This window comes from Streptomyces sp. Root431 (genome assembly GCF_001426585.1).
GTDB lineage: Bacteria > Actinomycetota > Actinomycetes > Streptomycetales > Streptomycetaceae > Streptomyces > Streptomyces stackebrandtii.
Genome location: NZ_LMEI01000001.1, coordinates 514,512 through 572,002 on the forward strand (window position 1 = coordinate 514,512; position 57,491 = coordinate 572,002).

General features: G+C 72.9%; 48 protein-coding genes and 1 tRNA gene (2 of these 49 cut by a window edge). 27 read left to right on the plus strand and 22 right to left on the minus strand.

What is annotated here, in order from left to right:
- Positions 1 to 269, plus strand: the 3' end of a protein-coding gene (locus ASC82_RS02285) for a beta-N-acetylglucosaminidase domain-containing protein (RefSeq protein WP_079038980.1). The gene continues 2,854 nt to the left of window position 1, outside the view; the window shows 269 of its 3,123 coding nt (coding positions 2,855–3,123); its start codon lies off the left edge, out of view; its stop codon occupies positions 267 to 269.
- 60 nt (positions 270 to 329) lie between these two features.
- On the opposite strand, the gene ASC82_RS02290 is transcribed toward ASC82_RS02285, so the two are convergent.
- Entirely contained in the window at positions 330 to 893 is a 564-nt protein-coding gene (locus ASC82_RS02290) for an HNH endonuclease (RefSeq protein ID WP_056640644.1), read from the minus strand.
- Between the two features lie 255 nt (positions 894 to 1,148).
- Here ASC82_RS02290 and ASC82_RS02295 point away from each other — a divergent pair, with 255 nt between their 5' ends.
- The 14 genes from ASC82_RS02295 to ASC82_RS02360 all read left to right on the plus strand — a co-directional run bounded on the left by ASC82_RS02295 (position 1,149) and on the right by ASC82_RS02360 (position 20,012).
- Complete coding sequence (locus tag ASC82_RS02295) at positions 1,149 to 2,210, plus strand: mechanosensitive ion channel family protein (RefSeq protein WP_056640648.1); 1,062 nt, start codon at positions 1,149 to 1,151, stop codon at positions 2,208 to 2,210.
- 223 nt (positions 2,211 to 2,433) lie between these two features.
- Positions 2,434 to 3,648 carry an ROK family transcriptional regulator gene (locus tag ASC82_RS02300; RefSeq protein ID WP_056640650.1) on the plus strand — a complete coding sequence of 405 codons (1,215 nt, stop codon included), beginning with the start codon at positions 2,434 to 2,436 and terminating at the stop codon, positions 3,646 to 3,648.
- 66 nt (positions 3,649 to 3,714) lie between these two features.
- A complete protein-coding gene (locus tag ASC82_RS02305) occupies positions 3,715 to 5,055 on the plus strand; it encodes an ABC transporter substrate-binding protein (protein WP_056640652.1) in 1,341 nt (446 codons plus the stop codon).
- Positions 5,056 to 5,191: 136 nt separating this feature from the next.
- The gene (locus ASC82_RS02310; protein ID WP_242427539.1) at positions 5,192 to 6,073 is read left to right on the plus strand and encodes a sugar ABC transporter permease; all 882 of its coding nucleotides are present in this window, start codon (positions 5,192 to 5,194) and stop codon (positions 6,071 to 6,073) included.
- A 3-nt stretch (positions 6,074 to 6,076) separates the two neighbouring features.
- Positions 6,077 to 6,991 (plus strand): carbohydrate ABC transporter permease, encoded by a 915-nt coding sequence (locus ASC82_RS02315; protein ID WP_056640660.1) that lies wholly within the window; start codon positions 6,077 to 6,079, stop codon positions 6,989 to 6,991.
- A gap of 8 nt (positions 6,992 to 6,999) precedes the next feature.
- Complete coding sequence (locus ASC82_RS02320) at positions 7,000 to 8,265, plus strand: 6-phospho-beta-glucosidase (RefSeq protein WP_056640663.1); 1,266 nt, start codon at positions 7,000 to 7,002, stop codon at positions 8,263 to 8,265.
- Entirely contained in the window at positions 8,256 to 9,239 is a 984-nt protein-coding gene (locus ASC82_RS02325; RefSeq protein WP_056640666.1) for a BadF/BadG/BcrA/BcrD ATPase family protein, read from the plus strand. Before ASC82_RS02320 ends, ASC82_RS02325 begins: the two co-directional genes overlap by 10 nt.
- Before the next feature lie 396 nt (positions 9,240 to 9,635).
- Complete coding sequence (locus ASC82_RS02330) at positions 9,636 to 10,925, plus strand: hypothetical protein (RefSeq protein WP_242427540.1); 1,290 nt, start codon at positions 9,636 to 9,638, stop codon at positions 10,923 to 10,925.
- 11 nt (positions 10,926 to 10,936) lie between these two features.
- The gene (locus ASC82_RS02335; protein ID WP_056640668.1) at positions 10,937 to 11,977 is read left to right on the plus strand and encodes a glutamate ABC transporter substrate-binding protein; all 1,041 of its coding nucleotides are present in this window, start codon (positions 10,937 to 10,939) and stop codon (positions 11,975 to 11,977) included.
- A 55-nt stretch (positions 11,978 to 12,032) separates the two neighbouring features.
- Entirely contained in the window at positions 12,033 to 13,310 is a 1,278-nt protein-coding gene (locus tag ASC82_RS02340) for a hypothetical protein (protein ID WP_056640676.1), read from the plus strand.
- 59 nt (positions 13,311 to 13,369) lie between these two features.
- A complete protein-coding gene (locus ASC82_RS02345) occupies positions 13,370 to 15,835 on the plus strand; it encodes a tetratricopeptide repeat protein (RefSeq protein ID WP_199862456.1) in 2,466 nt (821 codons plus the stop codon).
- A gap of 2 nt (positions 15,836 to 15,837) precedes the next feature.
- Positions 15,838 to 17,256, plus strand: a complete 1,419-nt coding sequence (locus tag ASC82_RS02350) for a PP2C family serine/threonine-protein phosphatase (protein ID WP_056640678.1) — start codon at positions 15,838 to 15,840, stop codon at positions 17,254 to 17,256.
- 68 nt (positions 17,257 to 17,324) lie between these two features.
- A complete protein-coding gene (locus ASC82_RS02355) occupies positions 17,325 to 18,659 on the plus strand; it encodes a VWA domain-containing protein (RefSeq protein ID WP_056640681.1) in 1,335 nt (444 codons plus the stop codon).
- 42 nt (positions 18,660 to 18,701) lie between these two features.
- Positions 18,702 to 20,012, plus strand: a complete 1,311-nt coding sequence (locus ASC82_RS02360; RefSeq protein WP_056640682.1) for an FHA domain-containing protein — start codon at positions 18,702 to 18,704, stop codon at positions 20,010 to 20,012.
- A 21-nt stretch (positions 20,013 to 20,033) separates the two neighbouring features.
- Here the strand turns inward: ASC82_RS02360 and ASC82_RS02365 are convergent, their stop codons facing one another.
- Entirely contained in the window at positions 20,034 to 20,990 is a 957-nt protein-coding gene (locus ASC82_RS02365) for a methyltransferase domain-containing protein (RefSeq protein WP_056640684.1), read from the minus strand.
- Between the two features lie 183 nt (positions 20,991 to 21,173).
- Here ASC82_RS02365 and ASC82_RS02370 point away from each other — a divergent pair, with 183 nt between their 5' ends.
- The 5 genes from ASC82_RS02370 (at position 21,174) to ASC82_RS02390 (ending at position 29,783) form a co-directional block, all read left to right on the plus strand.
- Complete coding sequence (locus ASC82_RS02370) at positions 21,174 to 21,578, plus strand: globin (protein WP_056640686.1); 405 nt, start codon at positions 21,174 to 21,176, stop codon at positions 21,576 to 21,578.
- Between the two features lie 239 nt (positions 21,579 to 21,817).
- Positions 21,818 to 25,183 (plus strand): ABC transporter permease, encoded by a 3,366-nt coding sequence (locus ASC82_RS02375; RefSeq protein ID WP_056640691.1) that lies wholly within the window; start codon positions 21,818 to 21,820, stop codon positions 25,181 to 25,183.
- A 29-nt stretch (positions 25,184 to 25,212) separates the two neighbouring features.
- The gene (locus ASC82_RS02380; protein ID WP_056641475.1) at positions 25,213 to 28,062 is read left to right on the plus strand and encodes an FtsX-like permease family protein; all 2,850 of its coding nucleotides are present in this window, start codon (positions 25,213 to 25,215) and stop codon (positions 28,060 to 28,062) included.
- Positions 28,059 to 29,033: an ABC transporter ATP-binding protein gene (locus tag ASC82_RS02385; RefSeq protein ID WP_056640694.1), complete on the plus strand. Its 975-nt coding sequence runs from the start codon at positions 28,059 to 28,061 to the stop codon at positions 29,031 to 29,033. The genes ASC82_RS02380 and ASC82_RS02385 overlap by 4 nt, the downstream gene beginning before the upstream one ends.
- 54 nt (positions 29,034 to 29,087) lie before the next feature.
- The gene (locus tag ASC82_RS02390; protein WP_157863425.1) at positions 29,088 to 29,783 is read left to right on the plus strand and encodes a hypothetical protein; all 696 of its coding nucleotides are present in this window, start codon (positions 29,088 to 29,090) and stop codon (positions 29,781 to 29,783) included.
- A gap of 47 nt (positions 29,784 to 29,830) precedes the next feature.
- Here ASC82_RS02390 and ASC82_RS02395 read toward each other — a convergent pair whose 3' ends face one another.
- The 8 genes from ASC82_RS02395 to ASC82_RS02430 form a co-directional block, all read right to left on the minus strand.
- On the minus strand, positions 29,831 to 30,232 hold the full coding sequence (locus ASC82_RS02395; RefSeq protein WP_079038982.1) for a GNAT family N-acetyltransferase: 402 nt from the start codon (positions 30,230 to 30,232) through the stop codon (positions 29,831 to 29,833).
- A complete protein-coding gene (locus ASC82_RS02400) occupies positions 30,229 to 30,891 on the minus strand; it encodes a hypothetical protein (protein WP_056640700.1) in 663 nt (220 codons plus the stop codon). Before ASC82_RS02400 ends, ASC82_RS02395 begins: the two co-directional genes overlap by 4 nt.
- Positions 30,888 to 31,313 (minus strand): thioesterase family protein, encoded by a 426-nt coding sequence (locus tag ASC82_RS02405; RefSeq protein ID WP_056640701.1) that lies wholly within the window; start codon positions 31,311 to 31,313, stop codon positions 30,888 to 30,890. The genes ASC82_RS02400 and ASC82_RS02405 overlap by 4 nt, the downstream gene beginning before the upstream one ends.
- Positions 31,314 to 31,318: 5 nt before the next feature.
- Positions 31,319 to 32,983, minus strand: coding sequence for an energy-dependent translational throttle protein EttA (ettA, locus tag ASC82_RS02410; RefSeq protein ID WP_079037599.1), 1,665 nt, complete (start codon positions 32,981 to 32,983; stop codon positions 31,319 to 31,321).
- 362 nt (positions 32,984 to 33,345) lie between these two features.
- Positions 33,346 to 34,812, minus strand: a complete 1,467-nt coding sequence (locus ASC82_RS02415) for an LAETG motif-containing sortase-dependent surface protein (protein WP_056640702.1) — start codon at positions 34,810 to 34,812, stop codon at positions 33,346 to 33,348.
- 224 nt (positions 34,813 to 35,036) lie between these two features.
- A complete protein-coding gene (locus tag ASC82_RS02420) occupies positions 35,037 to 35,507 on the minus strand; it encodes a single-stranded DNA-binding protein (protein ID WP_056640705.1) in 471 nt (156 codons plus the stop codon).
- Positions 35,508 to 35,694: 187 nt separating this feature from the next.
- Positions 35,695 to 37,497, minus strand: a complete 1,803-nt coding sequence (locus ASC82_RS02425) for a GTPase (protein WP_056640708.1) — start codon at positions 37,495 to 37,497, stop codon at positions 35,695 to 35,697.
- A gap of 1 nt (position 37,498) precedes the next feature.
- Positions 37,499 to 39,115: a dynamin family protein gene (locus tag ASC82_RS02430; RefSeq protein ID WP_056640711.1), complete on the minus strand. Its 1,617-nt coding sequence runs from the start codon at positions 39,113 to 39,115 to the stop codon at positions 37,499 to 37,501.
- A gap of 303 nt (positions 39,116 to 39,418) precedes the next feature.
- Here ASC82_RS02430 and ASC82_RS02435 point away from each other — a divergent pair.
- A tRNA-Arg gene (locus tag ASC82_RS02435) sits at positions 39,419 to 39,491 on the plus strand.
- Positions 39,492 to 39,835: 344 nt separating this feature from the next.
- Here the strand turns inward: ASC82_RS02435 and ASC82_RS02440 are convergent.
- On the minus strand, positions 39,836 to 40,318 hold the full coding sequence (locus ASC82_RS02440) for a hypothetical protein (protein WP_157863426.1): 483 nt from the start codon (positions 40,316 to 40,318) through the stop codon (positions 39,836 to 39,838).
- A 152-nt stretch (positions 40,319 to 40,470) separates the two neighbouring features.
- Here ASC82_RS02440 and ASC82_RS02445 point away from each other — a divergent pair, with 152 nt between their 5' ends.
- Entirely contained in the window at positions 40,471 to 40,956 is a 486-nt protein-coding gene (locus tag ASC82_RS02445) for a DUF4265 domain-containing protein (protein WP_056640718.1), read from the plus strand.
- A gap of 73 nt (positions 40,957 to 41,029) precedes the next feature.
- Here ASC82_RS02445 and ASC82_RS02450 read toward each other — a convergent pair whose 3' ends face one another.
- From ASC82_RS02450 to ASC82_RS02460, 3 genes are all read right to left on the minus strand, one after another.
- Positions 41,030 to 41,482 carry a hypothetical protein gene (locus tag ASC82_RS02450; protein WP_056640722.1) on the minus strand — a complete coding sequence of 151 codons (453 nt, stop codon included), beginning with the start codon at positions 41,480 to 41,482 and terminating at the stop codon, positions 41,030 to 41,032.
- Between the two features lie 378 nt (positions 41,483 to 41,860).
- Positions 41,861 to 42,331, minus strand: coding sequence for a PaaI family thioesterase (locus ASC82_RS02455; protein WP_056640725.1), 471 nt, complete (start codon positions 42,329 to 42,331; stop codon positions 41,861 to 41,863).
- 38 nt (positions 42,332 to 42,369) lie between these two features.
- Entirely contained in the window at positions 42,370 to 42,987 is a 618-nt protein-coding gene (locus ASC82_RS02460) for a LysE family translocator (RefSeq protein ID WP_056640728.1), read from the minus strand.
- 111 nt (positions 42,988 to 43,098) lie between these two features.
- Here ASC82_RS02460 and ASC82_RS02465 point away from each other — a divergent pair, with 111 nt between their 5' ends.
- Together ASC82_RS02465 and ASC82_RS02470 are read left to right on the plus strand one after the other, a co-directional pair.
- Positions 43,099 to 43,551 carry an Lrp/AsnC family transcriptional regulator gene (locus ASC82_RS02465; protein WP_024757337.1) on the plus strand — a complete coding sequence of 151 codons (453 nt, stop codon included), beginning with the start codon at positions 43,099 to 43,101 and terminating at the stop codon, positions 43,549 to 43,551.
- 202 nt (positions 43,552 to 43,753) lie between these two features.
- Positions 43,754 to 44,560, plus strand: coding sequence for a YhjD/YihY/BrkB family envelope integrity protein (locus ASC82_RS02470; protein ID WP_242427541.1), 807 nt, complete (start codon positions 43,754 to 43,756; stop codon positions 44,558 to 44,560).
- A 10-nt stretch (positions 44,561 to 44,570) separates the two neighbouring features.
- Here ASC82_RS02470 and ASC82_RS30880 read toward each other — a convergent pair whose 3' ends face one another.
- From ASC82_RS30880 to ASC82_RS02490, 4 genes are all read right to left on the minus strand, one after another.
- A complete protein-coding gene (locus tag ASC82_RS30880) occupies positions 44,571 to 45,884 on the minus strand; it encodes a DUF4157 domain-containing protein (protein WP_079038984.1) in 1,314 nt (437 codons plus the stop codon).
- Positions 45,885 to 46,036: 152 nt separating this feature from the next.
- Positions 46,037 to 47,374 carry an esterase-like activity of phytase family protein gene (locus ASC82_RS02480; protein WP_056641479.1) on the minus strand — a complete coding sequence of 446 codons (1,338 nt, stop codon included), beginning with the start codon at positions 47,372 to 47,374 and terminating at the stop codon, positions 46,037 to 46,039.
- A 136-nt stretch (positions 47,375 to 47,510) separates the two neighbouring features.
- The gene (locus ASC82_RS02485; RefSeq protein WP_056640732.1) at positions 47,511 to 48,377 is read right to left on the minus strand and encodes a hypothetical protein; all 867 of its coding nucleotides are present in this window, start codon (positions 48,375 to 48,377) and stop codon (positions 47,511 to 47,513) included.
- A 125-nt stretch (positions 48,378 to 48,502) separates the two neighbouring features.
- Positions 48,503 to 49,963: a DUF2079 domain-containing protein gene (locus ASC82_RS02490; RefSeq protein WP_242427520.1), complete on the minus strand. Its 1,461-nt coding sequence runs from the start codon at positions 49,961 to 49,963 to the stop codon at positions 48,503 to 48,505.
- A 273-nt stretch (positions 49,964 to 50,236) separates the two neighbouring features.
- On the opposite strand from ASC82_RS02490, the gene ASC82_RS02495 reads away from it, so the two are divergent.
- Positions 50,237 to 51,385, plus strand: coding sequence for a winged helix DNA-binding domain-containing protein (locus ASC82_RS02495; protein ID WP_056640735.1), 1,149 nt, complete (start codon positions 50,237 to 50,239; stop codon positions 51,383 to 51,385).
- A 225-nt stretch (positions 51,386 to 51,610) separates the two neighbouring features.
- Complete coding sequence (gene pucL, locus ASC82_RS02500; protein WP_056640738.1) at positions 51,611 to 52,528, plus strand: factor-independent urate hydroxylase; 918 nt, start codon at positions 51,611 to 51,613, stop codon at positions 52,526 to 52,528.
- 9 nt (positions 52,529 to 52,537) lie between these two features.
- On the opposite strand, the gene crcB (ASC82_RS02505) is transcribed toward pucL, so the two are convergent.
- Positions 52,538 to 52,891, minus strand: coding sequence for a fluoride efflux transporter CrcB (crcB, locus tag ASC82_RS02505; protein WP_056640741.1), 354 nt, complete (start codon positions 52,889 to 52,891; stop codon positions 52,538 to 52,540).
- Positions 52,888 to 53,310, minus strand: a complete 423-nt coding sequence (crcB, locus tag ASC82_RS02510) for a fluoride efflux transporter CrcB (protein ID WP_079038986.1) — start codon at positions 53,308 to 53,310, stop codon at positions 52,888 to 52,890. The genes crcB (ASC82_RS02505) and crcB (ASC82_RS02510) overlap by 4 nt, the downstream gene beginning before the upstream one ends.
- A gap of 375 nt (positions 53,311 to 53,685) precedes the next feature.
- Between crcB (ASC82_RS02510) and ASC82_RS02515 the strand changes: the two genes are divergently transcribed.
- A complete protein-coding gene (locus tag ASC82_RS02515) occupies positions 53,686 to 54,951 on the plus strand; it encodes a transposase (RefSeq protein ID WP_056640747.1) in 1,266 nt (421 codons plus the stop codon).
- 53 nt (positions 54,952 to 55,004) lie between these two features.
- On the opposite strand, the gene ASC82_RS02520 is transcribed toward ASC82_RS02515, so the two are convergent.
- A complete protein-coding gene (locus ASC82_RS02520) occupies positions 55,005 to 57,017 on the minus strand; it encodes a helix-turn-helix domain-containing protein (protein WP_056640750.1) in 2,013 nt (670 codons plus the stop codon).
- Between the two features lie 180 nt (positions 57,018 to 57,197).
- Positions 57,198 to 57,491, minus strand: partial view of an AfsR/SARP family transcriptional regulator gene (locus ASC82_RS02525; protein WP_242427521.1) — the 3' portion only. It continues 615 nt past the right edge of the window; the window shows 294 of its 909 coding nt (coding positions 616–909); its start codon lies off the right edge, out of view; it ends in the stop codon at positions 57,198 to 57,200.

A 57,491-nucleotide genomic window follows, 5' to 3' on the forward strand; every position in this document is an offset into this window, starting at 1 on the left:
GGCGCACGGCGGCGACCGTCGCGGACGGGCGGGGCGGCCGGGAGTCGGTCAGGATGGACGCGGCGGACACGCGCTTCCTGCGGGTGCAGGGGGAGACGCGGGCGACCCCGTACGGCTACTCGCTCTGGTCGGTGGAGACCTACGCGGTGGCCCCACAGGACCCGCCGAAGACGCCGGAGCAGCCGAAGACGCCGGAGCCGTCGAAGGAACCGGAGCGGCCGGAGCAGCCCCAGGCGCCGGAGCAGCCCGCGGAGCGGGACACCCCCTGAGGGGTGCCCCGTACGCGAAAGGCCCGTACGCCTGTGTCCCGGGTACGCGAAAGGCCCGGCTCAACCCGTCGTCAGCGCCCCCACTGGGGCGTCCGCGACGGAGTCGATCCGGGCCATCACGTCCTCGGCACCGTACGGCTGGAGGTAGGGCAGCCAGCGGGGGTCCCGGTGTCCGGTCCCGATGATCCGCCAGGCCAATCCGGTCGGCGGGGCCGGTTGGTGCCGCAGCCGCCAGCCGATCTCGCGCAGGTGCCGGTCGGCCTTGACGTGGTTGCAGCGGCGGCAGGCCGCCACCACGTTCTCCCAGGCGTGCGTGCCCCCTCTGCTGCGCGGGATGACGTGGTCGACGCTGGTCGCGACACCCCCGCAGTACACACACCGCCCGCCGTCGCGGGCGAAGAGGGCTCTGCGGGTCAGGGGAACGGGCCCCCGGTAGGGGACCCGCACGAAGCGCTTCAGTCGCACCACGCTGGGCGCGGGGACGACTTGGGTCTCGCTGTGCAGGAAGGCGCCGGTCTCCTCGAGGCAGAGAGCCTTGTTCTCCAGTACGAGGACGAGTGCGCGGCGGAGCGGTACGACGCCGAGGGGCTCGTACGACGCGTTGAGGACCAGGACATGCGGCACGGATGCCTCCAATGGCGCCGGCGGCGCGTGGCTCGCGCCGGGACGAACTGCTCTCAGTCTCTCCTCATGCCTGGTCGGAACGCCACCACGTACCGGAGTCGGGGTGACGGGCCCGGGGTGTTCTCGACCACATCGGCATCTCTCCGAGTACTTGCCCAGGTGAGGTCCGTCTCTCCCTCGAACACGGCAACAGGACCACGTCCGATGCCCCGTTAGTGTGGATGGTCTGCGTACGCGATGCCTGGAGGTTGCCCCGTGTCCTGGTCCGCCCTAGCGGCTGCCACCGAACCCGAGCCCATTCCGGTGACCCTGGACGAGGCGGCGGCGAAGGCCACGAACGCGGCGAGCTGGGTGGAGGAGAACTGGTCCACCTGGCTGAACACCGGGCTGCGCATCCTGCTGATCCTGGTCGTCGCGCTCCTGCTGCGGATGGCCGTCCGCCGCGCCCTGACGAAGCTGATCGAGCGGATGAACCGTTCGGCGCAGGCGGTGGAGGGGACAGCCCTCGGCGGTCTCCTCGTCAACACCGAGCGGCGACGGCAGCGCTCGGAGGCGATCGGCTCGGTCCTGCGCTCGGTCGCGTCGTTCCTGATCCTGGGCACGGCGGGGCTGATGATCCTCGGCGCCTTCAAGATCGATCTGGCGCCGCTGCTCGCCTCGGCCGGTGTGGCCGGTGTGGCGATCGGCTTCGGCGCGCGGAACCTGGTGACGGACTTCCTGTCCGGCGTCTTCATGATCCTGGAGGACCAGTACGGCGTCGGCGACTCGGTCGACGCGGGTGTGGCCTCCGGCGAGGTCGTCGAGGTCGGCCTGCGGGTGACGAAGCTCCGCGGCGTGGACGGCGAGATCTGGTACGTGCGGAACGGCGAGATCAAGCGGATAGGAAACCTCAGCCAGGGCTGGGCGACGGCGGGCGTGGACGTGACCGTCCGGCCGACGGAGGACCTGGAGCGGGTGCGGTCGGTGATCACCGAGGCGGCGGACTCCATGACCAAGGAGGAGCCCTGGAACGAGCGCCTGTGGGGCCCGGTCGAGGTGCTCGGCCTGAGCGAGGTGCTGCTCGACTCGATGACCGTGCGGGTCTCGGCGAAGACGATGCCGGGCAAGGCGCTGGGCGTGGAGCGCGAGCTGCGCTGGCGCATCAAGCAGGGTCTCGACGAGGCCGGCATCCGGATCGTGGGCGGGGTCCCGGCCCAGGGCGAGGAGGCCGCGGCCGATCCGACGGCGGGCATGGCGGCCCCCTCGGCCTTCGCCTCGGCGACCTCGCCGCAGTCGGCGGCGGCGACCCCGCTGCCGAGGACGGACCTCACCAAGTAGAGCGCCAGGAGAACGACGCGCAGGGCCGACGCCCCCGCAGGTAACGCTTTGGTTGCCTTCGGGGGCGTCGTGCGTTCCCGGGTATTGACGCCCCGGTGACGGTCACCTTATTTTCCTCCCACCGAATAGGAAACTTTCCTAACAGTGTGATGAAGGAAGCGGACCCCCGGCAGGCAGCAGAATGGCCGGAACCGATCAGCTCCGAAGGGCAGGTGCACCCCTCATGGCCGGTACGACCCCGGGAACCCCCGGCACACCGCGCGTGTTGCGGGCCATGAACGACCGCGCCGCACTCGACCTGCTCCTGGAGCACGGCCCGCTCTCGCGGACCCGGATCGGCAAGCTCACCGGCCTGTCCAAGCCGACCGCGTCCCAGCTGCTCGGCCGGCTCGAAGCCGCCGGGCTCGTCGTCGCCACCGGCACCACCGAAGGCCGACCGGGACCGAACGCCCAGCTCTACTCGGTGAACGCGCGGGCCGCGTACGCCGCCGGGCTCGACGTCAACCAGCAGCGCATCCGCGCCGCCGTCGCCGACATCACCGGCGAGATCGTCGGCGAGTACGAGCTCCGCACCCCCGGCCGCACCGCCACCGGCGTCGTCCGCCAGGTCACCGACGCCCTCGACGGGGCCGTCAAGGCCGCCGGGATCGCCCCCGACGAGGTCCGGCGCCTCGTCATCGGCACGCCCGGCGCCTTCGACCCGGCCACCGGACGGCTGCGGTACGCCTCCCACCTGCCCGGCTGGCACTCCCCCACCCTCCTGGAGGAGCTGGCCGCCGCCCTGCCCATGCCCTTCGAGTACGAGAACGACGTGAACCTCGTCGCCATCGCCGAGCAGCGCGTGGGCGCCGCCCGCGGCCACACCGACTTCGCGCTGCTGTGGAACGAGGCGGGCCTGGGCGCCGCCCTCGTCCTCGGCGGACGGCTGCACCGCGGCTTCACCGGCGGCGCCGGCGAGCTCGGCTTCCTGCCCGTCCCCGGCACCCCGCTGGTCCGGCAGGTCGCCAAGGCCAACTCCGGCGGCTTCCAGGAGCTCGCCGGCGTCCAGTCCGTCCCCCGGATCGCCCGCGCCGTGGGGATCGACACCCCCGAGCAGCCGTACGTACCGGTCGCGAGCGGCCTGCTGTCCCGGGCCGCCGAGATCCACGAGGACGACCCCCGGTACGCCGAGCTGCTCGACCGGTACGCCGAGCGCGTCGCCATCGGTCTGGCCTCGCTCGTCGCCGTCCTCGACCCGGAACTGATCGTGCTCTCCGGTGACGTCCTCGTCGCCGGAGGCGAAGTCCTCCGCGCCCGCGTCCAGTCCGAGCTGGCCGAGCTCGCGGCCTCCCGTCCGCGGCTCGTCCTCTCCGCCGTGTGCCGGAGCCCCGTGCTGCGCGGCGCCCTCGAAAGCGCCCTCGCCACCACCCGCGACGAGGTCTTCGACACCTCGCGCTGACCCACCGACCCCGCCCCACCGCACGTCCTTCCCCCCGTAAGCCCTCCGCCACTGGGAGACACCGTCATGCCCGCACGCCCGCGCAGAGCAGCCGCCGCGCTCGCCGCCACCGCCTCGATCGCCCTCTTCGCCTCCGCCTGTACCGGCTCCACCGAGAACAAGGGGACCGGCGACGACCCGAACGCCAAGACCTCGATCACCTTCTGGCACGGCTGGGCGGCGCCCTCCGAGGTCAAGGCGATCGAGGACAACATCGCCCGCTTCGAGAAGGCCCACCCGAACATCAAGGTGAAGGTCGTCGGCGGCATCAACGACGACAAGCTGGGCCAGGCGCTGCGCGCGGGCGGTTCGAACGGGCCGGACGTCGTCTCCTCCTTCACGACCTCCAACGTCGGCAAGTTCTGCTCCTCGGGCGCGCTCGCGGACCTCAAGCCCTTCATCGAGAAGGACAAGCTGGACCTCGACAAGCTCTTCCCGAAGGTCCTCCAGGAGTACACCCAGTTCGAGGGCAAGCGCTGCTCCCTGCCGCTGCTCTCCGACGCGTACGGCCTCTACTACAACAAGGACGCCTTCGAGCAGGCCGGCATCAAGGCGCCGCCGAAGACCTGGTCCGAGTTCACCGAGGTCGCCAAGAAGCTCACCAAGCCGAAGGGCGACTCGTACGAGCGGCTCGGCTTCATGCCGAACTACCTCGGCTACGAGACCGTCGTCGAGCACTACATGTCGCAGTGGGACCACACGTACTTCGACAAGGACGGCAAGTCGAACATCGCCAAGGACCCGGCGTTCGCGGAGATGATGACGTACCAGAAGTCGCTGGTGGACGCCCTGGGCGGCTTCCAGAAGCTCGACAAGTACCGCACCACCTTCGGTGACGAGTGGGGCGCCAAGCACCCCTTCCACACCGGCCAGGTCGCCATGCAGCTGGACGGCGAGTGGCGGCTGAACTTCGTCAAGGAGGCCAAGGTGACGTTCGACGTCGGCGTCGCGCCGATGCCCGTCGCCGACGACGAGCTGGCCGAGTACGGCAAGGGCTACCTCTCCGGCACGATCATGGGCATCGCGCCGCAGAGCAAGAAGCAGAACGCGGCCTGGGAGCTGGTCAAGTACATGACCACGGACACCGACGCCGTGGTGAGCTTCGCCAACGGCATCGGCAACGTCCCCTCCACCCTGGAGGCCCTGAAGTCCCCGAACCTGAAGCTCGACGACCGCTTCAAGGTCTTCCTGGACATCGCCAAGCACCCCGAGTCGTCCACCATGACCGGCGCGGTGAACGGGCCCGCCTACCAGGAGACCCTCTCCAGCCTCGCCCACAAGTACGAGAAGGGCCAGATCACCGACCTGAAGAAGGGCCTCGCCGACACCGCGGCCCAGATCGACCGCGACATCGCCGCGGCCAAGTGACGGCCGGGACGACACGCCCATGAGCACGGACACCCTGCCCGCGAAGGAGGCGGCGGCCCCGGCCGCCGCCGCCCCGGGGGGACAGAACACCCTGCGGGCGAAGCGCCGGCGCAACGCGCTGCGCACCGCCCTGTTCATGTCGCCCTGGCTGATCGGATTCGGCTTCTTCTTCGTCTATCCACTCCTCTCCACGCTGTACTTCTCGTTCATGCGGTACGACGGCCTCAACCCGCCGACCTGGCGGGGCGTGGAGAACTGGACGTACGTCTTCTCCGACATGCCGAAGTTCTGGCCGGCGATGCAGAACACCCTCTGGCTGGCCGTCGTGATGGTCTCCTGCCGGGTGCTCTTCGGCCTCGGCATCGGCCTGCTCATCACCAAGATCAAGACGGGTGCGGGCGTCTTCCGCACCCTCTTCTACCTGCCGTACCTGGCCCCGCCGGTGGCCGCGACGCTGGCCTTCGTCTTCCTGCTCAACCCCGGGACCGGGCCGGTCAACTCGCTCCTGGAGGCGATCGGCATCCCCGCCCCCTCCTGGTTCAACGACGCGGACTGGGCCAAGCCGGCCCTGACCGTCCTCGCCGTGTGGGGCGTCGGCGACCTCATGGTCATCTTCATGGCCGCGCTGCTCGACGTACCGAAGGAGCAGTACGAGGCGGCCGAGCTGGACGGCGCGTCGCCGTGGCAGCGGTTCCGGTACATCACCCTGCCGAACATCTCGCCGATCGTGCTCTTCGCGGTCGTCACCGGGATCATCGGCGCGATGCAGTACTACACCCAGCCGATCGTGGCCTCCAAGGTCGCCTCGGGGGTGATGGGCGGCTCCGGCGTGACCTTCCAGCCCGGCTACCCGGACGACTCCACGCTCACGCTCCCACAGCTCGTCTACAGCCTCGGCTTCAGCCAGTTCAACTACGGCGCGGCGTGCGTGGTGGCACTCGTACTCTTCGCCCTCTCCATGGCCTTCACCGCGCTCCTCATGCGCCGGCGCGGCGGCCTGATCGGCTCGGGTGACTGAACCATGACGACCGCGACCCTCTCCGACCGCCCCGACAGCGCCGAGCGCCCCGACCGCCCCGCGAAGGCGAGTCCCGCCGAGAAGACCGCACGCCGCAAGGCGCTGCTGCACTGGATCGCCGTGCACTCGCTCGGCATCGCCGCGGCCCTGTTCTTCGTGCTGCCGTTCGTCTTCGTCTTCCTGACCTCCCTGATGAGCGACCAGCAGGCGCTCACCCGGGACCTGACCCCCAACTCCTGGCACTGGGACAACTACGTCACGGTCTTCGAGACGGACGGCTTCCTCACCTGGTGGAAGAACTCCCTGCTCTACGCGGGCCTCGGCACCGTCCTCGTCGTGGTGTCCTCGGTCCCCGTGGCCTACGCGCTCGCCAAGTTCCGCTTCCGCGGCCGGCACCTGTCGCTGCTGCTCGTCATCTCGATGATGATGCTGCCGCCGCAGGTCGTGATCATCCCCATGTACCTGTTCTGGGCCAAGCAGATGGACCTCTCCGGCACCCTGTGGCCGCTGATCATCCCGATGGCCTTCGGTGACGCCTTCGCCATCTTCCTGCTGCGCCAGTTCCTGCTGACGATCCCGAACGAGTACATCGAGTCCGCGAAGATCGACGGGTGCGGCGAGTTCCGCACCCTGATACGGATCGTGCTGCCGATGGCCAAGCCCGGCATCGCCGCCGTCGCGCTCTTCCAGTTCTTCTACTGCTGGAACGACTACTTCGGACCGCAGATCTACGCCTCCGAGAACCCGGGGGCCTGGACGCTCAGTTACGGGCTGGAGTCCTTCAAGGGCGCGCACCAAACCGACTGGAATCTGACCATGGCCGCGACCGTCCTGGTCATGGCCCCTGTGATCCTCGTCTTCTTCTTCGCCCAGAAGGCGTTCGTCGAGGGAGTCACACTGACCGGAGTGAAGGGCTGATTCACATCATGAAGCTCGCTGTCGTGGGGGGCGGCTCCACCTACACCCCCGAACTGATCGACGGATTCGCGCGGCTGCGCGACACCCTGCCCATCACCGAACTCGTCCTCGTCGACCCGGCCGCCGAGCGGCTCGAACTCGTCGGCGGGCTCGCCCGGCGCATCTTCGCCAAGCAGGGCCACCCCGGGAAGATCGTCACCACCTCCGACCTGGACGCCGGGGTCGAGGGCGCCGACGCGGTCCTGCTCCAGCTCCGCGTCGGCGGCCAGGCCGCCCGGAACCAGGACGAGACCTGGCCCCTGGAGTGCGGCTGCGTCGGCCAGGAGACCACCGGCGCCGGCGGCCTCGCCAAGGCGCTGCGAACCGTCCCGGTCGTCCTGGACATCGCCGAGCGCGTCCGGCGCGCCAACCCGGACGCCTGGATCATCGACTTCACCAACCCCGTCGGCATCGTCACGCGCGCGCTGCTCCAGGCCGGGCACAAGGCCGTCGGCCTGTGCAACGTCGCCATCGGCTTCCAGCGGAAGTTCGCGAAGCTCCTCGACGTGGCCCCGTCCGAGGTCCACCTCGACCACGTCGGGCTCAACCACCTGACCTGGGAGACGGGCGTACGGATCGGCGGCCCGGACGGCGAGAACGCGCTGCCGCGGCTGCTCGCCGAGCACGGCGACGCGATCGCCGACGACCTGCACCTGCCGCGCCCGGTCCTGGACCGGCTCGGCGTCGTCCCCTCGTACTACCTGCGGTACTTCTACGCGCACGACGAGGTGGTGCGCGAGCTCGGCACCAAGCCCTCGCGGGCCGCCGAGGTCGCGGCGATGGAGAAGGAACTCCTGGAGATGTACGGGGACCCGGCGCTCGACGAGAAGCCGGCGCTGCTCGGCAAGCGCGGCGGCGCCTTCTACTCGGAGGCGGCCGTGGACCTGGCCGCGTCCCTGCTGGGCGGCGGAGGCTCGCCGTACCAGGTGGTGAACACGTACAACAACGGCACGCTGCCGTTCCTGCCGGACGACGCCGTAATCGAGGTGCAGGCCGCGGTGGGCCGGGACGGCGCGGTGCCGCTGCCGGTCGCGCCGGTCGACCCGCTGTACGCCGGGCTGATCGCGAACGTCACCGCCTACGAGGACCTGGCCCTCGAGGCGGCGCTGCGCGGCGGCCGCGACCGGGTCTTCAAGGCGCTGCTCGCGCACCCCCTGGTCGGGCAGTACGCGTACGCCGAGGACCTGACGGACCGGCTGATCGCGCACAACCGGGAGCACTTCGCGTGGGCCTGACCGGAACGCTGCTGGCCGTCGACGCCGGCAACAGCAAGACCGACGTCGCCGTCGTGACCGAGGACGGTACGGTCCTCGGCGCGGCGCGCGGCGGCGGCTTCCAGCCCCCGCTGGTGGGGGTGGAGACAGCGGTCGACGCGCTCGCGGAGATCGTCGGCCGGGCGTGGGAGGCGGCCGGGGGCGCCGGTGCTCCGGCCGGGTTCGCGCACGTCGCGGCCTGTCTGGCCAACGCCGACCTGCCCGTCGAGGAGGACGGGCTGCACGCCGCGCTGGTGGCGCGGGGCTGGAGCCCGTCCGTACGGGTGCGCAACGACACCTTCGCCATACTGCGCGCCGGTCTGGACGAGCCGCGGGGCGTGGCGGTGGTGTGCGGCGCGGGCATCAACTGCGTCGGGATGGCCCCGGACGGGCGGACCGCGCGGTTCCCCGCGATCGGGAAGATCTCCGGGGACTGGGGCGGCGGCGCCGGCATGGCCGACGAGGCGCTCTGGTTCGCGGCGCGCGCCGAGGACGGGCGCGGCGAGCCGACCGAGCTGGCGCGCGCGCTGCCCGCGCACTTCGGTCTGGAGACGATGTACGAGCTGATCGAGGCCGTGCACCTGGGCCGGATCCCGTTCGTGCGGCGGCACGAGCTGACGCCGGTGCTGTTCCGGGTGAGCGCGGCGGGCGACGCGGTCGCGCTGGCGCTGGTGCACCGGCTGGCCGAAGAGGTCGTCACCCTGTCGACGGTGGCGCTCGGGCGGCTCGGGCTGCTCGACGAGGAGGCTCCGGTGATGCTGGGCGGCAGCGTCCTCGCCGCGCGCCACCCGCAGTTGGAGGACCGGATCGCCGAGCTCCTCGCCGCCCGGGCGCCGAAGGCGACGATCGGCTTCGTCACCGCGCCGCCGGTCCTCGGGGCCGGGCTCCTCGCCCTGGACGAGGTGGCGGCGGCTCCGGCGGCCGCGGCCCGGCTGAGGGAGCACTACGGGGCCTGAGGGACCCGAGGATGCGGACCCGGGGCGCCTCTTCACGAGGCGCCCCGCACGCATGTTCACCTGTTCGAGCGACGGCGGATACGGAACCGATCGCCGCCGGGGGACGTATTCAACGTGAGGGGGTTCGCCTGCGGATGTGCCGGGGGCATGGGGCACGATAGGAACAAGATCGAGTCAATCCCGGTGTGCGATCGGGCCCCTGAGGCCATACTGCTGGCCGGACGGACCGACGTCAGCGACCCAGGGGGAGGTCAAGTGACATACCCGCCGAACGCGCCCGCCGCGCAGCCGACGGCGCAGGCCACGGCGCCGACGCCGACGCGCCCGGGCACGGTGCCCGCGCAGCCGTCGGCCGCGTCCGCCGGCGGCCCGCCCGCGGGACGCGGGGCCTGGGCCGTGGGACGGGAGCGGCTGCGCGAGGCCGCGACGACCGAGCCAGGCCGGCTCCAGATCCTCGGAGCGGTACTCGCGCTGCTGGTCGTCGCGTTCGGGGCGGTCACCGCCCTCGAAGTCTCCGACCGGGGCTCCTTCGCCGACGACGTGGTCAGCCGCAGCCAGCCGCTCAGCGCCGACGCCGCCGCCGTCTACCGCTCCCTCGCCGACGCGGACACGACCGCCGCCAGCGGCTTCCTCGCGGGCACCCTGGAGCCCGAGGAGTCCCGCGAGCGGTACGACAAGGACATCGCCACCGCGGCCCGGCTCCTGGTGAAGGCCGCGGCGAACACCGAGGGCGCGAGCGAGTCGGCCCACGAGATCGCCGAGCTCAACGAACAACTGCCGCGCTACACGGGCCTGATCGAGCGCGCCAGGGCCGCCAACCGGCAGGGGCTGCCGCTCGGCGGGGCCTATCTGCGGTACGCGAACCAGCAGATGACCACCGAACTGCTGCCGGCCGCCGAGCGGCTGTACGCGGCGGAGACCCGGCGGCTCCACGAGGACGACGACTCCGCCCGCGCCTGGCCCTTCCTGTCGCTCGCGCTCGGCCTGCTCGCCCTCGCCGTGCTGGCCTGGGCACAGCGCCGCAACTACGCCCGCACCCACCGGGTGTTCAACCAGGGTCTCCTCGCCGCCACCGCCGCCTCGCTGATCGTGCTGGTCTGGCTGCTGGCCGCGCACACCGTCGCGCGATCCGGCCTCGACACGGCCAGGGCCCACGGGCAGGAGTCCCTCCAGCTCCTCAACGAGGCCCGGATCAGCTCGCTCACGGCCCGCGCCAACGAGAACCTCGCGGTGGTCGCCCGCGGCGCCGTCCTCACGGAGGACGGGAAGAACGACAAGTACGAGGCGGACTACACGGCGAGCATGACCGCCCTGACGACCGCGCTCGCCTCGGCGCGGGAGCTCGCCGACGACGACGCCGGGCGCGGCCCGGTGGACGAGGCGGCGTCGCGTACGGGCGAGTGGCAGAAGCGCCACAAGGCGGCCCGCGCCGAGGACGAGGCCGGCAACTTCGAGGGCGCGCTGAGCCGGATCGTCGGCACCAAGGAGTCGACGGGCCAGTCCTTCGACCAGGTCGACGCGGCCCTGGAGCGGGCCCTCGCCCACGAGCAGGCCGAGTTCACCCGCTCCGCCGCGGACGCCAGGGACGCGCTGGCGGCGCTGCCGCTCGGCGCGGCGGCGCTCGGGATCCTGGGTGCGGCGGGCGCCGTGCTCGGCATCAACCGCAGACTGTCGGAGTACCGGTGAGAGGGGGCGGGATGCCGAACGGCACGGACCCGCTGGCGCGGCGGGCCGCGGGACGGCTGCGGGGCTGGGGCGGGGTCGCCGCCATGGCCGTGGCCTGCGGGCTCACCGCCTCCCTGACGCTGCTGCCGCTGGCGCACGACGGGAGCGGCGCCGAGACCCCGCCCGTGTCCGGGCCCGGGGTGGGCACCGGCGTGCAGGTCGGCATCCAGGCGAAGGCGGACACCTGCGAGAACCCGGACGCCTCGCTGCGGCCCGACTCGGCGGACGGCCCTTCGATCCGGACGATCAAGGAGCGGGGCAAGCTCGTCGTCGGCGTCGACCAGTCCAGCTACCGCTGGGGTTACCGGAACCCGGAGAGCCGCACCCTTGAGGGGTTCGACATCGATCTGGCCCGGGCCATCGCGCGGGACATCCTCGGCGACGAGAACGCCGTGATCTTCCGGGCGATCCCGACGAACCAGCGGATCGCCGCGCTCGACAGCGGCAAGGTCGACCTCGTCGTGCGCACGATGACGATCAACTGCAAGCGGATCCAGCAGGTCGCCTTCTCCACCGCCTACTTCCAGGCCGGGCAGCAGGTCCTCGCGCCCAAGCTCGCCACGGGCATCACCGGCTACGACTCCTCGCTGCGCGGCAAGCGCGTCTGCACCGCCGAGGGGTCGACGGCCTACGAGGCGCTGGAGGAGAAGTCCTTCGGCGCCGTCTTCAAGGACGAGGCCGACGGCACGAAGGACGACAAGGACCTGCTGACCGTCCCCAACCAGCTGGACTGTCTGGCCCGGCTCCAGCTCGGCGAGGTCGACGCGGTCGTCACCGACAACGCCCTCGCGGCCGGCCAGGCCGCCCAGGACCCGGCGGTCGAACTCAAGGGCATTCCGTTCACCACGGAGTACTACGGAGTGGCCGCCAAGCTCGGGAACGACGACCTGGTCCGCCGGGTCAACAAGGTCCTCGTGGACTACCGGAACGGCCCCTGGCAGAAGGCGTACGAGCGCTGGCTCAAGGCCGACCTGCCCGGGATAACGGGGCCTCCCGAACCCCGGTACAAGTGACCCGGCCGGCGGCCCCGGCAAGCAGCCCCTGTACACGCGGCGGAAGAGGTGATCGATGGGCGTCACGGGACCTCCCGGGCCGGTGATGGACCGGGACGAGGTGGACCGTGCGCTGGCGCGGCTCGGCGCCGAGCACAAGGCGATCGAGGACTCGCTCCTCGCGCTCCAGGACCACGCGGGCCGCAGACTGCTCGAAGGTGCCGAGCTGACCGGCACGACCCGGGACCGCTGGGCGGCCGCCGAGCGGACCATCGGCCTGCTCTGGACCTGCTTCGACGTGTACACGGGCGCCCTGCGCGACGCCCGTGAGGTACGGACGCGGCGCCGCTGGCCGGGCCGGGACGAGCTCGTCGAGCTGACGGAGCGGCTGCGCGGCGAGAGCGTGCTCGTCGCGGGCGGCGCGGGGGAACAGGGGCTGCTCTCCGAGCGGTTCACCCTCGAAGGGCTCGTCCGCCGGATGAACGAGCTGTACGCCTCCTCGCTCGACCTGGTCGTCACCGCCGACGCCGTCTGGTCGGCGCTGCCGGCCCGGATAGACCTGCTCGCCGCGGAGCTGGGCCGGACGCGCTCGCTCGCGCACTCGGTCGGCGTGCGGCCGGGAGAGCACCCGGCCGGCGACGAGCTGGAGGACATCACGGCCGAGCTGACCTCGCTGCGCGCGCAGGTCGTGACGGATCCGCTCGCCTTCTGGCGTCCCGCCGCGGGCAGTTCGGCGCCCGGCGGCGGGCGGCCGGACACCGCGCGGTACGACCGGGCGGCCCTGGCCCTTGAGGACATCCGGCGCGAGATCGAGGCGGTCCTCGCGGTCCGGCAGGACTCCGAGGACCGGCTGCTGCGGCTGCGGGACGTGCTGTCCCGGGCGGACCGGACGCTCACCGAGGCGCGGTCCGCGCGCGGCGAGGTCCTCGCGAAGATCGCCGCCTCCGAGGTGCCGGCCGTCAGCGGCCCGCCGACGGCGCTCCAGGAGCGGCTCGTCGCCGCCGCCGAGTACCGCAGGCACCAGCAGTGGCACCGGCTCTCCCCGCTCCTGGAGTCCCTGGAGCAGGAGGCGGAGGACGAGTTGATGCGGGCCAGGGAGTCGCTGACCGCCGTCACGGCGCCGCTCGCGGTCCGGGCGGAGTTGCGCGGCCGGCTCGACGCGTACAAGGCGAAGGTGGCACGGCTGGGAGCGGCGGAGGACCCGCTGCTCATCGAGAGGTACGACACGGCACGCCGGATGCTGTGGAGCGCGCCCTGCGACCTGCGGGTCGCGGAGCAGGCCGTGCTGCGCTACCAGCAGGCGGCGGCGGACGTACTGTCCGGCCCGAGAGATGCCGGAGGACGACAGTGGTGAGCGGGGAGACGGGTGTGGGGAGCTGTCAGCGTCCCTCGTGCGAGGGCTCGTACGAGGACATGGGAGGCGGCGAGCTGTACTGCGACACCTGCGGGCTCGCCCCGGTCGTCGCGCCCGGTGGGCTGATCGGTTCGACGCCGACCGGCATGGCCGTGCCCGCCAAGGGCACGGGCGGCATCGGGGGGTCCGACTCGAGCTCCTCGCGGAGCAGTTCGCGGGCGTCCTCGCGCGCCTCCTCGCGCTCGTCGACCTCCCGCCGTTCGGTCTCCGGCCGTCTCTCGCGCTCGCTCTCCGGGGCCTCCGGGGGCCGCTCGGTGTCGGTGCGCAGTTCGGGCACGTCGACCGGGCAGTCCGCCAGGAACCGGCTGGGCGCGGGTCTGGTGACGATCCCGGAGGTGCCGCGTCCTGACCCGCGGGGCGCGGTGATGGAGAACCCCGAGGTCCCCGAGCGGAAGCGTTTCTGCTCCCGCTCCGACTGCGGGGCCCCGGTGGGCCGTTCGCGCGGTGACCGGCCGGGCCGTACGGAGGGCTTCTGCACCAAGTGCGGGCACCCGTACTCCTTCGTGCCGAAGCTGCGCGGTGGTGACATCGTCCACGGCCAGTACGAGGTCGCGGGCTGCCTCGCCCACGGCGGCCTCGGCTGGGTCTACCTCGCCGTCGACCGGGCGGTCTCCGACCGGTGGGTGGTGCTCAAGGGCCTGCTCGACACCGGCGACCAGGACGCGATGGCCGCGGCCATCTCGGAGCGCCGCTTCCTCGCCGAGATCGAGCACTCCAACATCGTCCGGATCTACAACTTCGTCGAGCACCTCGACCAGCGGACCGGCTCCCTGGACGGCTACATCGTCATGGAGTACGTCGGCGGCAAGTCGCTCAAGGAGATCGCCAACGACCGGCGCACCCCGGACGGCCGCCGCGACCCGCTGCCGGTCGAGCAGGCCTGCGCGTACGGGATCGAGGCCCTGGAGGCCCTCGGCCACCTGCACAGCCGGAACCTGCTCTACTGCGACTTCAAGGTCGACAACGCCATCCAGACCGAGGACCAGCTGAAGCTCATCGACATGGGCGCGGTCCGGCGGATGGACGACGACGAGTCGGCGATCTACGGCACGGTCGGCTACCAGGCGCCGGAGGTGGCCGAGGTCGGCCCGTCGGTCGCCAGCGACCTGTACACGGTGGCACGGACGCTGGCCGTGATGACGTTCGACTTCCAGGGCTACACGAACGTGTTCGTGGACTCGCTGCCGGAGCCGGAACACATCGCGGTCTTCCGTTCGTACGAGTCGTTCTACCGCTTCCTGGTCCGCGCCACGGACCCGGACCCGGCGCGGCGGTTCTCCTCCGCGCAGGAGATGGCGGAGCAGCTGACGGGCGTCCTGCGGGAGGTGGTGGCGCTCCAGTCGGGGCGTCCGCGTCCCGCGCTGTCGACGCTGTTCGGCACGGAGGTCCGGGTCACGGACACCGCGCTGTTCGCCGAGCTGACGGAGGACGTGTCGCTGCTCGGGGCCCGCAAGGGCGCCGGGAAGCGGGGCGGCGGACCGGGAGCCGGTCTTCCGGGTGCGGCTCCGGTCGTGGCCGGGCCCGGGCTCGGGTGGCTGCTCGCCGCGGTCGACGCGCCCGCCACCGCGCTCGCGCTGCCCGTGCCGCGGGTCGACACGAGCGACCCGAACGCCGGATTCCTCGCCGGACTGGCGGCCGCCGCCCCCGCCGAGCTGCTCGGCGCGCTCCAGGCCGCGCCCGCGCCCTCCACCGAGCTGCGGCTGCGCACGCTCCGGGCCCATCTGGAGCTGGGCGACGCGCCCACCGCCGTACGGACCCTCGCCGCGCTGGAGGAGCGGGACCCGGACGACTGGCGGGTGGTCTGGTACCGGGGCGTGACCTCGCTGGTGACCGGGGACCACGAGCTCGCGGCACTCGCCTTCGACGCCGTCTACGACGCCTTCCCCGGGGAGCCGTCGCCGAAGCTGGCCCTCGGGATCTGCGCCGAGGTGCTCGGCCAGCTGGACAACGCCGCCGAGTACTACCGCCTGGTGTGGGCGACCGACCCGAGCTTCGTCAGCGCGGCCTTCGGCCTCGCCCGGGTGCAGCTCGCGGCGGGCGACCGCGCCGGAGCCGTACGGACCCTGGAGTCCGTGCCGGAGGCGTCGATCCACTACACGGCGGCACGGGTCGCGGCCGTGCGGGCGCGGCTGCGGCGGCGCCCGGCGCACGAGCCGCTCGGCGCCGAACTGACGGCCGCCGCGGCGCAGGTCTCCGCGCTCCAGGGCTTCGGGCTCGACGCGGTGCGCCGGGAGCAGTTGTCGACGGAGGTCCTCGGGACGGCCCTCGACTGGGTACTCTCCGGGAGTCCCGGTGCGGCACCGGGCGGCGGCGCGCTGCTGCTCGGAAGTGAACTGGACGAGCGCGGACTGCGCTTCGGCCTCGAACGCTCGTACCGGGTGCTGGCCCGGCTCGCCCAGCGGGGCGAGGAGAGGATCGAACTGGTGGAGCGGGCCAACCGCTTCCGCCCCCGGACGTGGGTGTGAGGATGTCCCAGAAGCCGAAGCCGAAGCCGTCGCACGGACTCGCCGCCTGCCCGGGCTGCGCGGAGCCGCTGGACTCGGGCGACCGGTTCTGCGGGGCGTGCGGCTACGACCTGTCGGCCGTCCCGGCCGCCGAGACGGAGCCGGACCGCCCGACCGTGGCCATCGTCACGCCTGTGGTCTGGCCCGCCGCCCCGCCCCGGGAGGCCGGTTCGCTCTCGACGGCGACCCAGCACCCCGGCGACCTGCCGGGCACCGACTCCGGCGGCCGTGACCTGCCCACGATGGCGGTCCGCACGGACGGCCCCGTACCGGCGCCGCCGGGCACGGACACGCCCCCGTCCGGTACGCCCCCGTCCGGTACGCCGACGTCGGGCGGGGACTTCGAGCTCGCCGCCCCCGACCCCCGTACGGCCGTGCAGGTCGACCCGCCCGGGTCCCCGCAGCCCGCCCCACCGGCCCATCCCCCTCAGCCCACCCAGCCGCCGGCCGCCGCTCCCGACGCCGCCGCGCTGTGCGTGGCCTGCCGGGCCGGGCGCGTGGACACCGACGGCTACTGCGAGAACTGCGGGCACGCGCAGCCGCGCGAGCGCGACCACATGGAGCAGGAGCTCGGCTCCGTCGCCGCCGTCAGCGACCGGGGGCTGCGCCACCACCGCAACGAGGACGCGTTCGCCGTCTCGGCGACCACCCTCCCCGACGGCTCCCCCGCCGCCCTCGCGATCGTCTGCGACGGCGTCTCCTCGGCGACCCGCCCCGACGAGGCCTCCGCCGCCGCCGCGCAGGCGGCCGGCGCCTCGCTGCTCGCCGCGCTGCCCCGCGGCATCCACCCGCAGCAGGCGATGCACGAGGCGATCGTCGCCGCCGCCGAGGCCGTCAACTCCCTCGCGGAGGAGCCCGGCCCGGACGGCGCCGAGCACGACCCGCACCGGAACTCCCCGGCCTGCACCATCGTCGGCTCCGTCGTCGCCGACGGCCTGCTGGTCGTCGGCTGGGTCGGCGACAGCCGCGTCTACTGGGTGCCGGACGACCGCACCACCCCGGCCGCGCGGCTCACCGAGGACGACTCCTGGGCCGCCCAGATGGTCGCGGCGGGCCTGATGAACGAGGCCGAGGCCTACGCGGACGAGCGCGCCCACGCGATCACCGGATGGCTGGGCGCCGACGCGTACGAACTGGACCCGCACACGGCCGCGTTCAAGCCAGACCGCTCCGGGGTCGTCGTGGTCTGCACGGACGGGCTCTGGAACTACGCGGAGGGCGCCGAGGACATGGCGCGGGCCGTCCCGCCGGACGCGGCGGGCCGCCCGCTGGGCGCCGCGCAGGTCCTCGTCGGCCACGCCCTCGACGGCGGAGGCCACGACAACATCACGGTCGCGCTGCTGCCGTTCACCGTCACTCCCCCAGGGGCAGGATCCGCCTGAGCGGCCGTCGATCCTCTGTCCCCTCCCCCTTGCTCTCTTTCCCGTCGTCGCCCGAGGAGCCGAAACAGATGGCGAACTTCTCCAAGCCGACCGTGCCGCAGTTCTCCGTGGACGTGTACCAGAACGAGTTCCTCCCGGAGGGCGGCCGCGAGGTCAGCGCCATCGTCACGGTCACCTCGACCGGCGGCGGCACCAGCGGCGCGGCCGGCGTCCCCGGATACGCGGGCGGCGGCTCGGCCGGCGTGGTGATCATGGTCGACTGCTCCGGCTCGATGGACTACCCCGCCACCAAGATGCGCGGCGCCCGGGAGGCGACCGCCGCCGCCGTCGACACCCTGCGCGACGGCACGTCCTTCGCCGTCGTCGCCGGCACGCACGTGGCGAAGGAGGTCTACCCGGGGAACGGCGGGCTCGCCGTCGCCGACTCCCGGACGCGCGCCGAGGCCAAGGAGGCACTGCGGAGCCTGTCCGCGGGCGGCGGCACGGCGATCGGCACCTGGCTGCGCCTCGCGGACCGGCTGCTCTCCTCCGCCGACCTCGCCATCCGGCACGGCATCCTCCTCACCGACGGCCGCAACGAGCACGAGTCGCCCGAGGAGCTGCGGGCCGCGCTGGACGCCTGCGCGGGCCGCTTCACCTGCGACGCGCGCGGGGTCGGTACCGACTGGGAGGTCAAGGAGGTCACCGGGATCGCCTCGGCGCTCCTCGGCACGGCCGACATCGTCGCCGACCCGGCCGGTCTCGCCGTCGACTTCACGACGATGATGGAACAGGCCATGGGCAAGGGCGTCGCGGACGTCGTGCTGCGCCTGTGGACGCCGGTCGGGGTCGAGATCGGGTACGTGAAGCAGGTGGCGCCGACGGTCGAGGACCTGACCGCCCGGCGCACCGAGGCCGGGCCGCGCGCCGGGGACTATCCGACGGGCTCGTGGGGCGACGAGTCCCGCGACTACCACGTGAGCGTGCGCGTCCCGCAGGCCGCGATCGGCCAGGAGATGCTCGCCGCCCGGGTCTCCCTGATCGCCCTGGACCCGGCGGGCGGCGACCCCCGGCCGCTGTCTCAAGGACTGGTACGGGCGGTGTGGACGGACGACCTGGCGATGTCCACGTCGATCAACCCGCAGGTCGCGCACTACACGGGGCAGGCGGAGCTCGCGGACGTCATCCAGCAGGGTCTCGATGCCCGCAAATCGGGCGATCGCGACGGCGCGACGGCGAAACTGGGCCGCGCGGTGCAGCTCGCGGCGGCCTCCGGCAACGCGGATACGGCGAAACTCCTTTCGAAGGTGGTCGACGTCGTCGACGCGGCGACGGGTACTGTGCGTTTGAAGGCGAAGGTCGCGGAAGCGGACGAGATGACACTCGAGACCCGCTCCACCAAGACCGTTCGCGTCAAGAGGTAGCCCGGCCCGCCGGGCCGGACGACGAGAGGGGGAAGCACCGACATGCCGACCTGCCCGAACGGACACCAGTCGGTCTCCGACGACTGGTGCGAGGTCTGCGGCCATCGCATGGCCGGGGCGGGCGCGCCTGCGGGTGCCGTTCCGCCGCCTCCCCCGCCGCCGCCCGCGTACGGCTATCCGGGCCCCGGCGGCCCCGGTCAGCCGCCGATGGGTCCGCCGCCCGGCGCTCCCGGCGGCCACGGTGCTCCTGGTGGCCACGGCGCTCCCGGTGGCCACGGCGCTCCCGGTGGCTTCGGCCCGGGGGGCGACTCGAACGCGACCGCGCAGGCGGAGCTCTGCCCGCAGTGCCGTACCCCGCGTGAGCACATGGCGCCGTTCTGCGAGGAGTGCCGCTGGAACTTCCTCACGAACACGGCGACCTCGTACACGCCGCTGGCCCCGCAGCAGTCCGGGCCGCCGCCCGGCCTGAACCTGCCGCCCGGCTTCCAGTCCCCGCCGCCGGCCCCGCCGCAGCAGCAGCCCCCGCAGCCGCAGCAGCCGGACCCCTTCGGGTACCAGGGCTCGCGGCCGTCCCAGGTGAACCGTCCGGCCGAGCCGCTGGGCGCCGAGCCCACGCACCACCAGGCCCCGCCGCAGCGCCCGCCGGTGCAGCAGCCGCCGGCGCCGCCCGCGTACCTCCAGGCTCCGCCGCCGCACCAGGCCCCGGTCCAGGCGCCGGTCCCGCCCGCGCCGCCGCAGCCGCGCGCGGACGACGACTGGGTCCTGTCGCCGCCGTCTCAGCCGCAGCCCCCGCAGCCGCCGCAGCACCAGGCCCCGCCGCACCAGGCCCCGCCGCAGCAGCAGCAGTTCCACCAGGGTCCGCCGCCGCCCCCTCAGCAGCAGCAGCCTCCGCAGCAGCACCAGCAGCACCAGCCGCCGCAGCAGCAGTTCCAGCCGCCCCGGCCGCCCATGGGGTGGACCGCGGTGATCGGCCCGGACCGCGAGTACTTCATGGCGATGATGCACCGCAGCGGGCCGGAGGCCTCCGGCCTCAACCTGCCCGCGTACTCGCCGGACAAGCACCTGCCGCTCCAGGGCAACCAGATCTCCATCGGCCGCCGCCGGCACTCCACCGGCGAGTCCCCGGACATCGACCTGTCGGTGCCGCCGGAGGACCCGGGCGTCTCGCACCAGCACGCCGTGCTCGTGCAGCAGCCGGACGGCTCGTGGGCGGTGGTGGACCAGAACTCCACCAACGGCACGACGATCAACGGCGGCGAGGAGCCGATCCAGCCCTACGTGCCCGTCCAGCTCCAGGAGGGCGACCGCGTCCACGTCGGCGCCTGGACGACGATCACGATCCGCCGCGGCTGAAGCAGGCCCCGGCCCTCGGCGTCAGGCCGCGGGCAGGGGCCAGGCGTACGGCCCTCCGGGCTCGTCCAGCCAGGCCCACTGCCGGTCGCCGCTGACCGTCACCCCGAAGCGCTCCCGCTCAGGCCGCCCCTCGCGCAGCCAGAGCGAGAGCGCTTCGCGTCTGTCCAGGACCTCGGCGACGAGACCGCTGAGGAACCGGAAGCGTTCGTCCCCGGCGGGGCCGTGGCGCGGTACGGGCCGCCCGGCGACGCCCCGCAGCGGCACGAAGTACGCCGAGGTCTCCAGGAACCGCCCCTCCGCGTGGCTGCCGTCGCGCACCCGCAGCAGGATCAGCCCGGTGGAGAGCGGGGCGAGGACCAGGGCGCCGGGCCGGCACTGGGCGAGCCAGGGGAGCGGGACGGCGGGCACCGCGCAGGTCGCGACGATCCGGTCGTAGGGGGCGTGTTCGGCGCAGCCGCGGGCGCCGTCGGCGGCGAGCACCGCGGGCCGGTACCCGGCGGCGGCGAGATGGTTCCTGGCGGACTCGGCGATCTCCTCCTCCAGGTCGACGGTGGTCACGTGCTGCTCGCCGAGCCGGTGGCAGAGCAGGGCCGCGTGGTAGCCGGTCCCGGCGCCGATCTCCAGGACGTCGTCGCCGTCGCGTACGTCCAGGGCCTGGAGCATGAGCGCCATCAAGGAGGGCTGGCTGGCGGAGGAGACCAGCTCCCCGTCGCGTACGCGGGTGGCGATCGCCGTGTCCGCGTAGGCCCCGCGCAGCCAGCGCTCGCGCCGTGCGGGGTCGGGGTCGCCGGCCCAGAGCCGCTCGTAGCCGCCGGCCCCGGCGACGTAATAGGAGGGGACGAAGAGGTGGCGCGGGACCTCGGCGAAGGCGGCCCGCCAGGCGGGGTCGGACAGCGTTCCGTCCGCCTCGATCTCCCGCACGAGCGCCCGCCGCTCCCGCGCACCGGCCCCGGCGAACTCGCCCCACGGCTCAGCCATGCCTCCACTCTCCCGCCACCGGGGGCCTCCGGCGAGCGCTCCCGGGCATCCGGCGGGCGGTCCCGGGGCCTCCGGCGAACGGTCCCGGCCATCCGGCGGGCGGTCCCGGGGCCTCCGGTCATGATCCGCCGGACCGGTCCTAAGCCTCCGGTCCTCGGTCCGGTCATCTGAGACGATGGAACGGTGAACGAGATTCCCGGGGATACGACGCAGGAGCAGACCTTCTACGAGCAGGTCGGCGGCGAGGAGACCTTCCGCCGCCTGGTCCACCGCTTCTACGAGGGCGTCGCGGCGGACCCGCTGCTGCGCCCGATGTACCCCGAGGAGGACCTCGGCCCCGCGGAGGAGCGCCTCGCCCTCTTCCTGATGCAGTACTGGGGCGGCCCCCGCACGTACAGCGACCACCGCGGTCACCCCCGCCTCCGGATGCGCCACGCGCCGTTCACCGTGGACCAGGCGGCCCACGACGCCTGGCTGCGCCACATGCGCGACGCCCTGGACGACCTCAAGCTCGCCCCCGAGCACGAGGCGGAGCTGTGGCGTTACCTCACCTACGCGGCGGCCTCGATGGTGAACACGGCCGGCTGACGGCCCCTCACCTCCCTACCCACACCCACAGCCTCGTCTCCACCCCTGGACGGACACATTCCGGAGACGGAACGCCGATTAACGGTCACGATCGCATCAAGGTCGGTCCGTAAGCGGTTTCCAGCCGCACGTTCCCTCTGAAAGAGTCCAAGGGAAGTCCGGGGGGACTCGATGGGCTTTCGGCGAACTTTCCGCGGCGTTACGCGCCCGCAGGTTGTTTCAGGGTTCCAGGGGGATGGGTGACGGGGTTCATATTCCTGCGCGTCAGGGCTCACCGGCTGTTGCTGGCCGCGGCGCTGCTCGCCGTGCTGCTGACCACCACCGTGCTCGCCACGCTCTCCGCCTTCTCCTCGTCCATCGGGGACGCGGCGCTGCAGGCGGGGCTCGAGGGAAGGTCCGCCCCCGCCGCGTCGCTGCGCGTGACCGGGCAGGTGACCCCCGAGAAGCGGGCGAGCGCCGAGAAGGCCGTGGCCGACGGCGCGCGGAAGACCTTCGAGGGGCTGCCGGTGACGGTACGGCGCCTCGAACGCTCCGGGTCGTACGCGCTGCCCCGCCATCTTCAGCCGCCCGCCGCCCGCAAGGGGGATCCGGACCTCACCCGCTTCGCCGCCCTCGACCGCTCGCGGCTCTCGCTCGTCCGGGGTGCCTGGCCCTCGGCCGCCCGCTCCGGCGGCGTCGTCGAGGCGGCGATCCCCGAGGAGGCCGCCCGACGGCTCCGGGTCACGCCCGGGACCGTGCTCACCCTCGACGACCGGCTCACCGAAGGCAAAGTGGTGAAGACCCGGATCACCGGCGTCTACCGGCCCGTCGACACCGCCGACCTGTACTGGCAGCTCGACCCGGCCGGCGGTCGCGGCGTGCGGTCGCTCGCGTTCACGACGTACGAACCGCTCTTCGTCGACCCGGCCGTCGCCGCCTCCGGAGCGCTCAGCGCCGGGGACATGTCCTGGCTCGCCACCGCCGACTTCAGCGGCCTCACGACCGACAGGATGGACGCCCTGCGCGCCTCGGCGACCGAGGGGCCGAAGGAGCTGGCCTCCGTCACCGAGCCGTTCGGGACGACGATCGCCGCGGCCACCGCGCTCCCGACCGTCCTGGAGCAGACCCAGCGGGCGCTCGCCGTCTCCCGCTCGACCCTCCTCATCGTGGCCGTGCAGCTGGTGCTGCTCGCCGCGTACGCACTGCTGCTCGTGGCCCGGCTGCTCAGCACCGAACGCTCCGGGGAGACGGCGCTGCTGCGGGCCCGCGGAGGTTCGCGGCGCCGGATCACCGGGCTCGCCGGTGCCGAGGCGCTGCTGCTCGCGCTGCCCGCGGCGATCGCCGCCCCGCTCCTGACCGGTCCGCTGACCCGGCTCTTCGCCGAGCGGTCCGCGCTCTCCTCGCTCGGGGTACGGCTCGACACGACGCCGTCCCTCCAGGTGTGGCTGGTCGCCGCCGCGGTGGCGCTGTGCTGCGCGCTGGCCGTCGTGGCCCCCGCGCTCGCCGCCGGCGACGGCGCCGCCGTCTCCCTGCGCAAGTCCCGCTCCGGGACGCTGCCCGCTCCCGTACGGGCCGGGGCGGACATCGGGCTGCTCGCCATCGCCGCCGTCGCCTACTGGCAGTTGCAGCGGCCCGCCTCCACCGGCGCGACCCTCGGGTCGGGCGAGGACGGCGGGGGCTCCGTGGACCCCGTGCTCGTCGCCGCGCCCGCCCTCGCCCTGCTCGCCGGCACCGTCCTGACGCTGCGTCTGCTGCCGCCCGCCGCCAAGCTGGCCGAGCGGCGCGCGGCGAGCGGGCGCGGCCTCTCCGCCGCCCTCGCCGGCTGGCAGTTCAGCCGGCGGCCGCTGCGCGGCGCGGGCCCCGTACTCCTCCTCGTCCTCGCCGTGGCGATGGGCATGCTGGCCATCGCGCAGAGCAACTCCTGGGAGCGTTCGCAGCGGGACCAGGCCGACTTCCGGGCCGGTGCGGACGTCCGTGTCCTCGCGGCCGGTCCCGGCGAGCCGACGCAGACCGAGCAGCTGGCCGCCGTGCCCGGTGTCACGGCCGTGGCGCCGGTGCACCGCGTCACGACCGACGTCGCCGAGAAGAACGCGACCGTCCTGGCCATGGACACCCGCAAGGCCGCGGGCGGGCTGCTGCTCCGCCCCGACCTCGCCGGCACGTCCTCCACGACCTCCCTCCTCGCCCCGCTCGCCCCCGAGCCCGGGAAGCGCCCAGGGCTCCCGCTGCCCGCCGGCACCCGGAGCCTCTCCGTCGACCTGCGCACGGTCGCCCCGGCCCGGACCCCGGTAGCCCGGGTCACGGCCGTCGTGGAGGACCCGAACGGCATCCCGTACCGCCAGGCCCTGGGTGCGCTGCCGTCCGACGGCCGCACGCACCGGCTGACCCTCGACCTCGGCGCCCTGACCGCAGGCCCCGGCAACCCGGGAACCAAGGGGTCCGGCGGGATGCTCACCCTCATCGGCCTGGAGGTCATCGGCAGCGTCGACGACGGCGAGCAGCACGCGCAGACCCTGAACGTCGAACGCTTCACCACCGTCGGCCCTGACGGCGCCGCGCGGACGCACGCCCCGGCCACGGTCCTCGCCGACTGGGCGCACGCCGCCGACCAGACCCTGGACGGCGACCCCGCGGTCGCCGTCCCCACGACCCGCCGTCCCGGCTCCGCGGGACCCGGCGGCCGCCCCGCGCCGTTCTCCGTCGCGTACACCGTCATCGGCAAGCTGGCGGGGGACAAGTTCTGGGGGGCCGAGGACTACACCATCCTGCTGACCGCCCCCGGGCCGAAGGCGCCCGCCCGGCTGCCGGCCGTGGTCACCGAGGCCTATCTGGCGGCGACCGGCGCCAGGCCCGGGGACAAGGTCGAGATCTCCATCGGCGGCAAGCCCGTCGGCATCACCGTCACGCGAGTGGTCAAGGAGCTGCCGACCACCGGTCCCGGCTCCCAGGGGGCCTCGGCCACCACGCCCGTCGCCACCCCCGAGGACGGCGGCGCGATCCTCGTCGACCTGGCCTCGGTCAACCGCTACCTGGCGACCGACGAGACCGCGAGCGTGCCCGCGAGCGAGTGGTGGCTCTCCGTCGCGCCCGGCCGGGCCGACGAGGTCGCCGCGGCCCTGCGGGCCCGTCCGAGCGCGGACCCCAAGCAGGTCCTCGTACGCGACGAGACCGCCGCCGACCTGCTCGGCGACCCGCTCGGCGCCGGACCCAACGCCGCTCTGATGGCAGTGGCGGCCGCCGCGGCGGCGCTCGCCGCGGTCGGCTTCGCCGTCGGCTCGGCCGGTTCGATGCGGGAGCGGTCCTCCGAGTTCGGAGTGCTGCGGGCGCTCGGCACCCCGCAGCGCCGCCTCGCCCGGCTCATCGCCGCCGAGCAGGGCGTCCTCATCGCCGTCGGCCTGCTCGTCGGCATCGGTCTCGGCACGGTCCTGGCCCGGGCCGTCGTCCCGCTCGTCGTCCTCACCGGCCAGGCCGCCCGGCCCGTGCCCCCGGTCCTGGTGGAGCTGCCCCTCGGCCAGGTGGCGCTGCTCATCACGGGCGTCGCCGCGCTGCCGCTGGCGATCGTCGCGGCGATCGCCCTGCGCCGCACCGACCCGGTCGTGACCCTGCGCCACCAGGGGGAGAACTGATGACCGCCGCACGCAGGGAGAACACCGACATGCCCCGGTCCGACAAGGCCACCCGGTCCGGCAGGCCCGCCCGCGCCGTCGCCCCCTGGGTGCGGACCCGGCTGCGGACCGCGCCCTGGGCCGCCTGCTCCCTCGGCCTTCTCGTCCTGGTCACCGTCTACCTCGCCGCCGCGCTCCCCCGAGCCGTCGACGCGTACGAGACGAAGGGCCTCCGGCACGAGATCGAGGCCGCCGCACCCCGCAACAGCGTCATCGAACTGACCCAGCCGGGCGGCCTGAGAGGCTCGCTCTCCGAGCGCGAGGCGACCGTGGCCCCCTCCGTCCTCCTGGGCAAACGGGACAAACTGCGCTCCCTGCTCCCCGAGCCGCTGCGGACCGACCCGAAGCAGACCGTCCACGGCGTCCGTACGATCAAGCGGATCGACGGGCTCGACAAGTGGCTTCCCCGGCCCGACGGCCTGAACCCCGAACTCGTGCTCTCCTCCCCGTCCGACCTGACCGCCCACGCGACGGTACGGAAGGGCAGAATGCCCGCCGGATCGGCGCGCGCCCCGGAGGCCGTGGTCACCGCGGCGACCGCGAAGTCGCTCGGCATCAAGCCCGGTTCGGTCGTGCACGTGCCCGGCGTGGTGAACGCGGAGCCCGTCGCCCTGACCGTCACCGGCATCGTGGAGCCGCGCGGCATCGAGTCCGCCTACTGGGCGGTGGAGCCGCTGCTGCACACCCCGGCACTCACCCCGATCGTCGGCGACGAGGTGAAGTACTACTGGCAGGGGGCCCTGCTCCTCTCCCCCGCCTCGGCGCCCGGGATGTTCTCCACCACCGGCGAGCCGGAGGCCTACTGGCGGTACATGCCCACGGCGGGTCACCTCACCGCGCGGGACGTCGACCGGCTCGAAGCCGCGCTCGGCTCGGCGAGCGCCGGGCCCGACCTGGTCTCGATGCGCCAGGTCATGGGGAACACCGGCGCGCTCACCACCAAGCTCGACGAGATCGTCGGCTCCTTCCGCTCGATGCGCGAGGCGATCAACCCCGTCGTGGCCGTCGCCGTCTTCGGGATCGGCGCGGTCGCGGCCGTCGTCGTCGCGATGACCGGAGGCCTCTTCGCCGCCCGCCGCGACAGCGAACTGGCGCTGCTGCGCTCGCGCGGCGCCTCGCTGACCGGCATCGGGCTGCGCCTGCTCGGCGAGACCGCGGCGGTGGCCGTGCCGGCCGCCGCGCTCGGACTGGTCCTGGCGGTGGCGACCGTACGGCCCCCGGAAGTGACGGGCGCGCCCGACGCGGGAGCCGCGCCCGCCGGGCTCCCCCTCGGCCCCTCGATCCTCGCCGCCGTCCTCGTCGCGCTCCTCGCGATGCTCGTCCTGCCGCTGCGGGCCGTCGTCCTGCACCGCCGCCCGCGCCTGCACGGCGGACGCGACGACCTGCTCACCGCCCGGCCCTCCCGGCGCCGCACCGTCATGGAACTCACCCTGCTCGTCCTCGCCGTGGGCGCCGTCGCCTCGCTGCGGCTGCGCGGCACCGGCGACTCCGGGGACTACCTCGTGAGCGCCGCCCCGGTGCTCGTCGGCGTGATCGCCGCGCTCGTCCTCGTACGGGTCTATCCGCTGCCGCTACGGTGGCTGGCCCGGCCCGCCCGCCGGCTGCGCGGGGCCGTCGGCCCGCTGGCCCTGGCCAGGGCCGGACGCTCGTCCTCGACGGGCGCCCTACCGCTCCTCGCGCTGGTCCTCGCGCTGACCACGGCCGCGTTCGGCGGCTCGGTCCTCGCCGGGGTCGCCGACGCCCGCGACCGGGCCGCGCTCCTCGCGACCGGCGCGGACGCCCGCGTCGACGGATCGGTCGAGTGGACACCGCTGCCGCCCGGGCTCACCGAGGCGGTGCGCGACACGGCGGGAGTACGGGACCTGGCCCCGATCCAGGTCGAGTACGGAGTGGCGATGCCGTCCTTCCAGGGCACCGCCGCCCAGCCGATGAGCGCGCCGCTCGTCGGCGTCGAGCCCGGCTCGTACGCCCGCCTCGCGGACCGGACCGACTTCGGCCCGTTCCCGGCGAAGCTGCTCGCGTCGACCGGGAAGGGCGGCAAGGACGCCGTCGCGGACACCGAGCGGGTGCTGCCCGCGATCGCCTCGCCCGCCATCGCCGAGCGGCTCGGCAGCGAGCCGCTGGAGATCGTGGCGGCGGCCGGGGTGTTCCGGGTGAAGGTCGTCGCGGTCCGGACGACCACACCCGCCCTGATCGGCGAGGACTTCCTCGTCGTCAACGCCGCCGACCTGACCCACCCGCAGCCCACCGCGCTGCTCGTCACGGGGAGCTCGGCGGACGGCGCGCTGGACGGGGCGGCCCTGCGCGCCGCCGTGAGGGCGAAGTCCGACGACTTCGTCGTGACGCTCCGCACCGAACTCCGCTCCACCTACGTGGACTCGCCGCTCCAGACGGGCGCGGAGGAGATCTACGCGGCGGCCATCGGCGCGGGCGCCGGCTACGCGATCGTCGCGGTGCTGCTCTCCCTGATGCAGAGCGCGCCGGAGCGGAACACGCTCCTCGCACGGCTGCGGACGATGGGCCTGACCCGCAAGCAGGGGCGCCGGCTCCTCGGCCTCGAAGCACTGCCGCAGGCGGTCCTCGCCGCGCTCGGCGGCATGCTGGTCGGCTGGGCGACGGTGCCGCTGCTCGCCCCGGGCATCGACCTGTTCCGGCTCGCGCTCGCGACGGCGCCGGGCTTCGCGCCGCTGGACAGCGCCCCTCTGCGGGCGGATCCCTGGTCCCTGGCACTGCCCGCGCTCGGCGTCGTCCTGCTGACGGGACTGGCGGCGGCGGGGCAGGCCTGGTGGGCGGGACGCAAGGGCTCCATCAAGGAACTGAGGGCAGGAGACGCACGATGACGAAGACCGATACGACCCTCCCCACCGCTGCCTCGGGCACCACGCTGGAGGAGCTGGAGCAGCGGGCGACGGCACGGCGCGACCGGCCCTCGTACGGGCACGACGCGCTCATCGCCTGCGACCGTCTCGTCCGCATCTTCACCACGGACGGGGTGGAGGTGCAGGCGCTCCAGGGCCTCGATCTCCTGGTGAAGGAGGGCGAGTTGATGGCGCTCGTCGGGGCCTCGGGCTCCGGCAAGTCGACGCTGATGAACATCCTGGCCGGCCTCGACGTGCCGACGGCCGGTGCGGCGCGGGTCGCGGGGTGCGACCTGCTCGGGATGGACGGCAAGGAGCGGCTGCGCTACCGCCGCGAGGTCGTCGGCTTCGTCTGGCAGCAGACCGCCCGCAACCTCCTCCCGTACCTGACGGCAGCTCAGAACGTCGCGCTGCCCATGCAGTTGCGGGGCGGCCGGACGAAGCGGAAGGCCGAGCGGGCCGAGGAGCTCCTCGCGATGCTGGGAATCGCGGAGGTCAGGGACCGGCGGCCGCACCAGCTCTCCGGCGGCCAGCAGCAGCGGGTGGCCATCGCGGTCGCCCTCGCCAACAACCCCGCCGTCCTCCTCGCCGACGAACCCACCGGCGAGCTGGACTCGGCCACCGGCGAGCAGGTCTTCGCGGCCTTCCGCCGCGCCAACGAGGAACTGGGCACGACGATCGTCATCGTCACCCACGACCAGGCGGTCGCCTCCGAGGTCCGCCGCACGGTCGCCATCCGCGACGGCCGCACCTCCTCGGAGGTGCTGCGCCGCACCGAGGTCGACGAGCAGGGCCAGGAGTCGCTGGTGGCACGGGAGTACGCGATGCTCGACCGCGCCGGCCGGCTCCAGCTCCCGGCGGACTACACGCAGGCGCTCGGGATGGAGCACCGGGTGGCGCTGGAACTGGAGCAGGACCACATCGGGGTCTGGCCGGACGACGCGGAGCGCTGACGCAGGGCGAAACCGGGGAGGGCGAGGAAACGTCCCTCCCTGGGGGTGATGGCCATGCCGTCGAGATCACCGAGAGCAGCAGGATCGCCGGGATCACCGGGGAAGCCGGCGCGGGAGACGAAGGCGGGCAGGGCGAAGAAGGCGCGCCGGGCCCGGACGGCGATGTTCCTGCCGGCGGGCTGCGCGCTCGCCCTCGCCGGCTGGGCGGTCTGGTGCTTCGGCGGCGCGTCGGCGCCGTCCACGACGGTCGCCGTCTCGGTCGGCGGGGCGGTCGTCCTCGCGGCGGGAGTCACGTACTTCCTGCTGGTCACCGGCAACGCCGGCTTCTTCGGCGCGCTCGCGCTGGTCGGCGGGCTGCTCCTGACGGCGTCCGCCGCGGACCAGGCGGCCGCGCGGCCGGAGGTCGTCGAGTGCGTCGTCGTGAAGGTCACCGGGGAAGTCCACGAGGCCATCGTCGACGGCGGCCTCGACACCACGCTCTACCACCACGAGCTGCGCTGCCCGGGCGGCTACCCGACGAAGATGGCGAGGGACCGCAGGCTCGCCCCGGACGGCGGGACGATCCGCGTGGCCTACGATCCGCGGCGCCGGGTGAACCCGGCCGTGGAGGGCGCCAACTCGCCCTGGCTCCCGGGCTTCCTGGCCGTGATCACCCTGACGGCGGCCACCGCGGGGGCGAGGCACGTGAGCCTCCACTGGAGCCGCCCGGAGCCGGAGCCCGCGCCTCGACGGCCGCGCCGCAGGACGTAGTCGGCCGGACCAGTTCGCCCCGGGCCATGATCCGCCGGACGGAGTCCCTAGAGGTCGTTCAGCGCCATGAGTCCGGCGGCCGTGGGCCGGAAGCCGCACCGCTCGTGGAAGCCGGTGAGGTGGGGCTCGTAGTCGACGTGCAGCCAGTGCGCGCCGCGGGCGCGGGCCGCGTGGGCGGCGGCCCGGACGAGGGCGACGCCGAGACCGGCCCGGCGCTCGTCCGGGTGGACGGTGGTGTCGAGGAGGAAGGCGTGCACGCCGCCGTCCCCGACGACGTTCACGTACCCGACGAGCCGCCCGTCGCGGCGGGCGGTGACGCGGAGCAGGCTGCGGGCGAGGACGGGACCGAAGTCGGTGTCCCGGTGCCCGGGCCAGGCCGCGTGGAAGAGGACGTTGAGCTCGTCCCCGGTGAGGGCCCCGTCGACCTCGACGTCAGCGATGGCGCTCATCCCGGCGTGACGATGAGGGACATCGGGGCCGTACGGAGGGCGATCGAGCCGTACGGGGTACGCAGCCGGAGCCACGGCCCGGAGGCGAAGAGCGCCACCGGGGCGTCCGGCACGGGCGGCAGGAAGCCCAGGGACTGCGCGGCGTGCACGGCCCGCAGGGGCAGTCCGGTGGTGCCGAGGGTCCGGGACCAGATCTCGCGGCCGATGCGGTCGCGCTCGGTCCTGGTCCGCTGCTCCTCGGGCAACTCCTCGTCGCGCGCCCGGAATTCGGCGACGGCCGCGGCGACCGCGCCCCGCATCTCGGCGGCGGACGGCAGCCCGGCGACGGGCTCCCAGCCGGCCCGGGGCGGCAGCACGCCCGCCCAGGGCGGACCGGTGACGGAGTCCGGGACGACGGCCTTGCCGGCCGACTCCTCGATGCCTTCGAGGAGTTCGCCGGCGGAGACGGTGACGTCCAGGTCGACGGCGTCGACGAGCCGGGCCGTACGGATCGCGAGCACCTCGAAGGACGGCGGCCGCCCGAAGACGGCCAGCGCCCCGCCGCCCGCCTGGAGGCGGACGGCCGCGGCCCGGTCGTAGTGGACCAGCCGGCCCAGGAAGGCGGCGAGGGCCGCCGCCTCCCGGGCGTCGGCGAAGTGCAGCGGAGCGAGCACGGTCATGCGGCGGACGTCATCCCGTCGTCGACGTACTCCTGGAGAAACACGCGCTCCTCGTCGGTGATCCGACGCGGCCGCTGTGCCTCCAGGTCGAAGGGCACGACGACCGTGGACGCCCGGACGTACACGACGTCCGCGTCCTTGACCTCGTACGCGATGGTCAGCGAGGCCGCGCCTATCTTCGTCACCCACGACTCGATGGTCACCGGCTCGTGCCGGTGGACCAGCGGCCGCTTGTAGTCGATCTCGTGCCGGGCCACGACGGACCCGCCGGAGAACGAGGGGGAACCGTCCCCCGGCGCCAGCCGGAACATGAAGTCGATCCGCGCCTCTTCCAGGTACCGCAGGAAGACGACGTTGTTGACGTGCCCGAAGGCGTCCATGTCCGACCAGCGCAGGGGACAGCTGTAGATGTGCCTGGTCACTGACCTCAGCCTCGGGTCAGCTTCTTGTACGTGGCGCGGTGCGGACGGGCCGCCTCGGCGCCGAGGCGCTCGATCTTGTTCTTCTCGTACGACTCGAAGTTGCCCTCGAACCAGTACCACTTCGACTCGCCCTCGTACGCGAGGATGTGCGTCGCGACGCGGTCCAGGAACCACCGGTCGTGGGAGATCACGACCGCGGCGCCGGGGAACTCCAGGAGGGCGTTCTCCAGCGACGACAGGGTCTCGACGTCGAGGTCGTTGGTGGGCTCGTCGAGGAGCAGCAGGTTGCCACCCTCCTTGAGCGTGAGCGCCAGGTTGAGGCGGTTGCGCTCACCACCGGACAGCACGCCCGCGGGCTTCTGCTGGTCCGGGCCCTTGAAGCCGAAGGCGCTGACGTACGCGCGGGACGGCATCTCGACGTGGCCGACGTTGATGTAGTCCAGCTCGTCGGAGACGACGGCCCACAGCGTCTTCTTGGGGTCGATGTTGGCGCGGCTCTGGTCGACGTACGAGATCTTGACGGTCTCGCCGACCTTGATGGAGCCGGAGTCCGGGGTCTCGAGACCCTGGATCATCTTGAAGAGCGTGGTCTTGCCGGCGCCGTTCGGGCCGATGACGCCGACGATGCCGTTACGGGGCAGGGTGAAGCTCAGGTCGTCGATGAGGACCTTGTCGCCGAAGGCCTTCGAGAGGTTCTCGACCTCGACGACGATGGAGCCCAGACGCGGGCCCGGCGGGATCTGGATCTCCTCGAAGTCCAGCTTCCGCATCTTGTCGGCCTCGGCCGCCATCTCCTCGTAGCGGGCGAGACGGGCCTTGGACTTGGTCTGACGCCCCTTGGCGTTGGACCGCACCCACTCCAGCTCTTCCTTGAGGCGCTTGGCGCGCTTCTCGTCCTTCTTGCCCTCGACCTTGAGGCGGGTGGCCTTCTTGTCGAGGTAGGTCGAGTAGTTGCCCTCGTAGGGGATCGCGCGACCGCGGTCGAGCTCCAGGATCCACTCGGCGACGTTGTTCAGGAAGTAACGGTCGTGGGTGACGGCCACCACGGCGCCCGCGTACTTCGAGAGGTGCTGCTCCAGCCAGTTCACCGACTCGGCGTCGAGGTGGTTGGTGGGCTCGTCGAGGAGGAGCAGGTCCGGGGCCTCGATGAGGAGCTTGCAGAGCGCGACACGGCGCTTCTCGCCACCGGAGAGGTTGGTGACGGGCCAGTCGCCGGGCGGGCAGCCCAGGGCGTCCATGGCCTGCTCCAGCTGGGCGTCGAGGTCCCAGGCGTTGGAGTGGTCAAGGTCCTCCTGGAGCTTGCCCATCTCCTCCATGAGCTCGTCGCTGTAGTCGGTGGCCATGAGCTCGGCCACCTCGTTGAAGCGCTTGAGCTTGCTCATCTGCTCGGCGGCGCCGTCCTGCACGTTCTCCAGGACGGTCTTCGACTCGTCGAGCTTCGGCTCCTGCATGAGGATGCCGACGCTGTAGCCGGGCGAGAGGAACGCGTCACCGTTGGACGGCTGCTCGATCCCGGCCATGATCTTCAGAACGGTGGACTTACCGGCACCGTTCGGACCCACCACACCGATCTTGGCGCCGGGCAGGAAGTTCAGGAAGACGTCGTCGAGAATCACCTTGTCGCCGTGCGCTTTACGCGCCTTGCGCATGGTGTAGATGAACTCAGCCAAGAGAAACCGTCCGGCGAAGAGTGAGTGGGCAGATACACCCCATCTTGCCTGACCGCCACCCTCAGGCGGAAACCGGTAAGACCGGCGCGAGGGCGGAGAGGGCGCGGAATCGGGGCGGGGGCGGGGCTGGGGCAGGGCCGGGGGCGGGGCACGGAGGCGACCCGGGCGGGCCCCGGAGGGGCGCCTGGAGGGGCGTCTGGCGAGGCCGAGGGGGCCCCGGACGCGCGACGGCCCCCGCACCGCCCCGGACGCGGATGCGTATCGGGGCCGTACGAGGGCCGTGCGGTGGTCCTGCGGTACGTCACGGAGTGAAGCGCGTGTGACGCGGATCACTCCGTGACGTCAGGTACCGGAGGTCGCCGTCAGTGACCGGCGGCCTTCTTCTTGCGGAGGATGAACACCGCGGCTCCACCGATCACGACGAGCGCGGCGGCGATGCCGGCGATCATCGGGGTCGCGTTGGAGCTGCCGGTCTCGGCGAGGTCGCCGCCACCGGTGGTGCCGGTCGTGCCGGTGGTGTCACCGGTCGGGGCCGAGGTCGACGGAGCGGCCGACGGGGTCTCCGTCGAGGGCTGCGTGGAGGGGGTCTCCGACGGCTCGGTCGAGGGACCCGTGGTGGTGGGGGTCTCCGAGGGCTGCGGACCCGGGGTGGCCGTCTTGCAGTCCAGGACGCCCTCGAAGGTCTCCTCGAAGCCGTTCGGACCGGTGATCGTGAACTTGTACGCCTCGTCCTCGGCGACCGGGACCGTCACGGTCTTCGTCTCACCGGCGGCGATCGTGTACGAGGTGCCCTTCAGGTCGAAGGTCCAGGCCTCGTCGCCCTCGTTGGAGGCGATGATCTCCAGGCCGCCCTTGGCGCAGTCCTTCGCGACCGTGACGGCCGGGACGGGACCCTGCTTCGCCCAGGTCGCGGAGGCCTTGGCGGAGACGGTGGAGGCGGTGGAGCCCGCGAGGATCAGCGTCTGGGAGGGGCCGTCGATGGAGACGAAAGCCCGGCCCAGGGAGACCTCGGCGGTGGCCTCGGCGGTCAGCTCGGCGCCGCCGTCGGCGGTGCCGGCGGGAACGTCGAAGAAGATCTCGTCGCCGTTCTTCGCCTCGGTGACCGGCTGGCCGGCCTTGTCGACGATCTTGACGCCGGCCGGGGCACCCGGGGCGATCGCGATGGTCGGCTTGGAGTTGGTGGTGACGGTGATCGGGCCGAGCTTCTCGCCGGCCTTGCCCGCGACGGAGGACGGCGAGAGGGCCAGGGAGGCCTTCGGCTCCTCCAGCGTGGTGGCGTCCTTGAGGAGCTGCTCCGTCAGCTTCTTGGCGTCGTCACTCTTCGGCGTCGCCGTGACGTCGTCGGAGAGCGTCCAGATCGCGGCCTGGGTGCCGGCGGCGGCCTCGCCCTTGGAGAGGTCCACGCCGAGCTTCGCGCCGAGCTGGTCGGCGGAGAGCTCCGGGTAGCCGTTCTTCAGGATCCAGAGGATCTTGCCCGCGTTCTCGTTGTTGTGCAGGGAGGACTCGTCCCAGCCGACTTCCTTGTAGTCGAAGTCGTGCTTGGCCGGGGTGCGGAGGTCGATGCAGTAGGTGAAGAGCGTGCCCCCGTCCGCAACCTCCATCTTGAAGAGACCACCCTGGACGCCCCACTTGGAGCCGTCCTTCTCGGTGATCTCGACGCCGCCGACATCGGGCGTCAAACCGCCGAGCTTGGCCGTGACACCGCCGGTACCGGCGGGCTCATCGGCGAAAGCCGGACCGGCGGTGGCTATCGCACCAGCCGCGACAAGGCCGGAGACCAGGGTCGCGGCGGCCAGGCGGGCAGCGCCACGCCCACGAACTGAAAACATTGCTTTCCCCTCCGGGCGAGCCGCTCCGCGAACATCGTCGATTCGCGTGGGGGGAGCGCACGCCAGCAGACTCACAGACTCGATGGGCTCATGTGCCACATGAGTACCTGGGAATCCTATGGACGCGGAACCCCCCGGTGCCCGGCCATACGTTCAGATAACCATTCCGTCTCAGAATCGTTATCCCCCCGGCGAGTTGGTCGACAAATCCCCACAACACATGGTCAGGAGGCGGTCACCAACCGCTTCGTGGCCTCGGTCCACGGGTCCTGTTCGGGCGGCCGGCCGGGTGCCTGGACGAGGGTCGGCTCCTGCTCCGGGCGGTGCCCGGTCTCCGCCCTCGCCGCACGCCGGAAGGCCGCCGTTCCCCGCGTCAGATCGTGCCCGACGGCCAGCGCGTCCACGTCCACGAAGGTCTTGCGCTGCCCGTCGCGCTCGTCCTCCCGCACCCTCAACCGGCCGTGCACCACGAGCGGTTCCCCGACGGAGACCGAGGCCGCGAGATTCGCCCCGAGCGACCGCCAGGCCGACACCGTGTAGAAGCTCGTGCTCCCGTCGGACCAGAGCCCCCGCTCCCGGTCCCAGCGCCGCGCGGTCACCGCGAAGCGGAACCGCGCCACCCCGCCCCCGGCCGTCTCCCGGTACTCCACCGCCGTCGCCACGTTGCCGACGAGCGTCACGGTCGTGTCGTTCATGGTTCCGCCCCCACCTCTGCGTTTCTCTCGGTCGGCACCATGGTGGGGGCAGTGGGGAACTCCCCGCCGGGAGCTGTGGACGACCGGACGACTGTGGACAACTCCCTCACCCGAAAGGGAAGAAGCTCCGAGAAGCCCGGCATACGCGGACGAGGGCGCCCGGCATACGCGGACGAGGGCGCCCGCCCTACCTCCCCCGCACACCCGCCCTCGTCGCCCCCATGCGCGACGCTCCGGACCGGAGCCCGCCGACCACCCGCGCCGAGGGCCGGGTGCCGACCACCGTCGCGTACTGCTCGCGCACCTCCCGGTAGCGCATCAGCTCCGCCGCCACCGGGTCGAGCACCCGGGCCCGGCCGCAGGCCGCGGCCGCCTCCCGCAACCGGCGCTCGGCCTCCTGCCCGTACCGCCGCGCGGGGCCCTTCACGGCGCCCTCGCAGGCCCATTCGACGAGCGGACCGCCGACGATGCCACCGACCATCACGAGGACGGGCGGCAGGAGCCCGGGCTCCACGACACCGACGATCTGGCCCACGAGCCACAGGGCGCCGAAGATCTGCAGGAGCGTCATCACGACCTGCGCGAGGACCGCGGCGGGCCACCAGGCGGGCCTGGGCGGCCGGGCCGCCGGGTCGCCCATGCTCACCGTCAGCTCGTCCAGGGCCTCCGGCAGCCCCTCGGCCCCGCGTGCCGCCGCCTCCCGCACGGCCTGCGCCCAGGGGGCGGGGAGCCCGCGCGAGGCCTCGTCGGCGACGATCCGCACCGCCTGCTCGACACGCTGCCGCGCCGTCAGTTCGTCCTCGACGGGAGGGTCGAGGCGCGGATCGGTGGAGCCGTGCGCGCGCAGCCGCTCGTACCAGCGGTAGAGCCGCAGCCAGGGCGTACCGCAGGCGCGGATGGCTCCCCTGCGCCAGACGCGCTCGGCGGCCTCCCCCGCGGCCTGGGCGCCGACGGCGACCGCGAGCCGGTCGGCGAAGTCCCCCCGGGCGCGCTCGTCGAGGCCTGAGCGGCCGTCGGCGAGGTATGCGGGGCGCAGCCGGGCGGCGGCGGCGTCGATGTCGGCGGCGAGCCGGCGCTCGGGCGCGGTGCGTTCCTGGACGAAACGGCCGATGAATTCGCGCAGTTCGGGGATGCCCTCGCCGCTGAGCGCGGAGACGGCGAGGACGGTGGCGCCGGGTTCGCCGTGCTCGCCGAGCGCGACCCCGTCCTCGTCGAGGAGGCGGCGCAGGTCGTCGAGGACGAGGTCGGCGGCCTCGGTGCCGAGCCGGTCGATCTGGTTGAGGACGACGAAGGTGACCTCGGCGTGTCCGGCGAGGGGGCGGAGGTAGCGCTCGTGGAGGGCGGCGTCCGCGTACTTCTCGGGGTCGACGACCCAGATGACGGCGTCGACGAGGCCGAGGACCCGGTCGACCTGGTCGCGGTGGGCGGTGACCGCCGAGTCGTGGTCGGGGAGGTCGACGAGGACGAGGCCCTGGAGCTCGGCGTCGGCCGCGCCGCCGGCGAGCGGGCGGCGGCGCAGCCGGCTGGGCACGGAGAGCCGGTCGAGGAGTCCCGCGGCGCCTTCGGACCAGCTGAGCGCGATGGGCGCGGAGGTGGTGGGGCGGCGCAGGCCGGTCTCGGAGACGGGGACGCCGGCGAGGGCGTTGAAGAGCGTGGACTTGCCGCTGCCGGTGGCTCCGGCGAGGGCGATCACGGTGTGCCGGGAGGAGAGCCGCTGGCGGGCGGCGGCTTCGTCGAGGACGCGCCCGGCCTCGGCGAGGGCCTCGCTCTCGACGCGGGTGCGGGAGAGGCCGACGAGTTCGTGGAGGGCGTCGAGCCGGGTACGGAGGGGACCGCCGTAACTCCCGCCGAGCAGCGGCAGCGCGTCCTCCTCCGGAACGTCCCGCACGTCGTCCCCCGCCACAGCGGCGGCCCTCTCGCTCGCCCGCCGGGCGATCAGCCCGTCGTCCCAGCTTTCACGGCGGCCGGAGCCGCGGTCGTCGTCCACCACGTCACTTCTCCTTCTGCAGTACGGAGAGCGCGGCGATGAGCTCCGCCTGCGGCTCGGGGGTCACGTCGAGCCCGTCGAGGGGGGCGAGGCGCCGGTCGCGCTCGGCGTGCAGGACGCGGTCGACGTACGAGAGGACCAGCTCGCCGCCCTTGTCGCGCAGGCGCAGGGCGGCTTGGGCGCCGAGGAGTTCGGCGAGGCGGTCGCCGGCGGCCCGGGCGCGCCGGCCGCCGAGGAGGGAGGCGGCGAGGAGCGCGGCGACGGTGTCGGCCTCGGGGACGGCGGTGCGGGAGGCGCGGGAGCCGGAGGGCCGGTCGATGTTCCGTACCTCCTCCTCGGCCAGTTCTTCGAGGACGCGGCGCCAGCGGCGTACCTCCACTCCGATCCGCTCCCCCGCCTCCCGGTCGCCGCCGGTCCGGGCCGGGCCCATGGCGTCGGCGGCGGGGTCGCGGCGCCAGGCGTCCCCCACGCGCTCCTCGGCGGCGGCCGCGGCGCAGTGCAGGAGGGCGGCGAGGGATTCGGCGAGGGCGTCGAGCAGTTCGTCCGCGGTGCTGTCGCGGGGGTAGCCGCGCCAGCGGGTGCGGGCGTCCCCGGCGAGGACGGCGCCACGGCCGAGCTGCTGCCGCACCCGCTTGCCCTGCTCGCGGTAGGCGGCCTCGACGGCGCCGCCGAGCCGGACGGCGGAGGCGTACTGGGCGGCGACCGCGCCGGCCAGTTCGGGGAGCCGGGCGTCGAGGGAGGCGATGACCCCGGTGGCTGTCCGGTCGACGGCCTGCTGCCGGGCGGCGGGGTCCTCGGCGCGGTGGGCGAGCCAGGCGCGCAGCGGGGCGACGGCGCTGTCGGGCAGGAGTCCGCTGCCGCCGTCCGTGGACTCGGGCAGCTCGGGAATGGTGAAGCGGGGCACGTCGCCGAGGCCCGCCTTGTCGAGCAGCGCCTCGTACTGGCGGGAGACCTCCCCGATGACCTGGTGCGGGACGCGGTCGAGGACGGTGACGAGCGTGGCGTCGTACTCCTTCGCGGTACGGAGCAGGTGCCAGGGGACGGCGTCGGCGTACCGCGAGGCGGTGGTGACCATCACCCAGATGTCGGCGGCGCAGATCAACTCGGCGGCGAGAAGGCGGTTCTCGACGACGAGGGAGTCGATGTCGGGCGCGTCGAGCAGGGCGAGCCCCCGGGGCAGGGAGGCGGCGGTCTCGACCCGCAGGGCGTTCTCCTCGGGCGGCTCCTCGGTGGAGTGCTCCTCGTCGGCCTGGGGCAGCCAGACGCGGGTGAGCTGCGGGAGGACGCGCATCCCGGCGAACCAGTGGTGGTCCTCGGGGTGACAGACGAGGACGGGCGTCCGGGTGGTCGGCCTGAGCACCCCCGACTCGCTGACGCGCCGCCCCACAAGGGAGTTGACGAGCGTGGACTTCCCGGCCCCGGTGGAACCGCCGACGACGGCGAGCAGCGGGGCGTCGGGATCCTTCAGGCGGGGCACCAGATAGTCGTCGAGCTGAGCGAGGAGCTCGGCCCGGGTCTGCCGGGCGCGTGAGGCGCCGGGAAGAGGGAGTGGGAGACGCACGGCGGCGACACGGTCGCGCAGGGCGGAGAGTGCGTCGATCAGCTGAGGCCGTTCGTCCAAGGTCACCACATGCGAAGAATGCCCAATTTATGAGTGTTTTTGAAGCGTATAAGCGCCCTGCGCGCCGAGAGAAGGGAAGGGCGACCGGCGCCGCAGGCATAACGAGTGCACAACACCCGCCCCGAGTGGCGCGAAAAGCGCTGCGCGAATCGCACCTGCCTGCGATTATCGTTCCGCTTCACCGAACCTCCACATCGTGCCACGCAGGTGAAGCACCCGGGCCAAGGCGATCGGAGCCCTATCCTTGTCCCGGCAGGCCACACCCCACCCACCAGGGCCTCCAGGCCACACGGCCACCACCCGGCCCCCGTAGCTCAGTGGATAGAGCAGGTGCCTTCTAAGCACTTGGCCGCAGGTTCGAGTCCTGCCGGGGGCGCAAGACCGGGACCCTCCTTCGGGAGGGTCCTTTTTGCTGGTCCCGGCGGTTTCCGATTCCCAGAGGAAGGGCCGGACGCACCGCTCGGCGGGGTCGGGGCACGTCCGGCGGTGTCCGGCTGATTCCGGGTTTCCGCGGGTGGCCGCGGAGAATACGCGGGGAAGTTTTCAGGCCCCTTGCACGGCCGGTCCGGCTGGTCTCCCGTCACTGGCAGCACTTTGATCGCCATCTGCATCCCCTCCGGTTCGATCACCGCCCGCAGTGCAGACCGTCCAGACCGGAGCGGCCAAGCCGCTGATCGATCCGAACCGGCTAGTGGCGGGAAGCACGCGGTGCGCGCCTCGTCACCAGCCTCCAGCAGGTACGGGCCCGTCGGATGAGTGGTGGGGTTCGTTCTCGGCCGCGTACTGGTCTCCGATGACGAAAGTGCTCGCGCATTCGGGGCATTCGGCGCGGTCGAACAGCCAGGTGATTCCCTCTGCCAGCTGGGCAAAGCCGAGGCCACGGGCTGTTTCGTGCATCCATGCGGCCAAGCCGTCGAGGTCGCTCGGCTCGGCTTGCCGGAGAGGGCGGCGGCGGAGGTCTCCCCGGTCCCGGTCGCGGTGGGCCGAGTAGCGGCCGTGGACACCGATCGCGATGGTGACGCCGAGGTGGCAGTGAGGGCAGCCGACCCCGTAGAAGCCGTCTTCGAAGTCGTACTCGGCCAGGCTCCACACGCTCGCCCCGGCGAATGCGAGATGAGCGCGGAAGAGAGCCATCGCGGTCGCCGTTGACAGGTCGTGGTCGTCGAGGCGCCGGGAGACCATCTGTTTCAGTTCGACGATCAATCGCCGGACGGCGATTGCAGAACTCTCTCGAGAACGGGCGGAACCTCGTCGTACGGTCCGCGCCCGTACCTGGGCAACCGCCACTCGATCATGCGCCGATTCAAACACGGGCCACCTGGGGCCCTGCCCGGGAGATCGTGCATCCTGACCGGATGACGCAGACCGGAGTCGAACAGGTGAAGGTGCACTTCCGCCTTGAGACGAACGGTGATTGGCCGCCCGCCTCGGTGGAAAGTCTGTGGGCTCTCGACCAAGGCGACGGCACCGTGCGCCTCGACAACACTCCCTGGTTCGTACGCGGCGTGGCGTGCGGAGACGTCCTCACCACCCACCCCGACGCGGATGGTGTTCGCTGGGCGGGCCATGTGGTCGAGCCGTCGCAGCACTGCACGATCCGACTGATCGTGCTGCGTGACAAGGGATCCGGCCCAGCGCGGCAGAGCGTTCTGAACGCCTTCGCGGCACTGGGAGTGGGCGGAGAGGGGATCGAGCGGTTCGGCATGGTCGCTCTCGACGTGCCGCCGGAGGTAGACCTCGCAAAGGTCCAGCGGCTCCTCGATCACGGCGTGGCCCAGGAGTGGTGGGACATGGAAGAGGGCTGCATCACCGACGTCTGGTGGGCAGCACGGGCCAAATAGATGCGCGCGCTGCAGTCACCACCGCCGTGCGAAGCAGCGTCACACGGGCGGCAGGCCACTTGAAGCTCGCCGGTCAGTAGTCGAATGAGCCGAGGTGCCGGCGCAGCAGGTCACCGATGACTTCGCGGCCCCCTCCGGTCGGCAGCGACGAGGGGGTGTCCTCGCCGTTCGCCATGGCGAGGCTGCTGGCGAAGCGCACAAGGTTCGGCTCTGGGGCCAAGGAGTCGCGCAACCAGACGGCGAAGGCGCCGGCTTCGTCCGCGGTCACGTCGGTGAGGGTGATGTAGGCGTAGTCGGGCGCGGTGATGGCCGCAGTGCCGTCCACCCACACGTCGGAGGCCAGTTCGATCTCGAAGTCCAGCACGGTCATCTCGTGGACGCCGGACCACCGGTGCCCGATGGTGGGGTCGGGGAACGCCTCCCGCAGTGCCCGCTCCAGGGACTCCAGCGTGGCGTGCCAGGCTCCGCCGTCCTTCTCGGGAGGGTAGAAGGCGAAATTCGTCCGGATGTTTCGTTCCGTGGCCATGGTCTTCCTTGTCATCAGGGGCCGTACCGCGTCGAGCCGGGCGTGCCCGCCGTCGCCATCATGGGCTGCCGGCAGGCGGCGTCGTCCTGGCCGTTCGTCGCAATCGCCAGGCCTCTGATCTCGCTCTGGGCGCCCGCATGATCCGCAACCTGGAGCCCGAACCCGGTGAATTACCGTCCGGCGGCCGGATTCGCGCACCTCGGGCTTCCGGAACCCGAGACGCTCGGCGTGAAGGTGTTCTCTCACAAGCACGGCGAGGGCCCGGGTCGTGCCAGGACCCCGGCTTCTACCAGAAGCAGGGGTGGGAGCTGCTGGGGGAGGTCCCCTGCGATCCGGCGGGCACGAGCCGCGTCTTCATGACCAAAGAACTCGCTTCGATCAGGGCGATGCCGGCCGCCCACTCGTAGTGCGGATGAGGGTCTGCTGGCCGTTGGCGACCAGCTTTCTGGTGCCGTCGTTCTGGACGCCGTAGACCTCCAGTTGGCAGACCGTCAGGGTGCGGCCGGGCTTGAGGACGGTGCCGATCGCTTCCAGGTGGTCGCCCGCGGCGGGTGCGAGGAGGTTGATCTTGTACTCGACGGTGAGGACCTCGGAGTCCTCGTCGAACAAGGTGAGCGCGGCATAGCCGCCGGCGCTGTCCGCGATGGCGCTGGTGGCGCCGGCGTGGACGTAGCCGTGCTGCTGGGTCACTTCGGGGCGGGCCGGGAGCACGATGTGGACGCGGCCGGGGCCGATGTGCGCGAGGTGCGCGCCCAGGTGGGACATCAGGCCCTGGAGGGCGAAGCTGTCCTGGATGCGCTTCCGGACCGAGGCGGTCGCCTGTTCCTGCTGCGGCTTCCGGTCTTCCATGTGCGGGCTCTCATTCGGGTCATAGCGGGTGGGGTTCCTCAGCCGGCCAGGCGTCCCACCAGCAGGAAGCCGCCGATGGCGATCATCATGGCGCCGCTGACGCGCGTGACGACCCGCGCGGCCGAGGGCCGGGTGCTCAGGACCGTACGGGCCAGGACGCCGACGCCGAGGTAGACGACGGCGCACGCGGTCAGGTGCATCGTGCTGAGCAGTCCGGTCTGCGCGGCGACCGGCCAGCCCGTGGCGGGGTCGATGAACTGCGGGAACAGCGAGAAGTACAGCAGCAGCGCCTTCGGGTTCAGGCCGCTGATCCCGGCCCCCTTGAGCATGACCCGTACGCGGGAGGCGTCCGCGCTCCCGCCCGCGGCAGCCGGCACGACCGGCTGTCGCAGGACGCCCCAGCCCAGCCACAGCAGGTAGCCGGCCCCGGCCACGGTCAGTGCGGTGAGCGCGGCCGGGGAGCTCGCCACGATCACCGCCAGGCCCGCGACGGCCACGAGCGCGTAGGCCGCGTGGCCGACGATCAGTCCGGTGACGGCCGGGACGACCGAGCGTCCCCGGAGCCCGGCGGAGATCGCGTACGCCCAGTCCGCGCCCGGAGTGAACACCAGCAGCAGGTCCACTGTCAGGAAGGCCGCCAGTGTCGTCGTGTCCATCGATCGTTCCCTCTCGCATGTCTTGCTCTGGAGGGAACGCTAGGCCGGATATGCCCGAAAGTGTTTGCGTATTTACCCCATGATCGCGCGATCTGAGGGAGAATCTTCTCCATGGACGCCATGGACCGGAAGATTCTTACCGAGCTGCAGCTGGACGGCCGCCTGACCATCACCGAGCTGGCCGCCCGCGTCCGGCTCAGCGTCTCGCCCTGCCACCGCCGGCTGCGCGACCTCGAACGCGAGGGTGCGATCCGCGGCTACCGGGCGGTCGTGGATCCGGCCGCCGTCGGCCTGAACTTCGAGGCCCTGGTCTTCGCCACCCTGCGCTGGGAGACCCCCGACACCGTCACCGCCTTCGAGGAGGCCGTGGCCGCCGTCCCGCACGTGCTCCAGGCGCAGCGCCTGTTCGGCGAACCCGACTACCTCCTGCGGGTCGCGACCAGCGACCTGACCGCGTTCCAGGAGCTGTACGACCAGCGGCTCGCCCGACTGCCCGGAGTCCAGCGCCTGACCTCCACCCTCGTCATGAAGAACGTCATCGCCGACCGCCCGCTGCCGGAGTAGCTCCGCCCGGGGCAGCCCGGTGACTCCGTCGGGGCGGTGTGGGACCGTGGAGACATCGGCACCATCAGCGGTCCCTGGAGCTGCCTGGAGCGGCCATGCACGACATCCGGAGCGCAGCGGACGTGTCCACGCCGTCGACGGCCCGTGCGCCGGCACGCTGATGTCCTCCCGTACCGCCGGGCGATGGTCTCCGTTCGGGCGGATCCTCAGCGTGATCCGCAGAGTGCGGGCGGGACACCGCTGGGGGCAGGTCAGGGATCTCGAGCTCTGGCGCCTCTCGCTGGGATTCGCCGCGCTCGGGTTCCTCACGCTCGTACCGCTGCTGATCGTCGTGTCCGCGGCCGGTGCGGGAAGCGGGAAGGGGTTCGCGCAGTGGGTCGGCGACGGCATCGGTGTGTCCGAGGCCGCCAGGACGGAGATCGAGAGGCTGTTCGCCCTGCCGGGCCAGGTGCGCCGGACGACGACGGCGTTCGGCCTCGCCCTGCTCGCCGTGTTCGGCCTCTCCTTCGGCACCTTGGTGCAGAGCGGCTACGAGAAGGTCTGGGACCTGCCGCCGGGCCGCTTGCGGGCCCGGTGGCGGCACGTGGTGTGGCTCGCCGTGCTCATCGGGGTCCTCTACGTGTTCGCGGTCTCCCCCTTCTGGCATGAGAGCCCGGCCGCCGGCGTCGTCTCCCTGCTCTGCGGCACCCTGTTCTTCTGGTGGTCGCAACGCCTGCTGCTCGTCGGCCGGGTGGCCTGGACCACCCTGCTGCCCGGGGCGGTGTCCACCGTGCTCGGACTGCTCGGGCTCAGGATCTTCTCGCGGCTGGTCTTCTCACCGCTGATCGCGTCCAGCGCCATCACCTACGGCCCGTTCGGAGCGTTCCTCGTCATCCAGACCTGGCTCGTCGCCGTGGGCGTGGTCGTGTTCGGCGGCGCGCTGACCGGCCGGCTGGTCAGCGCCGAGCTGCCCCGGTTGAATCACGCGCTCGGACACGCACTGAGGCGCGCTTTGAAGCGGCGGGAATGACGCTCACCGGTCACATGTAGTAGTACTGGTCGCCCATGTCGTCCCCCGGTTCGAAGCCGAACGCCGGGCGGGCGGTGCTGAGGAGCACCGGGTGGATCTCCTTGGCGGTGGCGGTGATCAGGGTGAACAGGGTCTCCATGCGCTCCACGGTGCTCTGGTACCACGTGTCGAATTGCCCCCTGGCGGTATCGTTCTGCAGGTCGGTGTCGCGCTTCACGCCGCGTGCGACCTGGTCCGTGATGGACGTGATGAGGTCCGCCCGGAGCGCCTCGAGTGCCGCACCGTTGTCCCAGGTCGGCGTGCCGCAGGTGGCCAGGGCCGCCCGCACCGTGCCGGCGAATTCGCCGTAGCGGATGGAGTTGGGGTCCTCGCCCGCGGCGTTCAGCGGTTCGCCCCTCGACGCGGAGCGGAAGCGCGTGTTGTCGCGGAGCCTCTTCGCCAGGGCCACCGACTTGGCCAGTTCCCCCATCTGCACGTCCAGGTTCCAGCTGCCAACGCTCTGCGACACCGTGAGCTTCCGCCGGTTCGCCACGATCAACTCGGTGCGGGCCCGCACCCTGTCGACGAGGGTCTCGCCGGCTTCCAGCGTCAGGGAGTCGAAGCCGTTGAAGATGTGCTCGCCCTGGGCGTGGACGACGGGCGCGCGGTGGACGACGGGCGCCCGCTGGACGACGGCGCCTTCGTTCCCACCGGCGGGCGTGACGGCGCGCTGGGCCACGATGTCGTGGTGCGCTCCGGCGCCGCCCGACATCACCCGGGTGGCGTTCGCCTCGGCCTCCCGCTCGAAGCGGTCGGACGGGTCGGAGACCTTCAGTCCCGAGCCGTTGTCGGTGCCGGCGACGGCGCCCCGCCGCTGCTGGATGACGTGCGTGAGCTCGTGGGCGAGCGTGTGGCCGTCGCCGCCGCCGTCGCCGATGACGACGTGGCTTCCGGAGGTGTAGGCGCGGGCGCCGACCTCGGCCGCGGAGGCTCTGGCGGCGCTGTCGTCGTGGATGCGGACGTCGGAGAAGTCGGCACCGAGCCGGGCCTCCATGTCCGTGCGGGTCGCGTCGTCGAGGGGCTTGCCGCCGGTGCGCAGGACGTCGTGGACTGCGGACCGCTGTACTGCGGGCTGCTCGGCCTGCCCGTGGCCGCAGCCCGCCCCGTGCTGGTGCTGCTCCGGCTGCGCCCACTCGTGGCCTGACCGGCGGAGCATCTGGACGACCGCCGCGTTGCCCGCGCCTGCCTGCAGGGCGAGCAGGCCGGCGGGGGCGTCGTGCGCGGTGGCGCGGGTGGCGGTTCGGGCGGGCTGCTTGCTGTCCTTGCTCTGCTCGTTGGCGCGCATGTGTCTCTCTGGCTCGGCGGCTGGCCGGCGTGGGATTCTCACGCCCTGCGTGGGTGGTCCGCGAAGTCTTCCAGCGGACGCAAACAGCCAGCTAACGCAGCCGCCCGCCCGGCGTTAGCGCGCCCGGGACCACCCCCCGGCCGCCGCGGTCGTCAGCGGATCGGGCGCGGCAGGCGGACGCGGACGAGGGTGGTGTCCACGCCGCTGTCGACCAGGCGGCCCGCCGCGTCGAAGGCCGCGGGGCCGTCCGTCATCCCGAAGTCGTTGTCGTTGAGCAGGACGAGGGTCGAGCGGCCTTCGAGGGCGATGCCCTCGATCTTGCCGGGGACGCCCTCGACGGTGTTCAGGTCGAGGACCAGGCGCTTGGGGAGCACCGGGACCTTCGCCGACGCCGCGTCGTCGAGCTGCTCCAGGGTCGGGCCCGCCGCGGTGTCCCAGGTGGTGCCGAGGATGTCCGTGCCGCGGCGGAGCCTCACCTCGTACACGCGGGAGGCCTTGTCGGTGCGCTCCTGGACGAGGAGGCGGTCGCCGCCGAGGGCGACGAGGGCGGAGATCTTGAGCTCGGAGGTCTTGGTCTGGCCGGGCTCGACGACCTCGACCGGGTCGAAGCGGTAGGCGTACTCGGCGGTGACGCGGTGCGTGCGGGTCGAGAAGCGCAGCAGGCGCGTGGTGCGGGAGTTCTCGCCCGCGGCCTTGTCGGGGTTGAGGAGCGGGCTCTGCAGGGCCATGACCAGGTCGCCGCCGGGGAGCAGCGCGAGGCCCTCGAAGCCGCGGTTGATCTTGCGCTCGAGGAAGATCGACGGGAGCGACTCGATCACCGGGTAGTCGGCGCCGGTGAGGCCGAGGCCCTTCGGGACGTGGCGCGCGAGCACCCGGCCCTTCGCGGAGACGTGCACGAGGGAGGGGCCGTACTCGTCCACGAGCCAGAAGCTGCCGTCCCGGTCGCGCACGAGGCCCTCGGTGTCGAGGCCGTTCGGGTTGTACGCGAGCGGGGTGGAGGCGTCGTACGTGTACGGGGCCTCGTCGCGGCCCGGCTGGTTGGGCAGGCCGGTCACGGGGGCGCCCGACGCCGTGGTGAGCGGGAGGGACTTCAGGACCTGGACGCGGCCGCCGACCGCGCGGATCTTCACGATCGCCGGGTCGAAGCCGGGCACCGGGAACGTACGGCGCTTGTCCTTGCCCACGGCTATCTGCCCGTTGGGGCCGCGGTCGGTCACGGTCCAGTACTCACCGGGCCGTTCGGCCGGGTACAGGTCGCTGCCGATGCCGCCCAGGTCGACGCCCCGGTCGTCGTCGACGCTGCCCGGCAGCAGGCCGTTGCTGAAGGCGGCCAGCGGGAGGTCCGGCAGGGTCGAGGTGGAGACGACCCGCGCGGTGGAGCCGTGGTGAGCCGGCGTCGCGTCGGCCGTCCCCACCACCACCGAGAGCGCGAGTGCGGCGGAGACGGGAAGCACCACGGCGGCGGGCCGGCGCAGGAGGCGCGGATTCAAGTTGAACTCCTTGGACACGTACGGGCGGGTGAGCGCGGGCTCATCGTGCGATTCCGCGCGCAACGCCCGGCTACGTGCTCACGACGTCCCGGTGAGTCCTGGGTGAACGCGCGTCTCCTGCGGCCGGCGGGGGTGATCAGTAGCGGTCGAGGATCAGCTGCGTCTTGAGGATGTCGCCGTGGTGGAGCCAGCCGTTCGTCTCCGCGAGGGCGATGGCGTCCTCGTGCAGCTCGGCCGCGTCGGCGTACGAGTCGGTCTTGAACGACAGCTCGACGACGTACTCCGTGCCCGTGCCGCCCGCTCCGACGACCGGCAGCACCTCGATGCTCGCGTCGTCCGAGGGGCCCCAGGCCCCGCCGTACACCTTCGCGGTCACCGGGCCGTGCGCGCGGGAGGCCTGGAGCGTGGTCTTGCCCCAGTCGGCGCTGCCCCAGTCCTCCAGCTTGCCGGGGATGTCGTTGACGAGCCAGGTGCGGCCGGTCGTGCTCGTCGGCATGGCCGTGCCCGAGTAGCCGCTCGCGCTGTGGCTCTTCTCGGTGCTGAAGCTGAGGGTCTGCTTCGCGTAGCCCCAGTCGACCTCGGCCTCGTAGTTGGTGTCGCCGCTGTCGAAGCCGGCGGCGTTGGCCGCGGTGAGCGCGGCGTCGAGGTCGCCGTTCGTGACGGGGAACCGCTTCTTGTACGTCTCCTCGAACGACGAACCGCTCTTGTGGCGGAGGCGAACGCTCCACCCCTGGGCGTCGAGCGCCAGGCCGTCGGTGTCGTAGTAGCTGTACGAACGGGCCTTGGCCGAGCCGGTGATGCCGAACGCCGCCTTGACCGCCGAGCTCGGGGCGTGCGCCGAGTCCAGCGCCGCCGCGGTGAGGTTGATCTTCACCTCGTAGGTCGGTACGGCGTTGGCGGCGGCGTACGCCGGCGAGGTCGGGGCGAGGAGCGCGACGGCGACGGCGAGGGAGAGGGCGGCGCCGGCGGCGGCCGGGCGCGGGGCCCGGGAGGTGAAGGTCATGCCGCTGATCGTCACGAGGGAGAGTGAGGGGCGCGTGACCTTCGGGGGTGGAGGCGGTGAACCGGCGGCGACACCCCGGCCCGATCCACGTGAGCACGACCCCTGGAGCCTGCGGCGGATCAGGCCTAGCGCAGGAGCAGGTTCGTGCCCACGTCGTCCGGGACGGCCTCCCGGATCGGCGTGCTGTCCGGGCCGGGGACGCGGAGGCCGGGTATCGCGGTCCGGGTCGTGCGGTGCAGCAGGACCGTGCCGGCCCGGCGCCAGACCTCCGAATAGCCATGGGCCAGGAGGAGTGCGGCGCGGGCGCTCTGGTCGTCCGTCGAGGCGAAGGGGAACGTCCTGTTCTCCACGCGCAGCAGCACCCAGTCCGCGCCCCGTGGCGTCGCGTCGGCGATGACCACGTGCGTACGGGCCGTCAGGCGCGGGGCGATGGTGTTGTCCGCCTCCACCGTCGCGCCGTCCGGGATCAGTTCGGCCGCCGTGGCGAGGGGACGCTTGTCCGGGCTGGGCGACCAGTGGTCCGGGCGTACGAGGAGACCGAGGCCGAGGGTGACGGCCGCCGCAGAGGAGAGCGCGAGCGCGGCGAGCGCCCAACTCCGCACCCCGACCCGCTTCTTGTGCAGGCGGGCGAGCGTCTCCAGGGACGCGGTGACCAGGATCGGCCACAGGAACGCGTCGTAGTGGTTGATCACCGGCCAGTGGTTCGGATTGTCCGACAGGACCCGCTCCGCGAGGAGGGGCACGGCGAGCAGGAAGGTCGGCGAGCCGAGCGGCAGCAGGGCGAGCGTGCCCAGGATCCAGGCCAGCATGGCGACCTTGACGAAGGGGGTGACGGAGACCTGGAGCAGCACCCACGGGGCCGTGAGGACGTGGGCCAGCGCGGCGCCCGGGTCGGCGCCGAGGCTTCCGTACGACCAGTAGTAGCCCTCCGGGCCGCCCATCGCCGGGAGGAACCAGGTGATGGCGGCGGCCGAGACCAGGGGCCCGGCGAGGGCCAGCGCGGCTCCCGTCGCCCGGCCCGCGCAGTCGCCAGCGCGGTGCGCGCGTACCGCCAGGACCAGGCCGAACGCGCCGGCCACCAGGCCCATGTCCTCCTTCGCCGTGCACAGCAGGAGCGCCCAGCAGGCCGCCGCCGCGTACCGGCGGGCCAGTCCCCGCTCCAGCATCAGGAGGGTGAACGGCACCGCGAAGGCCACCTCGTGGAAGCCGTTGTAGGAGGAGTTGAGGAGCGGCCAGCCCACCGCGTACACCAGCCCGCCGAGGTCGGCCGCCCGGCGCACCACCCGCGGTTCGGCGCCCGCGAAGCAGTGCCGGGCGATGCGCCGGACAACCGGCACACCGACGGCGAACAGCGCGGCCTGCGCGAAGAGGAGGACCCGCGGGTCGTCCCACACCCAGTACAGCGGCGCGAGGAGGGCGAGCGCCGGGGTGAAGTGGTCGCCGAGCAGCGAGAAGCCCGGCGGGAACTCGTGGTGAACGTTCTTGATCGGCGACCTCGGCAGCTCGAAGTGCGCGTACGCGCGCACCGCCTGGTCGAAGATCCCCAGGTCGAAGCCGGTGAGCCGCAGGGCCGTCCAGGACTGCATCCCCAGGCCGAAGCAGACGGCGAAGCAGAGGAGGGTGAGGGTCGTGCCCCGCCCGCGCCGGAACCGGGATGGCGATGGCGATGGCGACGGCGACGGCGACGGTGACGGTGACGGCGATGGCGGGGTCGACGCCGACGGCCGAGGAGACGCTTGCGTTGGCGCGCGGCCCGTCGCCGCATTTCCTATGTGTGCCGAAGCCGTCGTCGTGGTCGTGGTCGATCCCATGAAGGGCGACGCTACGCGTTCGGCGCGGCCGCGAGCGAGAATCGGGCCATGGTGATCACCGTGCGCGCCCTCAACCGCTCCACCCTCGCCCGCCAGTTGCTCCTCGACCGCGCTCCGGTCGACGTCGAGGAGGCCCTGCGGCGGGTGGTCGCCCTCCAGGCGCAGCAGCCGGGTTCGCCGTACGTGGCCTTGTGGAACCGGGTCGCGGGCTTCGACGCGGGCCGGTTCGACGCCGCCGTGGAGGGGTTCCGGGCGGTGCGGTCGACCCTGATGCGGCTGACGCTGCACGTGGTGCACGTCGAGGACTACCGGGCGTTCCGGGAGGGCATGGAGCCGACGCTGCGCGGCTCGCGGCTCGGCGACCACCGGTTCAGGGCGGCCGGGTTCACGCCGGCCGACGCCGACGCGCTGCTGCCCGAGCTCCTCGCTTACGCCGAGCGGGCACGGACCGGTGCCGAGATGCTGAGCCGTCTCCAGGAGGGCCGCGGCGGTCCGGTGGAGTCCGTGGTCTGGCGGATGATCCGGCAGTACGCGCCGCTGTGGCACGCCCCGACGGGGCCGCCGTGGTCGTACGGCACGGCGCAGTCCTTCGTCACGGCGAACGCCCTACCCGCGCACCGGGATCCGGACGCGGTCGCCGCGGGCCTCGCGGTGCTCGTCCGCCGCTATCTGGAGGGGTTCGGGCCGGCGTCCGTGGCGGACGTCGCGCAGTTCTCCATGACCCAACGGGGGCGGGTGCGCGAGGCGTTGGCGGCGCTCGGCGACCGGGTCGAGCAGCTGCCGGGGCCGGACGGGGTGGTGTTGTACGACGTGCCCGGGGCGGTCCGGCCCGACGAGGACGTTCCGGCTCCGCCGCGCCTGATGGCCATGTGGGACAGCATCCTGCTGGCGTACGCGGACCGCGGTCGCGTGATCCCGCCCGAGTACCGCAAGTCCGTGATCCGCGTGAACGGCGACGTCCTGCCGACGGTGCTCGTCGACGGGTACGTCGCCGGGGTCTGGCGGCTCGTCGGCGGCGGGATCGAGGTCTCGGGGTTCCGTCCGCTCCCGGCGGCCGTGTGGGAGGAGCTTGCCGAAGAGGCCGGGGCCCTCGGGGCGTTCCTGGCGGGCCGGGATCCGCTGGTCTACCGGCGCTACGACCACTGGTGGGCCAAGGGCCTGCCGCTGGTCGAGACGAAGGTGTTCCCCACGCGCTGACCCACGCGCTGACCCACCCTCCGCCTTGCACACCATTGCCTGCGGCCGGGACTGCACATATCTTCGAGCCGACACCACCTACGGACCGGGATGCTCGTCAGTCCCGGGGCGGTCCGCCGTTCACGGGCCGGACGGCGGGGGGCGGGCCCTTCGGGACGACGGGGCCGCCGGACGCCGGGCGTACGGGATATCCGTATCCACGTACCCGCAGGAGCTGAGCAGCACATGAGCAAGCACGTCCTGGCACAGAACCAGTACGGCAAGGCCGAGAACCGCATCGTCACGGTCACCCGCAAGGGCAATGACGGCGCGTGGCACGAGATCCGCGACCTGAACGTGTCGGTGGCGCTGCGCGGTGAGTACCGCGACGTCCATCTGACCGGCGACAACGGCAACTGCCTGCCCACCGACACCACCAAGAACACGGTCTACGCCTTCGCCAAGGAGCACGGCGTGGCCTCCCCCGAGGCCTTCGGCATCCTCCTCGCCCGGCACTTCGTGACCTCGCAGCCCGTGATCCACGAGGCGCAGATCCGGATCGAGGAGTACGCCTGGGAGCGCGTCTCCGTCCCCACGCGCAAGGAGCAGCACTCCTTCGTCCGCAAGGGCCAGGAGGTCCGCACCGCGCAGATCACCTACTCGGAGACCACCGGGCTCCAGGTCCTCTCGGGCCTCAAGGACCTCACCGTCATGAACTCGACGAACTCCGAGTTCCACGGCTTCATCAAGGACCGGTACACGACGCTCCAGGAGGCGTACGACCGGATCCTCGCCACCAAGGTCACCGCCCGCTGGGCGAACTCGGCCCCGGCGGCGGCGGACGCGGAGCACGACTGGGACCGCTCGTACGACAAGGTGCGGCGCCACATGCTGGAGGCGTTCGCGGAGACGTACAGCTACTCGCTCCAGCAGACCCTGCACGCGATGGCCGACCGGGTCCTGGACCACGTCCCCACGGTCAACGAGGTCCGGCTCAACCTCCCGAACAAGCACCACTTCCTCGTGGACCTGGAGCCGTTCGGGCTGAAGAACGACAACGAGGTGTACTTCGCGGCCGACCGGATGTACGGGCTGATCGAGGGCACCATCCACCGCGACGGCGTGCGGCCGGTGATCGCGACCAGCGACTGGATCACCGCCTGAGCCACCGGATCACCACGGCCTGGCCGTCTCGACTCCCAGCCATACGGCTCCGAGTCCGGCGGCCAGGCTGCCGGCCACGTTCAGCACCGCGTACCCCTTCGCCCCGTCCTCGTACAGCTTCAGCGTCTCGTACGAGAAGGTGGAGTACGTGGTGAGGGCCCCGCACAGACCGGTGCCGAGCAGCAGGTGCAGCCGCTCCGAGGAGACGCCGGTGAGCAGCCCGAGCACGAACGAGCCGACGACGTTCACGGCGAACGTGCCCCAGGGAAGACCGAGGCCGAAGCGGGCCTTCGCCAGCCGGTCGGTGAGATAGCGCAGGGGCGCGCCGACGGCGGCGCCCGCCACGACCAGGAGCCAGTTCACGCGGGCCTCACCCGGACCGGTGCGACCGCCCGGGTGGCGGCGACCCCCGCCCAGACGGCGGCGAGGGCGGTGAGCACGGTAGCCCCCAGATAGAGCAGGGCTCGGGTGGTCTCGCCCGCGGCCAGCAGCCGCTGGGTGTCGAGGGCGTACGTCGAGAAGGTCGTGAACCCTCCGCAGAACCCGGTACCCAGGAAGGGGCGGAGCAGCGGATGGGGATTCACGCGGATGCGGGTCTCGGTGAGCAGCACCATGAGGACGCCCAGCACCGCGCAGCCCACCGCGTTCACCGTGAAGGTCGTCCAGGGGAAGGCGTGGACCGGGGTCGGCCAGAGCAGCGAGGCGCCGTAGCGGGCGACCGCGCCGAGGGCGCCGCCTGCGGCGACGGCCCCGACGACCGGCAGCTCTCCGCGCGTTCCCATGCACCGAAGGGTACGGGTCCGGGGCACGGGGGAAGTCGAGGCGAGGCGCACAGGCGCGGTCCCCGGCCTGGGGCATTAACCGGGAACCGGCCCGTGCAGCCTCGCTCTGCGATGGTCCGGCCACGCAACGCGACGGGTCAAAGCCGGGCCTGTGAGTCTGTCAGATCCCCCCGCGGGGTATTCCGGAACACCGGAAGGGGTGGCCGGATCAGGGCCACGGAGTCGGCTGTGACCTGGGGTGTTGTAGGGGGAGGTGGTCCGGCCACCATTCGGCGGCCGATTCGGGTGCCGGGTACACCTCGTCCCGGAGGGCGGGGACGGGCGACGGTGGTGGAGCAGCGGGAGGGAGCTGCGCAACCTTCGGGCAGGAGTGTCGTGAGTACATCCGTCGCAACCAAGCGCAGGGCCACCACCGGGGCCGTCTCGTCCTTGCCGGTGCCCCTGAGCGTCGCCACGCCCGTCGGTGCGTCCGGTGCGGGCGAGGAGGCCTACGCCGAGCTGTGTTCCGCGCTCTTCTCCGGCTTCCCGCGCCGCGACCAGCGCCTGAAGGCCGAGCAGTACCTGCACGGCCTGCTCACCGCGCAGGGCCGCAAGTCGATCCGTAACATCGCCGCGCAGATAGGTGGGCCGGCCGCCGAGCAGAGCCTGCACCACTTCGTCTCCAGCTCGACCTGGGACTGGCAGCCCATGCGGGCCGCGCTCGCCCGGTACCTGGAGCGGAACAGCTGCCCGCAGGCGTGGGTGGTCCGGCCGATGCCGATCCCGAAGGCCGGGGAGCACTCGGTGGGCGTGGACCGGCGGTTCGACCCGGAGCGCGGTCAGGTCTTCCACGGCCAGCAGGCGTTCGGCGTGTGGTTCGCGAGCGACGAGCTGAGCGTGCCGGTCAACTGGCGGCTGTTCCTGCCGGACCCGTGGGTCAACGACCGCACGCGGCGCGACCGCGCGGAGGTTCCCCAGGAGGCCGGCGAGGAGACGCTCGAGGAGTGCGCGGTCGCCGCGGCGCTCGACACCGCCCGCTGGCAGGACGTCACCCGCAAGCCGGTGCTCCTCGACATCCGCGGCGGCGCGGGCCGCGCCGCGCTCACCCGGCTCGCCGGGGCCGGGGTGCCGGTCGTGGCGCGGATCGGGCCGGGTTCCCGGCTGGCGATCGCGGACCGTTCGCTGCCGGGCTTCGGTGCCGGGCCGCTGTCGGCGGTGCAGATCCTGGAGTCGCTCAAGGGCCTGCGCAGGCCGGTGAGCTGGGTGGACACGGTGGCCGGTGTGCGGACCTCGCGGACGTCGCTCGCCACGGCCGTCCGGGTCGCGCTGCCGACGCCGGGCGGCGAGCGGATGCGTCCCCTGGTACTGCTCGGCGAGTGGGACGACCCGCGGCGGGCCCCGGCCCGGGTGTGGATCAGCGATCTGACGCACTCCCCCGTCGGCTCCCTGCTGCGGCTGACCAAGCTCGCGCGCCGGGTGGAGCGGGACTTCATGGAGGTCGGCGAGGGGGCGGGGCTGCGGGACTTCGTGGGCCGCTCGTTCCGCGGCTGGCACCGTCACATCACGCTGGCCTCGGCGGCGCACGCGGCGACGCTCCTGGCCGCATCGGACGGGGACGCGGCCTACGACTCCGGGTACGCGTCGCGACGCTCGGCGAGCTGAGCCAAGCAAAAAGCAGAGCAGAGCAGTTGAGAGTCGACGGGCCGGCACCCCCCTTAGGGGGTGTCGGTTCCGGCCCTGCCCCGGGAGAGGACCTCGCGGGTGCGCTGGAGGCGCAGCGCGAGCTGGACCTCCAGGACCTGGCCCGGCTTCTGCCACTCCGGGCCGAGGAGTTCGCCGATCCGCTCCAGCCGGCGCGAGACCGTGTTGGGGTGGACGTGCAGCGCCTCGGCCGCGTTGGTCGGGCTGCCGCCGGAGGCGAAGTACGCCTCCAGGGTGCGCGTGAGGTCGGTGAACCGCTCGGCGTCGTAGTCGAGCACGGGCCCGATCGCCCCCTCGACGAAGCCCTCGACGTCGTGGTCGTCGGAGAGCAGCATCCCGAGGAAGCCCAGGTCGGACACGGACGCGGCCGAACCCGTACCGCCCAGGGCGCTCATCGCGTCGAGGCAGCGCCCGGCCTCCTGGTGCATCCGTCCGATGCCGTCCGGGCTCGTCGCGGGTCCCGCGGCGGCGACGGAGACGGGGTGGCCGAGCAGCGGTGACAGCTCGGCGGCGACGGCCTTGGCGGCGGCGGAGGCGTCGATGCCCGGGAGCAGCAGCACGATGCAGCCGCCCTGCACGGTCTTCAGGCCGGAGAGCCGGTACGCGTACGAGGACGCCCACACGACCGCCCTGCCCTGCTCGCCGCCCTCCGGCCTGGCCAGCACGAGGACGTGCGGTTTGCGCAGGTCGACGCCGAGGCGGCGGGCCCGTTGCGCGAGCTGTTGCGGCGCATGCGGCGGGTCCGCGATGAGGTCGTCGAGGAGTTCGTCGCGTACGGGCCCTTCGGCGACGGCGGTGGAGCGCCGCATCAGGAGGAGGAAGGCGACGGACTGGGCGGCGAGTTCGAGGAGGCGCTCGTCCTCGCCGGTGAGTCCGCTCGCGGCGCGGATCACGAGGCCGCCGAGGTCCTCGGAGCCGGCGATGACCGGGGCGACCCAGGTGTCGTCGTCGGCGAGGACGGGGCGGCGGCGGGCGTGCGCGTCGAGCGAGGCCTTGGCGACGGCCTCCTCGTCCAGGCCGGGGATGTCCCCGCCGGCGAGGGCGCGGCCGCCCTGGTCGCGGATGAGGACGGTCGCGTCGAGGGCGTCCCCGGCGGCCTTGGCCACGTTCCCCAGATCGCCGCCCGCGAGGACGAGGTTCATGATGCGGCTGTGGGCCTCGCTGACGTGCCGCATCCGGGTGAGGCTGGTGCGGACGCGGGAGCTGTCCCGCTCCAGTTCGGAGACCTCGGCGCGGGTCCGGTCGAGGAGTCCGGCCTTCTCGACGGCGAGGGCGGCGAGGTCGGCGAGCGCGGCGAGGAGGGCGAGTTCCTCGGAGGTGTGGTGGCGGACGCGCCGGTCCGCTCCGTACAGCGCGCCGATCACCGTGTCGCCGCTGCGCAGCGGCGCGGCCATGATGGCGTGCAGGTCCTCGGCCCGGACGGCGGCCTCGGCGGCCTCGTCGAAGGCGGGGGCGTGGACGCCCGCGTCGAGGGAGCCCGAGGGGGCGAAGCGCTCGTCGGCGAGGTAGTCGGCGGTCCAGACGGGTTCGCCGTGGAGCTGGACGGCGCCGCCGAGCCCGTACCCCTCGGCGATCTTCAGCCCGGGGGCGAGGCGCGGTCCGGCCGGTCGGCCGGTGCCGGTGTCGAGTCCGGCGCGGGCGCCCTCGGTGGTGTGGACGTAGCAGCTGCCGTGTTGTCCGCGCAGCGTCACGAACGCCATGTCGAGGCCGAGGAGCCGGCGGGCGCGGCGGGTGACGACGCGGAGCAGGCTGTCGAGGTCGTACGAGAAGGTCAGGTCGCGCGCGGTGTCGGCGAGGGCGGCGAGTCCGGCCTCGCGGCGCGCGTCGTCCTCGCGTCCGGAGCGGACCTGGTCGGCGAGCTTCACGGCCCGTTCGAGGCGGTCGAGTTCCTCGCCGGAGAGGCCGGCCAGGCGGGCCTCGTCGAGGAGTTCCTCGAAGCGGGCGGCCGGGGCCTGTCCGGCGAGCAGTTCGAGGACCGTGAGCAGCGCGTCGGCACTGCCGGCCGCGTCCGCGCCGTGCGAGGTCATGGTCTCCACCCCCGTAGTAGTGCGAAATAGGGCACCTCGGCGGAAACCCGTCTCATCTGCCGAAATTAATTCGGCTTCGGGAGTCGGTCAACCTCGGCGTGCCGCACGTCCACAACGGCGACCTGACGTACTTCGTTCCCGGACTCGTGCCCGAGGGTGCGTCCCGGCCCCTTCACTCCCTCAGACGAGGGAGCCCACGGGGACCGGACGGGCCCTCACCGGGCTGTACTGGGCGGGTACGTGGGCCGGAGCATGGGCCGACGGGTGGGCGGCCATGTGGGCGGGGATCCGGGTGAGCGGCCGGACGGGCGCCTGGGTGCCGAACACGGACCGGCCCGCGGTGTTCCGCACGGCCAGGACCGAGCGGTGCAGCCGGCGCACCCGCGCCGAGGGCTCCATGCCGCTCTCCCCCGCGAGCGCCGCCCGCAGCCGCTCGTACGCGGCGAGGGCCTCGTCGTGGTGGCCGCAGCGGAG

What these genes read in the sequence shown, in the direction of transcription:
- ASC82_RS02300 (WP_056640650.1), top strand. Translation starts at nt 2,434, where the DNA reads ATGGCCGGTACGACCCCGGGAACCCCCGGCACACCGCGCGTGTTGCGG.
- ASC82_RS02305 (WP_056640652.1), top strand. Translation starts at nt 3,715, where the DNA reads ATGCCCGCACGCCCGCGCAGAGCAGCCGCCGCGCTCGCCGCCACCGCC.
- ASC82_RS02310 (WP_242427539.1), top strand. Translation starts at nt 5,192, where the DNA reads ATGTCGCCCTGGCTGATCGGATTCGGCTTCTTCTTCGTCTATCCACTC.
- ASC82_RS02315 (WP_056640660.1), top strand. Translation starts at nt 6,077, where the DNA reads ATGACGACCGCGACCCTCTCCGACCGCCCCGACAGCGCCGAGCGCCCC.
- ASC82_RS02320 (WP_056640663.1), top strand. Translation starts at nt 7,000, where the DNA reads ATGAAGCTCGCTGTCGTGGGGGGCGGCTCCACCTACACCCCCGAACTG.
- ASC82_RS02335 (WP_056640668.1), top strand. Translation starts at nt 10,937, where the DNA reads ATGCCGAACGGCACGGACCCGCTGGCGCGGCGGGCCGCGGGACGGCTG.
- ASC82_RS02340 (WP_056640676.1), top strand. Translation starts at nt 12,033, where the DNA reads ATGGGCGTCACGGGACCTCCCGGGCCGGTGATGGACCGGGACGAGGTG.
- ASC82_RS02345 (WP_199862456.1), top strand. Translation starts at nt 13,370, where the DNA reads ATGGGAGGCGGCGAGCTGTACTGCGACACCTGCGGGCTCGCCCCGGTC.
- ASC82_RS02350 (WP_056640678.1), top strand. Translation starts at nt 15,838, where the DNA reads ATGTCCCAGAAGCCGAAGCCGAAGCCGTCGCACGGACTCGCCGCCTGC.
- ASC82_RS02355 (WP_056640681.1), top strand. Translation starts at nt 17,325, where the DNA reads ATGGCGAACTTCTCCAAGCCGACCGTGCCGCAGTTCTCCGTGGACGTG.
- ASC82_RS02360 (WP_056640682.1), top strand. Translation starts at nt 18,702, where the DNA reads ATGCCGACCTGCCCGAACGGACACCAGTCGGTCTCCGACGACTGGTGC.
- ASC82_RS02365 (WP_056640684.1), bottom strand. Translation starts at nt 20,990, where the DNA reads ATGGCTGAGCCGTGGGGCGAGTTCGCCGGGGCCGGTGCGCGGGAGCGG.
- ASC82_RS02380 (WP_056641475.1), top strand. Translation starts at nt 25,213, where the DNA reads ATGCCCCGGTCCGACAAGGCCACCCGGTCCGGCAGGCCCGCCCGCGCC.
- ASC82_RS02385 (WP_056640694.1), top strand. Translation starts at nt 28,059, where the DNA reads ATGACGAAGACCGATACGACCCTCCCCACCGCTGCCTCGGGCACCACG.
- ASC82_RS02390 (WP_157863425.1), top strand. Translation starts at nt 29,088, where the DNA reads ATGCCGTCGAGATCACCGAGAGCAGCAGGATCGCCGGGATCACCGGGG.
- ASC82_RS02395 (WP_079038982.1), bottom strand. Translation starts at nt 30,232, where the DNA reads ATGAGCGCCATCGCTGACGTCGAGGTCGACGGGGCCCTCACCGGGGAC.
- ASC82_RS02400 (WP_056640700.1), bottom strand. Translation starts at nt 30,891, where the DNA reads ATGACCGTGCTCGCTCCGCTGCACTTCGCCGACGCCCGGGAGGCGGCG.
- ASC82_RS02415 (WP_056640702.1), bottom strand. Translation starts at nt 34,812, where the DNA reads ATGTTTTCAGTTCGTGGGCGTGGCGCTGCCCGCCTGGCCGCCGCGACC.
- ASC82_RS02420 (WP_056640705.1), bottom strand. Translation starts at nt 35,507, where the DNA reads ATGAACGACACGACCGTGACGCTCGTCGGCAACGTGGCGACGGCGGTG.
- ASC82_RS02445 (WP_056640718.1), top strand. Translation starts at nt 40,471, where the DNA reads ATGACGCAGACCGGAGTCGAACAGGTGAAGGTGCACTTCCGCCTTGAG.
- ASC82_RS02450 (WP_056640722.1), bottom strand. Translation starts at nt 41,482, where the DNA reads ATGGCCACGGAACGAAACATCCGGACGAATTTCGCCTTCTACCCTCCC.
- ASC82_RS02455 (WP_056640725.1), bottom strand. Translation starts at nt 42,331, where the DNA reads ATGGAAGACCGGAAGCCGCAGCAGGAACAGGCGACCGCCTCGGTCCGG.
- ASC82_RS02460 (WP_056640728.1), bottom strand. Translation starts at nt 42,987, where the DNA reads ATGGACACGACGACACTGGCGGCCTTCCTGACAGTGGACCTGCTGCTG.
- ASC82_RS02465 (WP_024757337.1), top strand. Translation starts at nt 43,099, where the DNA reads ATGGACGCCATGGACCGGAAGATTCTTACCGAGCTGCAGCTGGACGGC.
- ASC82_RS30880 (WP_079038984.1), bottom strand. Translation starts at nt 45,884, where the DNA reads ATGCGCGCCAACGAGCAGAGCAAGGACAGCAAGCAGCCCGCCCGAACC.
- ASC82_RS02485 (WP_056640732.1), bottom strand. Translation starts at nt 48,377, where the DNA reads ATGACCTTCACCTCCCGGGCCCCGCGCCCGGCCGCCGCCGGCGCCGCC.
- ASC82_RS02490 (WP_242427520.1), bottom strand. Translation starts at nt 49,963, where the DNA reads ATGCAGTCCTGGACGGCCCTGCGGCTCACCGGCTTCGACCTGGGGATC.
- ASC82_RS02495 (WP_056640735.1), top strand. Translation starts at nt 50,237, where the DNA reads ATGGTGATCACCGTGCGCGCCCTCAACCGCTCCACCCTCGCCCGCCAG.
- pucL (WP_056640738.1), top strand. Translation starts at nt 51,611, where the DNA reads ATGAGCAAGCACGTCCTGGCACAGAACCAGTACGGCAAGGCCGAGAAC.
- crcB (WP_079038986.1), bottom strand. Translation starts at nt 53,310, where the DNA reads ATGGGAACGCGCGGAGAGCTGCCGGTCGTCGGGGCCGTCGCCGCAGGC.
- ASC82_RS02520 (WP_056640750.1), bottom strand. Translation starts at nt 57,017, where the DNA reads ATGACCTCGCACGGCGCGGACGCGGCCGGCAGTGCCGACGCGCTGCTC.